Source organism: Rhodococcus sp. NPDC060176, assembly GCF_042728675.1.
GTDB lineage: Bacteria > Actinomycetota > Actinomycetes > Mycobacteriales > Mycobacteriaceae > Rhodococcus_F.
The window spans coordinates 142309-199979 of record NZ_JBHWYS010000006.1; the positions used below are offsets into that span (position 1 = coordinate 142309).

55 protein-coding genes (1 of these 55 running past the window's edge) are annotated in these 57671 nt (G+C 63.4%); 36 read left to right on the top strand and 19 right to left on the bottom strand.

Translation table 11 applies throughout. The features are described from left to right. The 7 genes from ectB to ACFWEM_RS25175 form a co-directional block, all read right to left on the bottom strand. On the bottom strand, positions 1 to 643 hold the 5' portion of the coding sequence (ectB, locus tag ACFWEM_RS25145) for a diaminobutyrate--2-oxoglutarate transaminase (protein WP_378538076.1). Its footprint begins 620 nt before the window's first position; the window shows 643 of its 1263 coding nt (coding positions 1–643); the start codon lies at positions 641 to 643; the stop codon falls past the left edge of the window. 48 nt (positions 644 to 691) lie between these two features. Continuing rightward, on the bottom strand, positions 692 to 1207 hold the full coding sequence (gene ectA, locus ACFWEM_RS25150; protein WP_003944572.1) for a diaminobutyrate acetyltransferase: 516 nt from the start codon (positions 1205 to 1207) through the stop codon (positions 692 to 694). A gap of 160 nt (positions 1208 to 1367) precedes the next feature. Further along, the gene (locus ACFWEM_RS25155) at positions 1368 to 3467 is read right to left on the bottom strand and encodes a RecQ family ATP-dependent DNA helicase (protein ID WP_378538079.1); all 2100 of its coding nucleotides are present in this window, start codon (positions 3465 to 3467) and stop codon (positions 1368 to 1370) included. 39 nt (positions 3468 to 3506) lie between these two features. Next, positions 3507 to 4328, bottom strand: coding sequence for a MerR family transcriptional regulator (locus tag ACFWEM_RS25160; protein WP_378538082.1), 822 nt, complete (start codon positions 4326 to 4328; stop codon positions 3507 to 3509). Positions 4329 to 4398: 70 nt separating this feature from the next. Further along, positions 4399 to 5265, bottom strand: a complete 867-nt coding sequence (locus ACFWEM_RS25165) for a ribokinase (RefSeq protein WP_378538085.1) — start codon at positions 5263 to 5265, stop codon at positions 4399 to 4401. After that, a complete protein-coding gene (locus ACFWEM_RS25170; protein WP_378538087.1) occupies positions 5262 to 6704 on the bottom strand; it encodes an MFS transporter in 1443 nt (480 codons plus the stop codon). The genes ACFWEM_RS25165 and ACFWEM_RS25170 overlap by 4 nt, the downstream gene beginning before the upstream one ends. Before the next feature lie 243 nt (positions 6705 to 6947). Next, positions 6948 to 8051, bottom strand: coding sequence for an NADH:flavin oxidoreductase/NADH oxidase (locus ACFWEM_RS25175; RefSeq protein WP_378538089.1), 1104 nt, complete (start codon positions 8049 to 8051; stop codon positions 6948 to 6950). 195 nt (positions 8052 to 8246) lie between these two features. Between ACFWEM_RS25175 and ACFWEM_RS25180 the strand changes: the two genes are divergently transcribed. From ACFWEM_RS25180 to holA, 11 genes are all read left to right on the top strand, one after another. Continuing rightward, positions 8247 to 9533, top strand: a complete 1287-nt coding sequence (locus ACFWEM_RS25180; RefSeq protein WP_378447869.1) for a glutamate-5-semialdehyde dehydrogenase — start codon at positions 8247 to 8249, stop codon at positions 9531 to 9533. Between the two features lie 41 nt (positions 9534 to 9574). Next, positions 9575 to 10486: a MoxR family ATPase gene (locus tag ACFWEM_RS25185; RefSeq protein WP_019749056.1), complete on the top strand. Its 912-nt coding sequence runs from the start codon at positions 9575 to 9577 to the stop codon at positions 10484 to 10486. A gap of 8 nt (positions 10487 to 10494) precedes the next feature. After that, a complete protein-coding gene (locus tag ACFWEM_RS25190) occupies positions 10495 to 11958 on the top strand; it encodes a VWA domain-containing protein (protein WP_378538094.1) in 1464 nt (487 codons plus the stop codon). A gap of 36 nt (positions 11959 to 11994) precedes the next feature. Continuing rightward, positions 11995 to 12693 (top strand): nicotinate-nucleotide adenylyltransferase, encoded by a 699-nt coding sequence (gene nadD, locus ACFWEM_RS25195; RefSeq protein WP_021333408.1) that lies wholly within the window; start codon positions 11995 to 11997, stop codon positions 12691 to 12693. 46 nt (positions 12694 to 12739) lie between these two features. Beyond that, a complete protein-coding gene (gene rsfS, locus ACFWEM_RS25200; RefSeq protein WP_003944502.1) occupies positions 12740 to 13186 on the top strand; it encodes a ribosome silencing factor in 447 nt (148 codons plus the stop codon). Further along, positions 13183 to 13857 (top strand): histidine phosphatase family protein, encoded by a 675-nt coding sequence (locus tag ACFWEM_RS25205; RefSeq protein ID WP_378504694.1) that lies wholly within the window; start codon positions 13183 to 13185, stop codon positions 13855 to 13857. The genes rsfS and ACFWEM_RS25205 overlap by 4 nt, the downstream gene beginning before the upstream one ends. Then, positions 13844 to 14641 (top strand): diglucosylglycerate octanoyltransferase, encoded by a 798-nt coding sequence (octT, locus tag ACFWEM_RS25210; RefSeq protein ID WP_378538099.1) that lies wholly within the window; start codon positions 13844 to 13846, stop codon positions 14639 to 14641. The genes ACFWEM_RS25205 and octT overlap by 14 nt, the downstream gene beginning before the upstream one ends. A gap of 4 nt (positions 14642 to 14645) precedes the next feature. Further along, positions 14646 to 15488 (top strand): DegV family protein, encoded by an 843-nt coding sequence (locus ACFWEM_RS25215; RefSeq protein WP_378538102.1) that lies wholly within the window; start codon positions 14646 to 14648, stop codon positions 15486 to 15488. 81 nt (positions 15489 to 15569) lie between these two features. Continuing rightward, entirely contained in the window at positions 15570 to 16478 is a 909-nt protein-coding gene (locus ACFWEM_RS25220; protein ID WP_378538104.1) for a helix-hairpin-helix domain-containing protein, read from the top strand. Continuing rightward, positions 16475 to 18835, top strand: coding sequence for a ComEC/Rec2 family competence protein (locus tag ACFWEM_RS25225; protein ID WP_378538107.1), 2361 nt, complete (start codon positions 16475 to 16477; stop codon positions 18833 to 18835). The genes ACFWEM_RS25220 and ACFWEM_RS25225 overlap by 4 nt, the downstream gene beginning before the upstream one ends. Beyond that, a complete protein-coding gene (gene holA / locus ACFWEM_RS25230; RefSeq protein ID WP_283304155.1) occupies positions 18832 to 19809 on the top strand; it encodes a DNA polymerase III subunit delta in 978 nt (325 codons plus the stop codon). Before ACFWEM_RS25225 ends, holA begins: the two co-directional genes overlap by 4 nt. Positions 19810 to 19978: 169 nt before the next feature. Here holA and rpsT read toward each other — a convergent pair whose 3' ends face one another. Next, positions 19979 to 20239, bottom strand: a complete 261-nt coding sequence (gene rpsT / locus ACFWEM_RS25235) for a 30S ribosomal protein S20 (protein ID WP_003944567.1) — start codon at positions 20237 to 20239, stop codon at positions 19979 to 19981. Positions 20240 to 20436: 197 nt separating this feature from the next. On the opposite strand from rpsT, the gene ACFWEM_RS25240 reads away from it, so the two are divergent. The 4 genes from ACFWEM_RS25240 to ACFWEM_RS25255 are packed head-to-tail and all read left to right on the top strand — an operon-like array spanning position 20437 to position 24765. Then, complete coding sequence (locus ACFWEM_RS25240; RefSeq protein ID WP_378538112.1) at positions 20437 to 22065, top strand: circularly permuted type 2 ATP-grasp protein; 1629 nt, start codon at positions 20437 to 20439, stop codon at positions 22063 to 22065. A 56-nt stretch (positions 22066 to 22121) separates the two neighbouring features. After that, positions 22122 to 23093, top strand: a complete 972-nt coding sequence (locus ACFWEM_RS25245) for an alpha-E domain-containing protein (RefSeq protein WP_095969748.1) — start codon at positions 22122 to 22124, stop codon at positions 23091 to 23093. A gap of 8 nt (positions 23094 to 23101) precedes the next feature. Then, positions 23102 to 23932 (top strand): transglutaminase domain-containing protein, encoded by an 831-nt coding sequence (locus tag ACFWEM_RS25250; RefSeq protein WP_378538543.1) that lies wholly within the window; start codon positions 23102 to 23104, stop codon positions 23930 to 23932. 59 nt (positions 23933 to 23991) lie between these two features. Next, positions 23992 to 24765 (top strand): aquaporin, encoded by a 774-nt coding sequence (locus tag ACFWEM_RS25255; RefSeq protein WP_003944482.1) that lies wholly within the window; start codon positions 23992 to 23994, stop codon positions 24763 to 24765. Between the two features lie 31 nt (positions 24766 to 24796). On the opposite strand, the gene ACFWEM_RS25260 is transcribed toward ACFWEM_RS25255, so the two are convergent. Continuing rightward, the gene (locus tag ACFWEM_RS25260; protein ID WP_378538118.1) at positions 24797 to 25330 is read right to left on the bottom strand and encodes a type II toxin-antitoxin system PemK/MazF family toxin; all 534 of its coding nucleotides are present in this window, start codon (positions 25328 to 25330) and stop codon (positions 24797 to 24799) included. Between the two features lie 72 nt (positions 25331 to 25402). On the opposite strand from ACFWEM_RS25260, the gene lepA reads away from it, so the two are divergent. The 3 genes from lepA to ACFWEM_RS25275 all read left to right on the top strand — a co-directional run bounded on the left by lepA (position 25403) and on the right by ACFWEM_RS25275 (position 29291). Continuing rightward, positions 25403 to 27295, top strand: a complete 1893-nt coding sequence (gene lepA, locus ACFWEM_RS25265) for a translation elongation factor 4 (RefSeq protein ID WP_230813932.1) — start codon at positions 25403 to 25405, stop codon at positions 27293 to 27295. A 6-nt stretch (positions 27296 to 27301) separates the two neighbouring features. After that, complete coding sequence (locus ACFWEM_RS25270) at positions 27302 to 28231, top strand: NAD(P)H-dependent flavin oxidoreductase (protein ID WP_378538124.1); 930 nt, start codon at positions 27302 to 27304, stop codon at positions 28229 to 28231. Positions 28232 to 28310: 79 nt separating this feature from the next. After that, positions 28311 to 29291, top strand: coding sequence for an ABC transporter substrate-binding protein (locus tag ACFWEM_RS25275; RefSeq protein ID WP_378538546.1), 981 nt, complete (start codon positions 28311 to 28313; stop codon positions 29289 to 29291). A 57-nt stretch (positions 29292 to 29348) separates the two neighbouring features. Here ACFWEM_RS25275 and ACFWEM_RS25280 read toward each other — a convergent pair whose 3' ends face one another. Further along, positions 29349 to 31307, bottom strand: a complete 1959-nt coding sequence (locus ACFWEM_RS25280; protein WP_063316226.1) for a glycoside hydrolase family 15 protein — start codon at positions 31305 to 31307, stop codon at positions 29349 to 29351. Between the two features lie 82 nt (positions 31308 to 31389). Between ACFWEM_RS25280 and ACFWEM_RS25285 the strand changes: the two genes are divergently transcribed. The 6 genes from ACFWEM_RS25285 to ACFWEM_RS25310 all read left to right on the top strand — a co-directional run bounded on the left by ACFWEM_RS25285 (position 31390) and on the right by ACFWEM_RS25310 (position 35745). After that, complete coding sequence (locus ACFWEM_RS25285) at positions 31390 to 31596, top strand: hypothetical protein (RefSeq protein ID WP_019749040.1); 207 nt, start codon at positions 31390 to 31392, stop codon at positions 31594 to 31596. A gap of 123 nt (positions 31597 to 31719) precedes the next feature. Next, positions 31720 to 31809, top strand: coding sequence for an Ms4533A family Cys-rich leader peptide (locus ACFWEM_RS25290; protein ID WP_309599318.1), 90 nt, complete (start codon positions 31720 to 31722; stop codon positions 31807 to 31809). Between the two features lie 199 nt (positions 31810 to 32008). Beyond that, positions 32009 to 33040 carry a sulfate ABC transporter substrate-binding protein gene (locus ACFWEM_RS25295; protein ID WP_003944569.1) on the top strand — a complete coding sequence of 344 codons (1032 nt, stop codon included), beginning with the start codon at positions 32009 to 32011 and terminating at the stop codon, positions 33038 to 33040. A 7-nt stretch (positions 33041 to 33047) separates the two neighbouring features. Next, on the top strand, positions 33048 to 33896 hold the full coding sequence (cysT, locus tag ACFWEM_RS25300) for a sulfate ABC transporter permease subunit CysT (protein ID WP_378538127.1): 849 nt from the start codon (positions 33048 to 33050) through the stop codon (positions 33894 to 33896). After that, entirely contained in the window at positions 33893 to 34699 is an 807-nt protein-coding gene (gene cysW, locus ACFWEM_RS25305; protein WP_378538134.1) for a sulfate ABC transporter permease subunit CysW, read from the top strand. The genes cysT and cysW overlap by 4 nt, the downstream gene beginning before the upstream one ends. Then, the gene (locus tag ACFWEM_RS25310) at positions 34696 to 35745 is read left to right on the top strand and encodes a sulfate/molybdate ABC transporter ATP-binding protein (protein WP_378538136.1); all 1050 of its coding nucleotides are present in this window, start codon (positions 34696 to 34698) and stop codon (positions 35743 to 35745) included. Before cysW ends, ACFWEM_RS25310 begins: the two co-directional genes overlap by 4 nt. Positions 35746 to 35882: 137 nt before the next feature. On the opposite strand, the gene ACFWEM_RS25315 is transcribed toward ACFWEM_RS25310, so the two are convergent. From ACFWEM_RS25315 to ACFWEM_RS25345, 7 genes are all read right to left on the bottom strand, one after another. Further along, entirely contained in the window at positions 35883 to 36779 is an 897-nt protein-coding gene (locus ACFWEM_RS25315; protein ID WP_378538139.1) for a universal stress protein, read from the bottom strand. 55 nt (positions 36780 to 36834) lie between these two features. Then, on the bottom strand, positions 36835 to 37611 hold the full coding sequence (locus ACFWEM_RS25320) for a DUF998 domain-containing protein (RefSeq protein WP_378538141.1): 777 nt from the start codon (positions 37609 to 37611) through the stop codon (positions 36835 to 36837). 94 nt (positions 37612 to 37705) lie between these two features. Further along, positions 37706 to 38461 carry a sirohydrochlorin chelatase gene (locus tag ACFWEM_RS25325; RefSeq protein WP_378538144.1) on the bottom strand — a complete coding sequence of 252 codons (756 nt, stop codon included), beginning with the start codon at positions 38459 to 38461 and terminating at the stop codon, positions 37706 to 37708. Positions 38462 to 38465: 4 nt separating this feature from the next. After that, entirely contained in the window at positions 38466 to 39752 is a 1287-nt protein-coding gene (locus tag ACFWEM_RS25330; RefSeq protein WP_378538147.1) for a sulfate adenylyltransferase subunit 1, read from the bottom strand. Then, on the bottom strand, positions 39752 to 40687 hold the full coding sequence (gene cysD / locus ACFWEM_RS25335) for a sulfate adenylyltransferase subunit CysD (protein WP_007731054.1): 936 nt from the start codon (positions 40685 to 40687) through the stop codon (positions 39752 to 39754). Before cysD ends, ACFWEM_RS25330 begins: the two co-directional genes overlap by 1 nt. Further along, positions 40684 to 41397 (bottom strand): phosphoadenylyl-sulfate reductase, encoded by a 714-nt coding sequence (locus ACFWEM_RS25340; RefSeq protein WP_378447884.1) that lies wholly within the window; start codon positions 41395 to 41397, stop codon positions 40684 to 40686. Before ACFWEM_RS25340 ends, cysD begins: the two co-directional genes overlap by 4 nt. Beyond that, a complete protein-coding gene (locus ACFWEM_RS25345) occupies positions 41394 to 43124 on the bottom strand; it encodes a nitrite/sulfite reductase (RefSeq protein ID WP_019749031.1) in 1731 nt (576 codons plus the stop codon). Before ACFWEM_RS25345 ends, ACFWEM_RS25340 begins: the two co-directional genes overlap by 4 nt. Before the next feature lie 484 nt (positions 43125 to 43608). Between ACFWEM_RS25345 and hemW the strand changes: the two genes are divergently transcribed. Next, on the top strand, positions 43609 to 44835 hold the full coding sequence (hemW, locus tag ACFWEM_RS25350; protein WP_378538154.1) for a radical SAM family heme chaperone HemW: 1227 nt from the start codon (positions 43609 to 43611) through the stop codon (positions 44833 to 44835). Positions 44836 to 44870: 35 nt separating this feature from the next. Then, positions 44871 to 45491: a hypothetical protein gene (locus ACFWEM_RS25355; RefSeq protein WP_378538157.1), complete on the top strand. Its 621-nt coding sequence runs from the start codon at positions 44871 to 44873 to the stop codon at positions 45489 to 45491. 3 nt (positions 45492 to 45494) lie between these two features. On the opposite strand, the gene ACFWEM_RS25360 is transcribed toward ACFWEM_RS25355, so the two are convergent. Next, positions 45495 to 45818 carry a type II toxin-antitoxin system VapB family antitoxin gene (locus tag ACFWEM_RS25360; protein ID WP_003944521.1) on the bottom strand — a complete coding sequence of 108 codons (324 nt, stop codon included), beginning with the start codon at positions 45816 to 45818 and terminating at the stop codon, positions 45495 to 45497. Positions 45819 to 45975: 157 nt separating this feature from the next. Between ACFWEM_RS25360 and hrcA the strand changes: the two genes are divergently transcribed. From hrcA to ACFWEM_RS25385, 5 genes are all read left to right on the top strand, one after another. Beyond that, entirely contained in the window at positions 45976 to 47019 is a 1044-nt protein-coding gene (gene hrcA / locus ACFWEM_RS25365) for a heat-inducible transcriptional repressor HrcA (RefSeq protein WP_003944583.1), read from the top strand. Between the two features lie 80 nt (positions 47020 to 47099). Continuing rightward, entirely contained in the window at positions 47100 to 48251 is a 1152-nt protein-coding gene (gene dnaJ, locus ACFWEM_RS25370) for a molecular chaperone DnaJ (protein WP_230813909.1), read from the top strand. 2 nt (positions 48252 to 48253) lie between these two features. Then, entirely contained in the window at positions 48254 to 49015 is a 762-nt protein-coding gene (locus tag ACFWEM_RS25375) for a 16S rRNA (uracil(1498)-N(3))-methyltransferase (RefSeq protein WP_378538160.1), read from the top strand. Positions 49016 to 49138: 123 nt separating this feature from the next. Next, positions 49139 to 50377, top strand: a complete 1239-nt coding sequence (locus tag ACFWEM_RS25380) for an Ig-like domain-containing protein (protein WP_378538163.1) — start codon at positions 49139 to 49141, stop codon at positions 50375 to 50377. A gap of 16 nt (positions 50378 to 50393) precedes the next feature. Continuing rightward, positions 50394 to 51170: an alpha/beta hydrolase family protein gene (locus ACFWEM_RS25385; RefSeq protein ID WP_378538166.1), complete on the top strand. Its 777-nt coding sequence runs from the start codon at positions 50394 to 50396 to the stop codon at positions 51168 to 51170. On the opposite strand, the gene ACFWEM_RS25390 is transcribed toward ACFWEM_RS25385, so the two are convergent. Next, complete coding sequence (locus ACFWEM_RS25390) at positions 51162 to 52766, bottom strand: MFS transporter (protein ID WP_378538169.1); 1605 nt, start codon at positions 52764 to 52766, stop codon at positions 51162 to 51164. The genes ACFWEM_RS25385 and ACFWEM_RS25390 overlap by 9 nt on opposite strands. 128 nt (positions 52767 to 52894) lie before the next feature. Here ACFWEM_RS25390 and ACFWEM_RS25395 point away from each other — a divergent pair, with 128 nt between their 5' ends. The 5 genes from ACFWEM_RS25395 (at position 52895) to era (ending at position 57650) form a co-directional block, all read left to right on the top strand. After that, entirely contained in the window at positions 52895 to 53590 is a 696-nt protein-coding gene (locus tag ACFWEM_RS25395; RefSeq protein WP_378538171.1) for a TetR/AcrR family transcriptional regulator, read from the top strand. A gap of 112 nt (positions 53591 to 53702) precedes the next feature. Beyond that, complete coding sequence (locus ACFWEM_RS25400; RefSeq protein ID WP_378447893.1) at positions 53703 to 54791, top strand: PhoH family protein; 1089 nt, start codon at positions 53703 to 53705, stop codon at positions 54789 to 54791. 48 nt (positions 54792 to 54839) lie between these two features. Then, positions 54840 to 55382 (top strand): rRNA maturation RNase YbeY, encoded by a 543-nt coding sequence (gene ybeY / locus ACFWEM_RS25405; RefSeq protein ID WP_003944525.1) that lies wholly within the window; start codon positions 54840 to 54842, stop codon positions 55380 to 55382. A gap of 21 nt (positions 55383 to 55403) precedes the next feature. After that, positions 55404 to 56708 carry a hemolysin family protein gene (locus tag ACFWEM_RS25410; protein ID WP_378447894.1) on the top strand — a complete coding sequence of 435 codons (1305 nt, stop codon included), beginning with the start codon at positions 55404 to 55406 and terminating at the stop codon, positions 56706 to 56708. Positions 56709 to 56732: 24 nt separating this feature from the next. Beyond that, positions 56733 to 57650: a GTPase Era gene (era, locus tag ACFWEM_RS25415; protein ID WP_230813895.1), complete on the top strand. Its 918-nt coding sequence runs from the start codon at positions 56733 to 56735 to the stop codon at positions 57648 to 57650. The last annotated feature ends 21 nt before the right edge of the window (positions 57651 to 57671 follow it).

Sequence of the window (57671 nt, forward strand, 5' to 3'; positions counted from 1 at the left end):
CGCCACCTTCACCCTGCACGGTTTCGACGATCACTGCCGCGGGGCGGTTGATACCACTGCCGGAATCATCGAGAACGCGGGAGAACCACTGGAAGTCCTCGGTGACGCCGTCGAAGTAGTTGTCGAAGGGCATCGGTGTCGTGTGCACGAGGGGGACACCGGCGCCCGCGCGCTTCATCGAGTTACCGGTCACGGAGAGTGCACCAAGTGTCATTCCGTGAAATGCGTTGGTGAAGTTGATGACTGCCGAACGTCCGGTGACCTTGCGAGCCAGCTTCAATGCAGCCTCGACGGTGTTCGAGCCGGTCGGGCCGGGGAACTGGACCTTGTAGTCCAGGCCGCGTGGCTCGAGGATGTTGCGCTGAAAGGTCTCGAGGAATTCGCGTTTGGCGACAGTGGACATGTCGAGGCCGTGCGTGATGCCGTCGTTCATGATGTAGTCGACCAGTGCGGATTTGAGCACCGGGTTGTTGTGACCGTAGTTGAGTGCGCCGGCGCCGGCGAAGAAATCGAGGTAGTCGCGTCCGTTCTCGTCACGAATCCAGGATCCGGATGCGCTGGTGAACACTGCGGGCCAGTCACGGCAGTAGCTGCGAACCTCGGACTCGAGGGTTTCGAAAATGCTTGCTTCGTTGATATTCATATCTTCTTTGTTCCTCCGGGGCATGCTGTATGCCGAGCGCGAAGTGCGCTAGGCGCCGATCGTGTAAAGATCTTCGGCTTCGTGTCCATCGGGAAAATCGTTGGGCGAGAACAAGGTCTGCCTGGTTATCGGTACTTCGCGTCGGCGTGCGAGCGCGGTGAAGAGTGCGATCGAAGCCTCGTTGTCGGGGCTGATCGTCGTCTCCAGATGTGTAACACCCAGTGGGGCAGTGCGATCCATCAAGTCGGACAGCATGCGGGCAGCAATTGCCTTGCCGCGCTGGTCTTCGTCGACCGCCACTTGCCACACGAACAGGGTTTCCTGCGCGCTGGGACGGGTATAACCGGAAACGAATCCGACTACGCGGCCGTCTACCTCTGCGACGATGGACGTCGCGCTGAAATCCCTGCACCACAACAGGTATGCATAACTCGAATTGAGGTCGAGCACCTTCGAATCACGTGCGATCTCCCAGAGCCGGACTCCGTCATCGATCTGTGGGCTTCTGAACAACACCGCGTCCGGCGCGGTGGTCGGGATAGCTCTCGTATCAACAGGCTTCATCGGTCATCTGAACGTAACAATCATTGCTGTCGAAGTCATGCAGATGTCCGTTTCGGGCCGTGTGGAACCCGTTGCGCCCCAGGTGAGGACATGAATGTGATGGTGCTCACATTATGTAACTTTTGCCGTTGTCGGAGCGACTATTTCGGGCAAAAACTCGCTATTTCGGGCTCGCGAGCGCCAACGGAAGTACGGAGTGAGCACCAGCCTGTCGAAGTGCGCGTGCGGCCATCGTGAAAGTCCAACCGGTATCGGCGATTGCGTCGACGAGAAGTATCGGTCCCTGGTGGATACTCATGTCCGGGACTTCCCAAACATCGACCAGTCCGGACACGCGATAGGCGGAGTTCGCTGCCGACACCGGAGGGTGGTCGGGGCGCAAGCGAAGGGTGCCCAGGTCGGTCAATCGCCCGACCTCGGCCAGCTTGGCAGCCAGGCTCGACACCAGCAACGGATGCGTCGTGGATTCGAGGGCCATGACACCGGTGGGGCGCTCGGCCCAATTCCAGGCCGCCAAAACGCTGATACACGCGCTGACCACAGCATCGGGTACCTCTGCGTCGGGACCGTCGAAAAGTGCGCGGAGACGTTGGCCCCAGCCCAGGTCCGACATCCGTCCGAGAATGCGCCCGGTTTCCGGGCCCTCGGTGATCTTCCCGGACAGCTTGACGCCCAGCTTGCTCAGGCCGGTCGGCCACATCTTGCGCGGCTCCAGGTCGAATCCGGGGCGCTGCAAGCGCGCCCGAGTCTCGTCGAGGGCGGCGGTGTCGACAGTGGTGTCGTAGCGATCGCCCGTGCAGTTGTCACAGCGACCGCACTGTGAGTTCTCCGAGGTCAGGCCCGGATCGTCGAGTTGTTCACGCAGGAAGGTCATTCGACACGTCGTGATGCTCTGGTATTCGACCATTGCGGCCTGCTCAGCCTGGCGAGCGTCGTCGAGTCGGCCGTAGCGCTCGGCGTCGTACACCCAAGGTTCGCCGGTGCTGATCCAGCCGCCCTTGACGCGTTTGACGGCGCCGTCGACGTCGAGGACTTTGAGGACCATCTCGAGACGCGTTCGATTGAGCTCCACCAGAGGTTCGAGTGCCGGTGTCGACGTGGCCTTTTCGGTGTCGAGGTGCTCGATGACGCTGCGGACGAGATGCTCGCGGGGGAAGGCGACCGAGGCGAAGTAGCTCCAGATCTGCTTGTCCTCGGCGCCAGGCAGCAGGATCACGTCGGCCCTGTCGGTGGAACGACCGGCGCGGCCCACCTGCTGGTAGTACGAGATCGGCGACGACGGTGCGCCGAGGTGTACGACGAACCCGAGATCAGGCTTGTCGAAGCCCATCCCGAGGGCCGAGGTGGCCACCAGAGCCTTGACACGATTGCCCAACAAGTCCTGCTCGAGGGATTCACGTTCGGTGGGATCGGTCTGGCCCGTGTAGGCGGCGACGGTATGCCCGCGTTCGGAGAGCAGGCTTGCGAGGTCGCGTGCGGCCGAGACCGTCAGCGTGTAGATGATGCCCGATCCCGGCAGCGTCTCGAGCATGTCGGCGAGCCAGGCAGCACGCGCCGTCGCCTCGGGAATGTGAACCACGGAAAGGTGAAGTGACTCGCGTTCCAGCCCGCCACGAAGTACGAGCGTCTCCTCGCCGCCGACGCCGAGTTGGGCGGACACGTCCTCGACGACGCGGTTGTTGGCCGTAGCCGTGGTCGCGAGGACGGGAATGCCTTCGCCGAGTTCGGCGATCAACGTCCTGATGCGCCGATAGTCGGGACGGAAGTCGTGTCCCCAGTCGGAAACACAGTGAGCCTCGTCGACCACTACCAAGCCGGCGTCAGCTGCCAGGGACGGAAGGACCTGATCGCGGAAGTCGGGGTTGTTGAGGCGCTCGGGGCTGACCAGCAGTACGTCGAGATCGTTGGCTGCGACGCGGGCGTGGATGTCGTCCCACTCGGTGACATTGCCCGAGTTGATGGTTGCGGCTCGCACCCCGGCACGCTCGGCAGAACTGACCTGGTTTCGCATCAGGGCCAACAAGGGAGAGACGATGACCGTGGGGCCGTGGCCTGTTGCCCGGAGCAGCTTCGCCGAGATGAAGTAGACCGCCGACTTGCCCCAACCGGTCCGCTGCACGACAAGCGCGCGCTTGCGCTGCACCACCAGCGCCTCGATGGCCGTCCACTGGTCCTCCCGTAGGCGGGCATCCGGCCCCGCGAGTTCGCGGAGCAGCCGCTCGGCTTCGTCGCGCATGGCTGGGGCAGTGGCGGTGGTCATGGACCCCATGGTGCACGACCCTGCCGACACGTGCGGGCTTCAGGCCTTGGCAACAGGTTCCTGCAGCTCGGTGACCCAGCCGTCGACATCCTCCGGGCACGCCAGCGTCACCTCACGGCTGGGGCCGGCATTGCGGTATCCCGCTGCGTCGATCCATTGAGCCAACGCCTGATAAGCGGGCAGGCAGTTGTCCATCGAACCCTTGTGTAGCAGCGAGGCCACGTGCTCTTCGGCCCGCAGGTCCACCACAGCGAACTCGTAGTCGCCATCGGGATCCGCGTCGACCGGTAGCGCCGCATGGACGACGACGTTCTCGTCGTCACCGGAATCCTCGTAGTAGGCGACAGCGGGTCCGATCGCGGCGATACCGGCACGATCCAAACCGGTACAAAGGCGCTCGTACAACCCGCGAACCACCGGTCCGATCGACGACGGATCCATCGTCTTGGCGGTACCGGTCAACTCCGCGACCCGCAGCGCCGGAACGGACTTGATCACAACCTCGTATGCGGACATCTGTCCCTCACTTTCGATGATGCGTAGGCGCGCCTGTACGTGCGCCAGTCGCGCGGTGTCTTCCTGGATTCGGGTTTCGAGTTCTGCTCGGCGAAGTGTGAGCATCCCGCGGATCTCGTCGACGGTGACCGCCGACTCCACCACTTGCTGGACCTGAGCCAGGGTCAGGCCCAACTCCTTGAGAGCGACGATGCGGTTGAGCAGCGCCAACTGGCCCGCGGTGTACGAGCGATACCCGCTGGATGCGTCGACCCTCGCGGGTGTGAGCAGGCCGATGGCGTCGTAGTGGCGGAGCATGCGCACCGACACACGACCTGCTCTCGCGAAGTCTCCGATGCTCAACATGGTTGCTCGCCCCGTTTCTCTCTCAACAAACCCGACACCTACAGGTTTACGACCTCACACGGTGTCAGAGTCAAGCCTGACGCTTCAGCACTTTCTCGATCGCAGCGCGAGCGGGTGACGACACCGAGGCACCGCGAACCGTCGTCGCCAGGCTTCCCGCCGTGGCAGCGAACTGCAGGGCGCGTTCCTGGTCCTGCACCCACTCCACGGCGAAGGCGCCGGTGAAGGCATCGCCTGCGCCGGTTGTATCCACGGGTGTCACGGCCGGGGAGTCGGCGTGGATTGTCTTCTCGCCCGACCTGAGATCCGCGCCGCCGGCCCCGAGCGTCGTGACGAGGTATCGGACGCGACCGGTGACCGCGGCCAACTGCTCCGACTCGGTCTGGTTGACGATCAAGATGTCGACTGCATCGATCAGTGGATCCGGAAGTTCTTGCACAGGAGACGGATTGAGGATGACCGTCGTCCCGTTAGCATGTGCGTGCTCGGCTGCTGCTGTAACTGTCTCGACCGGGATTTCGAGTTGGCACAGTAGAACGTCGGCGTGTGCGATCGCGTCGAGGTCTGCTTCTGACAACGAGGTGACCGAGGAATTGGCGCCCGGGACGACGATGATGTTGTTCTCCGCGTCCTCGCTCACGGTGATGGCGGCAACGCCACTCGGGCCGTCGACACTACGAAGCAATGCGGTGTCGACGCCGGCGTCTTCAAGCGTGTCTCGCAACTGCGTACCGAAACCGTCGTCGCCGACCGCTCCGACGAACGACACATCGCCTCCTGCCTTCGCGGCGGCGATGGCCTGATTACTGCCTTTGCCTCCCGCGGTTGTGGCAAAGGCAGTGCCGAGCAGTGTTTCTCCCGGAGCGGGAAATCTGGACACTGAGGTGGCCAGGTCCATGTTGATACTGCCGACGACGACGATTCGAGGCGTGCTCATACCTCGAGGTTATCGGCCTTCATTCTCTTTCGACGAACCTTGCGGATGATCCGACGTGCTTCCTCGTCGGTGGCGACGGAGGGCGGCGAACCGTCGAGTGGCTTGCGTGCCGTCTCGGGGATGAGCAGTACCGCGATACCGCCGATCACTGCGGCGATCATCATGTACATCGGCGCGACCAGGTTGCTGCCCGTTGCACTTTCGAGGGCGGTGAGCACCAGGGGAGTGGTTCCGCCGAAGATGGAGACCGCGAGGTTGTATCCGATTGCCAAGCCGCCGTACCTGATTCCGGTCGGGAACAGTGCGGGCAGCACGGACGGGAAGACTCCGACGAACAGCAGGAGCAATCCGCCGAGAATTGCGAGTCCCAGGAAGACCGTCACGTAATTGCCGACGCCGATCAACAGGTATGCGGGCAGGGAAAGGAGGAAGAATCCAATGAAACCGCTGAGCAACAATGGTTTACGCCCGACTCGGTCCGAGAACTTTCCGACGTAACTGATTCCCATCATCATCACGATCATGACGATGATCATCAGGACGAGTCCGTGGGATTCGTCGTAACCCAACGTGTTGGTCAGGTACGTCGGCATGTAGCTGAGCAGGCCGTAGTGAGCGATGTTGTACGTGGCCACGAGAACGATGCACAGGACGAGCGGTCGCCAGTTGTCGACGAGAGTTTCGCGCAGTTTCTTGCCGGTGGATTCGTCTGCGAGGGAGCGCTCTTCGGCCTGCTCCATCATCTGGAACGCAGGGGTTTCTTCCAAGCGCAGGCGGAGGTACAGACCGATGAGACCCAGCGGTCCGGCAATGAGGAAGGGGATGCGCCAGCCCCACTGGAGGAGGTCCTCGGCGCTGACGACGGTCTGGATGATCGTGACGATGCCCGCTGCCGCCACATATCCTGCCAGGGTGCCGAATTCGAGGAAGCTGGCGAAGAAGCCGCGCCGCTTGTCCGGTGCGTATTCGGCGACGAACGTACTGGCCCCGCCGTATTCGCCCCCGGTGGAAAAGCCCTGCAGTAGGCGTAGGAGTACCAGCAGGATCGGGGCGGCGATACCGATGGATTCGTAGCTCGGGATGAGGCCGATGGCGAAGGTGCTGCCCGCCATCAGAATGATGGTGGTGGCCAGGACTTTCTTGCGTCCGATGCGGTCACCGAGTGGACCGAAGAACAATCCGCCGAGTGGGCGGACGATGAAGGCTGCCGCAAAAATTGCAAAGGTAGAGAGGAGTTGAGCGCTGCCGCTCGCGTCCGGGAAGAACACTTTTCCGATAGTGGTAGCTAGATATGCGTAAACGCCGAAATCGAACCACTCCATGGCATTTCCGAGCATCGTCGCCTTGACAGCGCGCTTGACGGACGCATTGTCGGTGACGCAGACATCGGGTGATTCGGCCACTTCGAGAGCGCTGATCGAGTTCTCTGGTGTAGTCATGACATGCGCTCCCCAGCGCAATCATCGAACCGAGCGGGGCACGTACCTGATGCACGCATCTTTTCGTTGCCCACTCGCCGATGAGCCGGTCGGGAAATCGAGCGTCCGCGTGCCCTGTGGCTCGTTGCGACCCCCGTCGCACGGCTCTGGCCCGCGGCAGTGTCCGGAGCCCACAGGGCTCCGGACTACCGGCAAGTAAGACGCTTACGCTATCAAAGTTGTGCGCGGGAGCCGATTTTCGGGCTAGAAGGCACGGGCGTACTGCGACGGGATATGTGGTCCTACCTCGGCGTTCAGTTCCCGGGCCGCCCGGCGCGCCCAGTAGGGATCACGCAGCAGCTCACGGCCGAGGAGCACAGCTACGGCGCTACCGTCCTCGACGATCTTCTCGGCTTGTTCGGGTTCGGTGATGAGGCCCACGGCGGCGGCCGGTAGCAGGCTCTCGTTCTGCAGGCGACGGGCGAACGGAACCTGATATCCCGGTTTCACCGGAATCTGCGCCGCCGGTGAATTACCGCCGGTGGAGACGTCGACGAGATCGACTCCGTAGTCGGAGAGGATGCTGGCGAGGGCAACGGTCTGATCGGCGGTCCAGCTGTCGACCTCCAGTCCACGCTCTTCCGTCAGCCAATCCGTCGCCGAGACCCGGACGAAGAGCGGCAACTCGGCCGGCCACACCTCGCGGACTGCGCTCAGGATTTCCAGGAGCAACCGAATGCGGTTCTCGAAGCTGCCGCCGTAGCGGTCCGTTCGCTTGTTGCTCTCGGGGGAGAGGAACTGATGGATCAGGTATCCGTGAGCCGCGTGAATTTCCACGACCTTGAATTCGGCCTTCAATGCACGGGTTGCCGCCGCTGCGAAGTCCGCGACGACCTTTTCGATGCCCTCGGTGGTGAGCTCGACCGGATCGGCGAGATGACCGAACGGAACCGCGCTGGGAGCCACTGTCTGCCAGGAGAGACGGTCGTCGGCCGGCAGGCTCTTGCCTCCGCGCCACGGAACCTGCGTCGACGCTTTGCGTCCGGCGTGCGCCAGCTGAATTCCGGGCACTGCGCCGAAGTACGCGAGTTGCGCGTTGATCTCGGCGAAGGCTTGCGCCTGCGTGTCGTTCCAAATTCCCAGATCAGCTGCCGATATCCGGCCTTCGGGACTGACGGCCGTCGCCTCGGTGAGAATCAGGCCGGTGCCGCCGATCGCACGGCTCACCAAGTGCGTGCGATGCCACTCGTTGGGCACTCCGACCTGGTCGCCGATGACGTCAGCCGAGTACTGGCACATCGGTGCCATCCAGACGCGGTTCGGAATGGTGACGCCGCGCAGGGTCAATGGCTCGAACAACACACTCACGGATGGCTCCTGACTCGAAGAAGAAGGTCGGTGGGTGCAACAGTGCCTCGCGCCGGAATTGTTCCCCGGCGGTCCGCCGAAATGTTCCCCGGCGGTCCGTCGGAATGTTCCCCGGCGGTCCGCCGCAATGTTGTCCGGTGGTCACAGCCTTGTTCCGCCGAGCAGGCCGCCACGGTGGGTGGTTAATGTGTATTCATGACTGCTGTGACATCCAACGCAGAAACCGTCGACTCGAATGCGTCCGACACCAAGGCCGTCGTGCACGACGCCGCACGCCGAGCCCGTAAGGCTTCGCGCGTCCTGGCTCTGCTGACCACCGCGCAGAAGGACGCTGCGCTCCACGGCGCAGCCGACGCGGTACTCGCGGCCAGTGATCGGATTCTCGCGGCCAACGCTCTCGATATCGACACTGCGAAGGCCGGTGGCACCGAGGAATCATTGCTCGACCGCCTCCGGCTGACTGCTGACCGGATCGAGGGCATCGCTTCGGGTCTGCGTCAGGTTGCCGGGCTACCCGATCCGATCGGTGAGGTGCTTCGTGGTTCCACTCTGCCGAACGGCTTGGAGCTACGCCAGCAGCGCGTTCCGCTCGGTGTCGTCGGCATGGTCTACGAGGCTCGCCCCAATGTTACCGTCGACGCTTTCGGGCTGACTCTCAAGTCGGGAAATGCTGCGCTGCTTCGTGGTTCGTCCTCGGCGGTCAAGTCCAACGAAGCGTTGGTGGAGGCGCTGCGCGCGTCGTTGGTTGCTCAGGGGCTCCCCGAGGACTCCGTTCAACTTCTGCCGAGTGCGGATCGGTCGACGGTCACGCACCTCATCCAGGCCCGCGGGCTCGTCGATGTAGTCATCCCGCGCGGCGGTGCCGGCTTGATCAGCGCAGTTGTGCGTGATGCCACCGTGCCCACCATCGAGACCGGTGTCGGTAACTGCCACGTCTACGTTCACTCGGCCGCCGATCTCCTGATGGCCGAGAAGATTCTGCTCAACTCCAAGACCCGTCGGCCCAGCGTCTGCAATACAGCCGAAACCGTGCTGGTCGACGCTGCGATCGCCGAGACCGCCGTGCCGAAGCTGCTCCAAGCGCTCCAGATGCACGACGTCGTCGTGCACGGTGATCTGCCGGGACTGGTCCCCGCCACCGAGGACGACTGGTCGAAGGAATACCTCACCCTCGACGTCGCTCTCAAAGTCGTCAAGGACTTGGACGCTGCCGTCGAGCACATCGACCAGTACGGAACGGGCCACACCGAAGCCATCGTGACGTCCGATCTCTCGGCTGCCCGCGAGTTCACCGCTCGCGTCGACGCCGCCGCCGTGATGGTCAACGCGTCGACTGCCTTCACCGACGGTGAGCAGTTCGGATTCGGCGCCGAGATCGGCATCTCCACCCAGAAACTGCACGCGCGTGGCCCCATGGGGTTGCCGGAACTGACGTCCACGAAGTGGATCGTCTGGGGCGACGGGCACACCCGACCCGCCTGAAAAGTTCACCAGACTTGCCCCACCCTTTTTAGGAGTTAACCGTGGACCGAGCTCTTCCCGATACAACACCGTTCTTCTCGAGCGTCGACGACGTGATCGAGCGTTTGGCCGAGACGGGTTACCTGTCCGACAAGGGCACTGCAACGGCAGTGTTCCTTGCCGACCGACTGGGCAAGCCCCTGCTCATCGAGGGACCAGCCGGTGTCGGTAAGACCGAGCTGGCGCGCGCGGTAGCCCAGACGACAGGCGCCGAGCTGGTACGTCTGCAGTGCTACGAGGGTGTCGACGAGGCTCGTGCGCTCTACGAGTGGAACCACGCGAAGCAGATCCTGCGGATCCAGTCGGGCGGGGCGAGCGGAGCGAGGGGTGATGTCGCGGTCGACCACAGCTGGGATTCGACGAAGGCGGACGTGTTCTCCGAGGAGTTCCTGCTCGCACGTCCACTGCTCAAGGCCATTCGCCGCGAGGACCCGACGGTGCTGCTGATCGACGAGACGGACAAGGCCGACGTCGAGATCGAAGGCCTGCTCCTCGAAGTCCTCAGCGATTTCGCGGTCACGATTCCCGAGCTCGGAACTATTACCGCTACCCGCAAGCCCTTCACTGTGTTGACCTCGAATGCCACTCGCGAACTCTCCGAGGCACTCAAGCGTCGTTGCCTCTTCCTGCATCTCGACTTCCCGGATGCGGACCTCGAGCGCCGCATCCTCGCCAGTCGGGTGCCGGAACTGCCCGAAGCGATTGCCGAGCAGTTGGTCAACACCATTCGTGTTCTTCGCGGAATGCAGCTCAAGAAGGTCCCTTCGGTATCCGAGACCATCGACTGGGGCCGCACACTCCTGGCTCTGGGCATGGACACTCTCGACGACGATGCCGTTCGCGCCACGCTCGGCGTGATCCTCAAGCACCAGTCGGACCAGGTGCGTGCCGCCGCTGAACTTCGGCTGAACTGAGGTCTGACATGGCTCCCGCAGGATCGACGTCGCCGCTCTCGCCTGGCGGCCTGGCAGCGCCGCACGGGATTCCCGGTCACCTCGTCGATTTTGTCGAGGCGCTGCGACGACGCGGAATCATGGTCGGCCCGTCCGAGACCGTCGACGCCGGTCAGGTCATGTCGGTTCTCGATCTGCTCGATCGTGAGGCTCTTCGTGAAGGGCTGGCGTGCTCGCTCCTGCGCAGGCCGACCCACCGGGCCACGTTCGACGCCGTCTTCGATCTGTGGTTCCCCAAAGCGATCGGTGACCGGGCGGTCGGTGACGTCGACGTGTCACTGCCGCGTAAGCCCGACGGTTCGATCGATTTGCAGGCCTTGCGTGAGCTGATCGCCGAATTGCTGACTGACGGCAGCGACGAGGCGATGGAGTTGACCGAACTTCTCACCGCCGCAATGGTCGAGGAACTCGGGCAGTACCAGTCGAGCAACGGCCCGTCGTTCTCCGCCTACCAGGCACTGCGCGACGTGGCCCCGGAGACTTTGCTCAACAAGATCCTGCAGGGTCTACTCGGCAACCAGGAGGGTTCCGGGTCGGAAGGCAAGGACAACTCCGACTATCAATCCGAGGTCGCCAAGCGCACGGCAGCGCAGCGCATCGCGGACTTCCGCAAGATGGTCGAGAAGGAAACGCGTCGACGCACCGCTGAGAATCTGGGCAAGGAACGGGTCGCCACGTACGGCGTTCCGAAACTCGCCGAGGAAGTCGACTTCCTGCGGGCCTCCGACGCCGAACTCACCACGCTGAAGAAGAACGTCGCACCCCTGGCTCGTCTGCTGGCCAGCCGTCTCGCCGTGCGTCGTAGCCGCTCCCGCGCGGGTTCGATCGACCTGCGTCGCACCTTGCGCAAGTCCATGTCGACGGGTGGAGTGCCGATCGATCTGGTGCAGCGCAAGCCGAAGCGAGCACGACCGGAACTTGTGGTGATGTGTGACGTGTCGGGTTCGGTGGCGGGGTTCAGCCATTTCACCCTGCTGCTCGTGAACGCCTTGCGCGAGCAGTTCTCGCGCGTGCGGGTGTTCGCGTTCATCGACACGACCGACGAGGTCACGCGGTTCTTCGACTCGAACGCAGACCTCGGGTCCGCGATGTCACGGATGGTGCGTGAAGCCGAACTGATCACCTACGACGGCCACTCCGACTACGGGCACGCCTTCGGGGTCTTCCAGGAGAAGTTCGCGCAGTCCATCAGCAGTCGCACGTCGCTGCTGGTACTCGGCGACGGTCGCAACAACTACCGAGACCCCAACCTCCAGTCGCTGTCGCAGATGGTTGCAGTAGCCAAGCACGCACACTGGCTCAACCCTGAGCCGAAGGGGCAATGGGGAACGGGTGACTCCGCTGCAAAGGTGTACAACGAGGTCATCAGTATGCACGAGTGCCGCTCGGCCCAGCAGCTCGCCGACGTCGTGTCCCGCCTGCTGCCGGTCTGACCCGTAAGCTCGACACTCGTGCAGAAGGGACTATCGGTGGAACGTGCTCGACGCCTCGGAGTGATGGGTGGCACCTTCGACCCCATTCACCATGGCCACCTCGTTGCGGCCAGTGAGGTCGCCGACCGGTTCGGACTCGACGAAGTGATCTTCGTCCCCACCGGGCGGCCCTGGCAGAAGCAGGGGAAGGGCGTCAGTCCTGCCGAGGACCGTTACCTCATGACGGTCATCGCCACCGCCTCCAACCCGCGGTTTTCCGTCTCTCGGGTCGACGTCGACCGTGAAAAAGTCACGTACACCGTGGACACATTGCGAGACCTCCGGGCCTACCACCCCGACGCCGAACTCTTCTTCATCACCGGTGCCGATGCGCTGGCCAGCATCCTTTCCTGGCAAGATTGGGAAGAGTTGTTCGCATTGGCGAAGTTCGTCGGGGTATCGCGACCGGGTTTCGATCTCAATGCCGAACACCTGGCCGGTCACCTCGACACCATGCCCGCCGACGCGGTCACGTTGATAGAGATTCCGGCACTTGCCATTTCGTCGACCGAATGTCGGCGTCGGGCAAGTGAAGACCGTCCCGTCTGGTACCTGGTGCCGGATGGAGTGGTGCAGTACATCTCGAAGCGGAACCTGTATCGACCTGTCGACGCGGAGCGCCGCGACGGAGCTACAACGATGTCGGAGCCCGCACCGGGGAAGTCGGAAGCCGTCCCGGGCGCCGAATCGAGCTAGCCGAGAACAATAAGTACTTTCTGAAGACGAAACTGGAGAACATCGAGTGAGTGCAAACACCGAAGCCATCGACATGGCACGCATCGCGGCCTTGGCAGCCGACGAGAAGCTGGCCACCGAAGTGGTGGTGCTCGATGTGTCCGAACAGCTGGTCATCACGGACTGCTTCGTGATCGCGTCCGCGACCAACGAGCGTCAGGTCAACTCGATCGTCGAGAACATCGAGGATCGCCTCCGCGAAGCCGGACACAAGCCCGTCCGTCGTGAAGGCACCCGCGAGGGCCGCTGGGCGCTGCTCGACTACGCCGACATCGTCGTCCACGTCCAGCACGACGAGGAGCGCAACTTCTACGCTCTCGATCGCCTGTGGAAGGACTGCCCGACGGTCGAGGTCGAAGGTCTCGGACAGAACCGTCCCGGCCCCGCCGACGCCAACACGGTGTTCGAGACCGACACGGTTTCCGAGCCGGACGCGCAGGATCCCTCGCTGTGACTTCATCGGCGCCCAGTGCGGCGTCGAACCCTGTCCGCCGGCTCATCCTGCTGCGTCACGGACAGACCGAATACAACGCCGACTCTCGGATGCAGGGGCAACTCGACACCGACCTGTCGGAGTTGGGACGCACGCAGGCCAAGAGTGCAGGTCCGGTGATCGCCGATCGCAGACCGTTGACGATCGTGTCCTCGGATCTGCGCCGGGCGTACTTCACGGCCGTCGCTGTCGGTGATGCCGCCGGACTTCCGGTCCTCACCGACACGCGTCTGCGTGAGACACACCTGGGCGAGTGGCAAGGCCTGACGCATCACGACGTCGACGAGCGTACTCCCGGTGTGCGATCTGCCTGGCGGGCAGATGCCACGTTGGCGCCGCCCGGCGGTGAAAGCCGAATCGACGTCGCAAATCGCAGCCTTCCGGTAGTTCACGAGCTACTCGAGACGCACCCGGACTGGGCCGAGAGGCCCGTGGTTCTGGTGGCGCACGGAGGCTTGATCGCGGCACTGACAGCGGCATTGCTCGACCTGCCCATCGACCGCTGGGCTGTACTCGGCGGATTGGGAAACACCAGTTGGGTGCAACTCAGCGGACATGGTGACGTCAAGTCGATCGAGTGGCGACTCGACGTATGGAATGCTTCTGCGAGTGTCGCAAATGACGTCCTCTGAAAGTGCTGACGGGCAGCGCCCCGTCCTCCTCGTGCTCGCGGATTCGCTGTCGTATTTCGGCCCCAAAGGCGGCCTCGCGGCAGATCATCCACGCATCTGGCCCAACATCGTGGCCGACGAACTCGACTGGGATGTCGAGTTGGTCGCCCGTATCGGCTGGACGTGCCGCGACGCGTGGTGGGCACTGACTCAGGATCCTCGCGTGTGGGCGGCGGTGCCGCGGGCCGGTGCCGTCGTGTTCGCAGTCGGCGGTATGGACTCGCTGCCGTCCCCATTGCCTACCGCGCTCCGCGAGACCATCCGCTACGTTCGTCCTCCGGCGCTTCGACGCGTGGTGCGCGAGGGTTATCAGTGGCTGCAGCCGAGGCTTGCACCGCTGGGCCGCCCGGTCGCGCTTCCGCCCAAGCTGAGCGTCGAGTATCTGGAAAGCTCGCGAAATGCGTTGGAGTACATGCGGCCGGAACTACCGATGATCGCGACTCTGCCATCCGTGCACCGCAGCGATGCCTACGCAAGCGTGCATGCCGGCCGGCCGGCCGCCGTGTCCGCGATCACCGAGTGGGCTACGAAGAAAGACGTTCCCGTGGTCGACCTCGCGGATGCAGTGCGCGACAACGTCTTTTCCGAGAACGGTAATCCTGATGGCATTCACTGGGGTTGGGACGGTCACGTCGGCGTAGCCCGCGCGATGATCGCTGCGATTCGCGGGGTCGAGGCGCAGACAGTGGTTTCGCCGGAACTTGTCTCACCGCAACTCGTCTCACCACCGAGCGAAGTCGGGTAGCACAGTGCCGGTCGTCGTCGTCACGGATTCCTCCGCCTGCATTCCGCAGGAGTCGGCCGACGCATGTGGCATTCAGGTGGTTCCCCTCCATGTGCTCCGCGACGGCTGCGACTTGCGTGAGGGCGTCGACGCAATGCCGAACGATCTGTCGGGAGTGACAACGGCCGGAGCGTCACCCGCCGAGTTGTCCGAAGCGTACGCACGCGCCCTGGAGATGAGCGACGGTGACGGTGTCCTCGCCGTTCATATTTCACGCCAACTGTCGGGAACGTGGAAAGCCGGACGAGTCGCGGCCCAGGAGTTCGGTGGCGCCGTCCGGATCGTCGATTCACAGTCCGCCGGAATGGGTTTGGGATATCCCGCTCTCGAAGCTGCGCGCTTGGCCGAGAAGGGCGCTTCACTGGAAGAGGCATACGGCCGGGCCGTCGACGTTGCAAGCCGTGGGCGCTGCTACATCGTCGTCGACAAACTTGATCAATTGCGCCGGGGCGGACGAATCGGAACCGCAGCCGCGTTGCTGGGTACTGCATTGGCGATGAAGCCGATCCTGCATCTGGTGGACGGCAAGCTGGTGCTCGGCGAGAAAACACGTACCACCACCAAAGCGCTTGCACGCTTGGTGGATTCGGCAGTCGAGCGCGCTGGTCTCGGTCGTGTGGCGATAGCCGTGCATCACATGCGAGCGCGAGAGCGTGCCGACGGGATAGCCGAACAGTTGGCCGAGCGCATCCCCGATGTAGCGGAATCTGTGGTTACCGACTTCAGCGCAGTCATCGGAGCGCACGTCGGTGTCGGCGCGATCGGTGTTGTGGTGTGCCCGCTGCCGGACATCGACACGAGCGCCTGATCGTTTCTCCACAACCCTCGAGTTCTCCACAGATTGAAATTGTTCGTCGTTGGCGGCGAGGTCTCCCGTTAGCGTCCAGTCATGAGGATCAGCGAGGAGCGCGAGCGGGCGCGTGATCGCCTCGCGGCGATGGACGGCAACTACAGGCGGCGACATGAGGACGTCGACGAATTCGAGGATTCGGCGTCTTTCGAGAGGTCCCCGCAGCCATTCGAGAGATCCCCCGAGTGGCTTCAGGACTTCGACGAGGACGAGTACGAAGCTCAACCAGACTCGTCACGGTTCGATCGACTGCCCGAGCGTTGGCGCGGAACGCGTTGGCGCCCGAGTCGATCGGCGACCTGGGTGTTGGCGATCGTCGCTGCACTGGCCACGGCTATCGGCTTGTTCACCGTGTGGTGGGATTCTCCGAGTATGCAGGCGGTCCCACCGCTGCCCTCGCCCCAGAATGTCACGGCGCCGACTGTCACTGCCGACGATGGTAAATCACCCAGTCCCGTACCTTCCGGTGTCGTAGCAGAGCAGCGGCCTGAGGCTCTGGTGGTCAGTGTCGTCGGACTCGTGCGCACGCCGGGTCTTGTCAACCTACCTCCGGGCTCGCGCATTGCCGACGCGCTCGCCGCGGCAGGCGGCGTGGTCGACGGCGCGGAGACGGTGGGCCTGAATCTGGCGCAGAAGCTTGCCGACGGTGATCAGATATTGGTGGGTGCGGCCGATCAGCTCGGCGGTGTTTCGCCGAGTTCGAGCACCACCGCGGGAAGTACCGGCGTTGCCGCTGCAGGTGAAACGGGCGGGGCCGGCATGGTGAACCTCAACACCGCTACCGAGGCCGAATTGGACGAGCTTCCCGGGGTGGGGCCGGTAACGGCTGCGGCGATTGTTTCCTGGCGCACCTCCAACGGAAAGTTCACGGACATCGAGCAATTGGGGGAAGTTGACGGGATCGGCCCCGCGAGGTTGGCGAAGCTGCGAGTGCTGGTGTCGGTATGAACGAATCGGAGGTCCGGCCCGTTCTCGACGCTCGACTGCTTCTGTCGGCCGTCGCAGTGTGGGGGAGCAGTGCGGTGGGGATACTGTTCGGCGCGGTCGCCGCGTGGGTACTGGCGGTGGCATGTGCGGTTCCAGCGGCAATCCTGACTGTCGTGGTCGTGCGCCGGACATCTACGGTGTGGGCACGAATCATGTTGGTTGCATTGCTGTTCGGCGCCGGGTGTAGTGCGGTCAGCGGGTGGCGAGCGACCGAGGTCGAGGGGCACCCACTGACCCGGGCTGCTCTCGAGGGATCGTGGGTGAGTGTCGAAGTGGAACCCACTGAGGATCCGCACGTGGTCTCCGGCGCGGTGGGTCAAGGTCAGGTCTTCTTCCGGGCAACCGTGGATTCGGTGACTGCACACAACCACAGGTACTCCGGAGGCGGCTTGGTCACCATCCGGGCGCCCAGTTCGTCGTGGCTCGAAGTTGTTCCAGGGCAGCGCCTCACGGTTCGCGGCCGGGCGAGTCAGCCCTGGCGTAGCGATTCCACGCTCGCCGTGATCACGTCCGAAGGCCCTCCCGTCGCGGTGGGAGACGTGCCCTGGTACCAGCGATGGGCGAGCGTGGTGCGCACTCGTTTCGCGGCTGCGTGCTCGGCTGCACTCCCGCCGGATCAGGCAGGTCTGCTGCCTGGCCTCGTCGTCGGAGACACGTCGGCGTTGTCGCCGGTGGTGAAGGACAACTTCACCGTTGCCGGGCTTTCCCATCTCACCGCGGTGTCCGGCGCCAACATCAGCATTCTGCTCGGGGCCGTTCTGCTGTTGGTCAGAGCAGCGGCGCTGAGTCCGCGGGTCGGCGCCGTCTTGGCACTGATGGCCCTCGTCGCTTTTGTTGTCGTCGCGAGGCCGTCGCCGAGTGTTCTACGCGCGTCGGTGATGGGCCTGATCGGCCTGCTCAGTCTGGTCACCGGTCGGCGCAAACAGGCGCTGCCTGCTCTTGCTGCCGCCGTCATCGCTCTGGTTATCGTGATGCCCGAGTTGGCCGTCGACTGGGGATTTGCGCTGTCGACCACGGCCACCGGTGCACTGGTGATCATTGCCCCCGTGTGGGTGGATGTGCTTCGCCGACGAGGATGGCCCCGTTGGCTCGCGGAGATGACAGCCGTCTCCAGTGCGGCGTTTGTCGTCACTGCACCGTTGGTGGGCGCCATGGCGGGAACATTCAGTGTCGTCACGATTGCCGCGAACATGGCGGTGACTCCCGTGATCGGAATTGTCACGGTGTTCGGTGCGGTAATTGCCTTGTGCGCGCAGATCAGTCCGTCGATTGCCGTGTTCATTGCTCCGCTCGTCCGGCCTCCGATGGGGTGGCTGCTATACGTGTCCGAGCGGGCGGCGGCGCTTCCCGGAGCGTCGGTGGTGGTGCCGTCAGGACTCATCGGCGCTCTCGTCGTCGTGGGCGTCTTACTGGTCGTAGCGCTGACGCCGTGGAATCGGATCTCGAGATGGGTGGTTGGCGTCCTCGTTCTGGGAGTTGTTCTAGCGCTTATCTTTCAACACGTGTTCGGGGGTGGCCGTGTTGCTCCGGGGTGGGTACTGGTGATGTGCGACGTCGGTCAGGGGGACGGTCTGGTGCTCTCGACCGGCGACGGCAGGGTGATCGTCGTCGATGTCGGTCCTGATCCCACGTCGATGGATCGTTGCCTGAACATGTTGGACGTCAACGACATCGCGTTGCTGATGATCAGTCATTTTCATGCCGATCACATCGGTGGATTGGAAGCAGTTCTGGGTGGGCGTTCGGTCGCTGCTGTCGGAGTCGGGTCGATGTTGTTGCCGGAGTCAGGTTTTCGGGCAGTGAAGGAAGCCGCCGACTCGCAGGCCGTTCCGGTTGTCTCGTTGCGCGCAGGTATGGAGTTGACGTTGGGATCGGTGAACGTGGAGGTTCTGGGTCCGTTGCTTCCGGCTCCCCGCGATGCGGGGGACGGCGCGGACGCCGCCAACGATCAGTCGCTGGTGGTGATGGCGCACACGGGCGCGGGTCGAATTCTGTTGACGGGCGACGCCGAAGTTGCGGGGGAGGAGGCTATCCTCCGATCGGGAGCGGACGTGAAGGCCGATGTGTTGAAGCTGCCCCATCACGGTTCCCGGACCACGTCGTCGGCATTTCTGGAAGCGGTGCGTCCGAGGTTGACGATGATCAGCGTCGGCGTCGGCAACAGTTTCGGGCACCCGAATGCGGAGGTTCTCGATGAACTGGATTCATTGGGCGGGGCGGTGGTTCGGACCGACGTCGACGGCACCGTCGCTGTGTACGGCGGGGGCGGCGGGTCTGTGTCGATCGTGTCGGTTCCTCGTGGGACCATCTTCGGGTGAGTAATCCGTCTGGAGTCGATCCGCTGCATCTTGTTCTCGGGGACGACGAGTTCCTGATCGACCGCACGGTATCGCAGCTCATCAGAGCCGTCCGCGGTGACCGCGGCCAGGGTATTTCGGATCTCCCGGTAACCAAGATGCGTGCGGGCGACACCAATGCTCCCGAGTTGGCTGAACTGCTCAGCCCCTCTCTTTTTGCCGAAGACCGTGTGATCGTCTTGGAATCGGCGGCAGAAGCAGGCAAAGATGCCGTAGCTCTTGTTCTCGAGGCGGCGCGTGAGCCGGCAGAAGGCGTCGTTCTGATCGTCGTGCACTCGGGCGGCGGTCGCGCGAAAGCGTTGGCACCGGCCCTCGAGAAGCTCGGTGCCACGGTGCACAGCTGCGGAAAACTGAACAAGAGTCAGCTTGTCGACTTCGTCCGCGGTGAGTTCCGGACCGCCGACGTCAGGGTTGCGCCCGACGCGATCGCAGCGATGATCGAAAGTGTCGGCTCCAACCTCCGCGAACTGGCATCGGCCTGCTCACAATTGGCGGCAGATACCGGCGGCAAGATCGACGTCGATGCGGTCCACAAGTATTACTCGGGCAAGGCCGAGGTTTCCGGATTCGACGTGGCCGACAAAGTCATCGTCGGCGATACCCGGGGTGCGCTCGAGGCGCTCCGATGGGCAGATCAGATCGGAACTGCCCATGTCCTGCTCGCTGATGCCCTCGCCGACGCAGTCCACACCATCGCGAAGGTCGGCCCGTTTGCACGGGGCGGTGACCCGTTCCGGTTGGCGTCGGATCTCGGAATGCCGCCGTGGAAGGTCAAGAAGGCGATCAAGGAAGTCGGCGGCTGGGATCCCACGTCGATCGGCGCTGCCATGCAGATCGTCGCTGCCCTCAACGCCGATGTGAAGGGCGCCGCAGTCGACTCGTCCTTCGCCCTGGAGATGGCAGTGCGGAAAGTGTGTGCACTGCGGAAGAACTGAGGACACGATGTCTCAGCGCGAGGTTGGCCGGCAGTAGTCTCGCGACCGTGGAGACACCCGTCCAGTAACCCAGCAAGCCTGATCGAGAACGCAAAATAGCCGCCTGGTCTTTCGACCTGGCGGCTATCGAGACGAACCAGTATGACGGCGAACCGTCACAGTGGAAACGTCAGAGCTTGTTGGCAGCCTGCGAGAGTGCAGACTTCTTGTTGGCAGCCTGGTTGGCGTGAATAACGCCCTTGCTGGCTGCCTTGTCGAGCTTGCGGCTGGTGGAGACGAGGAGCTCGTTGGCCTTGTCCTTGTCACCGGCTGCCGCAGCCTCGCGGAATGAACGGATCGCGGTACGCAGGGAGGACTTCACCGACTGGTTACGGAGTCGGGCCGCCTCGTTGGTACGGATTCGCTTCACCTGGGACTTGATGTTGGCCACGCGTAAAATCCTTGTCGTCTTTAGCTGGTTACGGTCGAGAAAGCTGTGGGCGCACTGATGCACCGACTGGCAAGATTACCAGCCGAGGGCCCAAGAACCCAAACCGTCGCACGTTGCGTCTGTCGAGAAGAGTACACCGAGCGCCCGAACTCTCGCCGCGCTGCCGAATAGCCGCACTTGTAGCAGCATGTTGCCCTATGACGCCGCCGCCTTCGAAAAGTTCGAGTAAAACAGGTTCGACCACCACCCGAGCGCGTCCCGCTGCAGTGTTCGACGGATATTCAGACATCGGTCGCTACGAGTTGGCTTTCGACGAGATGTTCGAGCCCGACGGCTCGGTACGTGGTCCGTACAAGGGCGTGTTCAAAGCCCTGGCGCCGACGAGCAGCGCCGACCTCGCCGCGCGTGCCGACGCGCTCGGACGCGCATTCATCGACCAGGGCGTGACATTCTCGCTGTCCGGGCAGGAACGACCGTTTCCATTGGATCTGGTGCCGCGCGTCATTGCCGCGCAGGAGTGGTCGCGGCTGGAAAAGGGCATCAAGCAGCGTGTGAAGGCGCTCGAGCTGTTCCTCGCGGACATTTACGGCGAGCAGCGAATCCTGCGCGATCACGTGCTGCCGCGCCGTCTGGTCACCTCGTGTGAGCACTTCCACCGTGAAGCGGCCGGCATCGTGCCGCCCAATGGTGTGCGAATCCACGTCGCCGGTATCGACTTGGTCCGCGACGAGGCCGGGGAGTTCCGAGTTCTCGAGGACAACCTGCGATCTCCGTCCGGCGTCTCCTATGTGATGGAAAACCGTCGCACGATGACTCGGGTGTTCCCCGACCTGTTCATGTCCCACAAGGTGCGGGCCGTCGGGGATTACGCAACACACTTACTGAGGGCGCTGCGCGCGGGTGCTGCACTCAACGAAGCGGACCCCACAGTGGTTGTTCTCACACCAGGTATTGCCAACTCGGCCTATTTCGAGCATTCGTTGCTCGCTCGTCAGATGGGCGTGGAACTCGTCGAAGGTCGCGACCTGTTCTGCCGCGACAACATGGTCTACATGCGTACGACGGAAGGTGAGCGCCAGGTCGACGTCATCTATCGCCGCATTGACGACGAGTACCTCGACCCGATGCACTTCCGCCCGGATTCGATTCTCGGCGTCGCAGGTCTATTGAATGCGGCGCGGGCAGGCAACGTGGTGATCTCGAGTGCCGTCGGCAACGGAGTCGGTGACGACAAGCTGGTCTACACCTACGTTCCGCAGATCATCGACTACTACCTCGGTGAGAAGCCGCTCTTGCAGAACGTCGACACGTTCCGCTGTTGGTTGGACGAGGAGTGCGAGCAAGTCCTCGACCGGGTCGCGGAACTCGTCATCAAGCCTGTGGAAGGGTCCGGCGGCTACGGAATCGTCTTCGGGCCCGACGCGAGCCCCAAGGAACTGGCCGCGATCACCCGCAAGATCAAGGCGGACCCGCGCGGATGGATCGCGCAGCCTCTCGTGCAGTTGTCCACGGTGCCGACCAAGATCGACGACGTTCTCTCGCCGCGCCATGTGGACTTGCGGCCCTTTGCCGTCAACGACGGTGACGACGTGTGGGTGTTGCCCGGCGGTCTGACCCGGGTGGCGCTTCCGGAAGGTTCGCTGGTGGTCAACTCCAGCCAGGGCGGCGGAAGCAAGGACACGTGGGTGCTCGCGAGCCGCACCTCTCACGAGGACCCGGAGCTGTCCGGCGAGGAGTTGGTGTCCGAGCCCCCGGAATCCGCGGAACCGGTGCAGGGACCGGAGCTGAGCACCTCACAACAACAACAACAGCAGCAGCAACAGTGAACTCCACTGAACTGCCCAGCTACCAAGAACTATCAGCGAACGGAGCGTGGTGACTGATGCTTGCTCGCAACGCAGAGTCTCTCTACTGGATCGGCCGCTACGTCGAGCGGGCGGACGACACCGCTCGGATCCTCGATGTCGCCGTCCACCAACTTCTCGACGACGCCACCGTCGATCCTGACCGCACGTCGCGCTTGCTCTTGCGTGTTCTCGGCATCGAGGCGCCGGAGGAGAAGCTCGACGTGCGTTCCCTCACCGATCTGGTTGCGTTCAGTCGCAATCAGGTTGGTTCGATCGTGGACTCGCTGGCGAGTGCCCGAGAGAATGCTCGCGGAGCACGTGAGGTCACGTCGAGTGAGATGTGGGAGTGCCTGAACACCACGTACAACGGATTGGCCGAGCGTGAGCGTGCATCACGCCGGCTGGGCCCGCACGAGTTCTTCCGCTACGTGGAGGAACGCGCAGCGATGTTCGCGGGCCTGGCGGATTCCACGCTCAGTCGCGACGACGGCTACCGGTTCCTTCTGCTGGGGCGCTCGATCGAACGTGTCGACATGATCGTGCGAATGCTGCTGGCGCGCGCCGGTGACCGACCGTCTTCGCCGGCGTGGGTCAGTGTTCTTCGCTCGGCGGGTGCGCATGACACGTATCTGCGTACGTATCGCGGAGCACTCGACGCCAATCGCGTCGTCGAGTTCATCTTGTTGGACAGGCTCTTTCCGCGCTCGGTGTTCCACTCGATCAGGCAGGCAGAGAAGTGCCTGCAGGAGCTCGACCCGCAGCCGGGCAGTCGCGTCGGGATCCGGGCGGAGGCGCCGCGGCTTCTGGGCCGCGCACGCAGTGAGCTCGAGTTTTTGCCGCAGGGCGTGTTGCTAGAGGATCTGCAGGGACGGTTGCTCGGTTGGCAGGAGACGTGCCGCGAACTGGGTGAGGCAATTGCATTGCAGTACTTCCACGCCGCGCCGTGGGTCGCATGGACGGATGCCGGGGCCGCGTACGCGGATTCGACGGTGGAGGGAGAGCTGTGAGCTGGCGAATGAGGGTCGTGCACACCACGGGATATGCGTATGACGCCCCGGTGACGTCGTCGTACAACGAGGCGCGATTGACACCCCGCGGCGACACCAGGCAGACGGTGATCCTCACGCGCGTCGAAACCCAGCCGGCAACGCGTTCCTACCGGTACACCGATTACTGGGGCACCGCGGTGACTGCGTTCGACTTGCACGCGCCACACACCGAACTCGAAGTGACCGGACTGTCGGTGGTGGAGACGGAACCGTTCGTTCAGCCCGAGGAAACCGTCGACTGGGATGAATTATCGGGTGACGCGATTAAAGATCGATTCAACGAGCAACTGAGTTTCACGAGATATGTTCCGCGTGATCGTAAGCTGGCGACAATTGCCAAGGAATTGCGCAAAGATAAATCACCTGAAGATGCAGTAGTGGCTGCGTCGCAATGGGTTTACGGTGAAATGTCTTATGTTCCGGGTACGACCGGAGTGCATACGTCGGCGGTCGAGGCCTGGTCGGCCAGGAAAGGCGTCTGCCAGGATTATGCGCATCTGACCTTGGTATTGCTACGAACGATGGGCATTCCGTGTCGATACGTTTCCGGCTATCTCCACCCCAAACGTGATGCGGCAGTCGGGGACACGGTGGTCGGGGAATCGCACGCGTGGATCGAAGCGTGGACCGGCGCGTGGTGGGGATATGACCCGACCAATGCGATAGCTGTGAATGAACAGCATGTCTCCGTCGGAATAGGAAGGGACTATTCGGATGTGCCGCCTTTGAAGGGAATCTTTTCCGGTGGACGCTCCACAGATCTCGAAGTTGTTGTGGAGATCACCAGGCTTGCGTAAAGTCCGGCAAATCTAGGCGCGTGAGCATTACTACCGTTCGATGAGAAGAAGGTGGGAATATGTCTCCAACTGCACAGGAATTGACTGAGATCGAACCGATCTCGGATGTGAAGAAGTATGCGGCCGAAGCGGTGGGGACTTTTGTGCTCGTGTTCTCCGCGGTCGGAACTGCCGTCTTCGCAGGTGCGAAAGTCGGCAATCTCGGAGTTGCCTTCGCATTCGGCTTGACCCTGCTGTTCCTCGTCTATGCGATCGGGCCGATTTCCGGTTGCCACGTCAACCCGGCGGTGACACTCGGCCAATTCGTGATCGGGCGAATCTCAGCCGTCAATGCGGCGATTTACGTTGTCGCGCAAGTGATCGGCGGGTTGGTCGCCGGCGTCGTGATCTACACGGTGGCCAACAGTCTCCCGGCGTACAACCGTGCTGCTGACGGACTGGGCGCAAACGGTTGGGGTGCACACAGTCCGTCGGCCGAGAAGAATCTTCTCGGCAACGTGGTCTCGGACGGTTACGGCATCGGTGCCGCCATGATCATCGAGATCCTGCTGACAGCGCTGCTGGTGTTCGTCGTTCTCGCGTCGACCGATCAGATCTCGGACGTACCGCTTGCCGGAGTGTCCATCGGCTTCACCCTGGCCGTCATTCACCTGATCTCGATCCCGATCGACAACACCTCCGTCAACCCCGCTCGAAGCCTCGCAGTCGCGCCCTTCCAGGACGGCGCGCTAGGTCAAGTGTGGTTGTTCATCGTGTTCCCGCTGATCGGCGGTGCACTCGGTGCACTCATCTATCGAGCACTCTTCGGACGGTTCAACCGTATGGACAGCTGATCGATACTGCTTCTATCCCTTCGGGTCGGCTTCAGCTCCAGCTGAAGTCGGCCCGAAGTTTTGCCGCGACCGCGTCGAACTTCTTGTGATCCATGACAGCGCCCTCGCGCCGGATCCCGCTCTCGGGAACGTCGAGCACCCGGTCGAGCCGGACCCAGCTGGGCCTTCCCTCGCCGTCCCACGGGCCCGAACCGATTGCGAGCCAATCACGCTCGCCTTCGCGTTTGCTCTGCGAGGACAGCATCAAACCGAGCAGCGTGTTGCCGTCGCGGCCGACAACCAGCACCGGGCGGTCTTTGCCCTGGGTCGGATCCTCCTCGTAGGCAACCCAGGTCCAGACGATTTCGCCCGGATCGGCCTTGCCGTCGAGGTCGGGGGAGTACTCGACCTTGCGGGCGCGATGTGCGGTCGGAGATGTCCGCGCGGCGATCGGTCGGCCGGACGGACCAGGCTTCGAGGTGGACGACTGAGACGTTGACGACTGCAACTGGCGCAGTAGCGCAGGTCCCTTCTCCACCGCGAGGGCGCCGAGGGTTCTGCCGATCTGCTTCCACATGCTTGCCATAGCGTTCGAGCATAATCACCTGCCCGTGGGAACCCCTGGTACGGCGGCGCCGAGACTTGGATATCCTGAGGGTTGACAGTGGCCCGGATCCGGGCCGGTGCCGGTCCGACTAAGGGGTCTCCCATCAGCAGCTTCGCCGACAAGACGTTCACGGATCCTGCGCAGATCCGGAACTTCTGCATCATCGCGCACATCGATCACGGTAAGTCGACGCTGGCAGATCGCATGCTGCAGCTCACCGGTGTGGTCGAAGAGCGGGCGATGCGTGCGCAGTACCTGGACCGTATGGACATCGAGCGTGAACGCGGCATCACCATCAAGGCCCAGAACGTTCGTCTGCCCTGGACCGTCGACGGCGAAGAGTTTGTTCTCCACCTCATCGACACTCCCGGCCACGTCGACTTCACATATGAGGTCTCCCGTGCGCTCGAAGCGTGTGAGGGCGCAATTCTGCTGGTCGACGCAGCTCAGGGCATCGAAGCTCAGACGCTGGCCAACCTCTACCTGGCGATGGAGAAGGATCTCAAGATCATTCCCGTCCTGAACAAGATCGACCTCCCGGCCGCGGACCCCGACCGCTATGCGGAAGAGATCGCGCACATCACCGGCTGCGAGCCCGGCGATGTCCTGCGCGTGTCGGGCAAGACCGGCGTGGGCGTCAAGGAACTGCTCGACGAAGTAATCGTGCAGATCCCCGCACCCGTGGGTGATGCTGACGGTCCGGCTCGCGCGATGATCTTCGACTCCGTCTACGACGCCTACCGCGGCGTGGTCACCTACGTGCGTGTGGTCGACGGTCGGATCCGTCCCCGCGAGAAGATTACGATGATGTCGACGGGCACCACACACGAACTGCTCGAGGTCGGCATCATCTCGCCCGAGCCGAAGGCCAGTATCGGTCTGGGAGTTGGCGAGGTGGGCTACCTCATCACGGGTGTGAAGGACGTCCGCCAGTCGCGCGTCGGTGACACCGTCACCACAACCCGCAACGGCGCGACCGAACCGCTGGTCGGCTACCGCGATCCCAAGCCGATGGTCTATTCAGGTCTCTACCCGATGGACGGCTCGGACTACCCGGTGCTGCGCGACGCTCTCGACAAGCTCCGCCTCAACGACGCGGCATTGGCCTACGAGCCGGAGACGTCGGTTGCCCTCGGATTCGGCTTCCGCTGCGGCTTCCTCGGCCTGCTGCACATGGAGATCACCCGCGACCGCCTCGAGCGTGAGTTCGGCCTGGAACTGATTTCCACCGCGCCCAACGTCGTCTACCGCGTCGTGATGGAGGACGGGGCCGAGGTCATCGTCACCAACCCGTCGTACTGGCCGGAAGGCAAGGTTCGCGAGGTCTACGAGCCGGTCGCCAAGTGCACCGTCATCGCCCCGAGCGAGTACGTCGGCGCCATCATGGAGTTGTGCCAGTCCCGTCGCGGTGAACTCGGCGGCATGGACTACCTCTCCGAGACTCGCGTCGAATTGCGCTACGAACTGCCCATGGGCGAGATCATGTTCGACTTCTTCGACGCCCTCAAGTCCCGCACCAAGGGTTATGCCAGCCTCGATTACGAGGAGGCCGGTGAGCAGCAGGCCGACCTGGTGAAGGTCGACATCCTTCTGCAGGGCGAGGCCGTCGACGCGTTCTCCTCGATCGTGCACCGTTCCAACGCCGGCGCTTACGGCGGACGCATGACGTCGAAGCTTCGTGAGCTGATCCCGCGCCAGCAGTTCGAGGTTCCGATCCAGGCTGCGATCGGCGCCAAGATCATCTCGCGCGAGAACATTCGTGCAATCCGCAAGGACGTCCTTGCCAAGTGCTACGGCGGCGACATCAGCCGTAAGCGCAAGCTGCTCGAGAAGCAGAAGGAAGGCAAGAAGCGCATGAAGACCATCGGTCGCGTCGAGGTGCCTCAGGAAGCATTCGTCGCGGCTCTGACGTCGGAATCGGTTGGCGAGAAGCCCAAGAAGTAGGAGCGCATGGTCACCACCTGGTTGTCCCGAGAGTTCGGAATCGAAATCCCCGTTCTCGGGGCACCCATGGGTGGCCGCGCCGGCGGTGCGCTCGCCGGAGCCGTCTCGGCTGCCGGTGGTTTGGGTCTACTGGGCGCAGCCCGGTACAACACACCGGAGTGGATCGAGGCCGAAGCCGAGGTTGCCCGGTCGATCGGCGGAAAATTCGGCGTCGGCCTGATGACGTGGTCGCTGCCCGAGAACGAGCTGATGGTCGACGCCGCGATTGCCGTCGCACCGACCATGATCACCTTGTCGTTCGGGGATCCCGCAGCGTACGTCGGACGCATCCACGACGCCGGTATTCCTGTTGTGTCACAGATCAATACGCTCGAAGACCTTCGCATTGTCGAGGCCGCAGGTGTCGACGGCGTGATCGCACAAGGCGGTGAGGCAGGCGGGCACACCGGCCGAATCGGAACTCTGCCGCTGCTGCAGGAGATCCTGGAAGCCACGACGCTTCCAGTTCTGGCAGCAGGTGGAATCGGAACCGGGCGCGGCTTGGCTGCAGTCCTGGCAGCCGGCGGCGAAGGCGTGATGATCGGCACGGCGCTGCTTGCCAGCCCGGAGACAGTCGGACCGGACTACGCCCGCGACCGCGTCGTCGAAGCCGGAAGCACCGACACGATCTACACCTCAGTTTTCGACCGTGCCCGAAGTCAGCCGTGGCCGCAGCGGTGGGGTGGTCGCGCGGTGGCCAACGAGTTCACCGCCGCCTGGCATGGAGTCGACGCCGACGAGGAAACGTTGGCTCAGGCGTACGACCCGTCGGATCCGCACAGCGGCGTCGTCTACGCCGGAGAAGCGGTGGGTCTCGTGCACGGAACCCATCCGGCCGGCGACGTGGTTCGACGCATCGGAGCCGAATCGGAGCGTCTGCTCGCTCGTTTCGCCTGAAAGCAAGGTCGGACACAGACGCGTCCCATATGAGAAGGTAAGCCTCTACTAACTAGTGGAGGAGTATCTCGTGCGTGCGATGAAGTTCTCGGCGGTGGCTCTTTTGGGAGCACTGGTCGTCGGTATCAGTGGTTGTTCGTCTTCGGACGCCGACGAGATCGCGGACGGTCGGGTCACCACGGTCGACCACAAGTTCGGCGCCACCACGATCACCGGCACGCCGACGCGCATCGTCGCGGCCGACACCCAGTGGCTCGACGCCCTGCTCGAACTCGGAATCCAACCGGTGGGGTACCTGGCTGCCGGCCCGATGGGTGACGAGCGTGGCCTGTTCCCGTGGGAGAGCGGCGTCGACGCGTCGGCGAAGGAACTCGATCGCTCCGCGATCCAGCAGTTCGGTGTCCCGCTCAAAGTCGAAGAAATTGCGGCCTTGGATCCCGATCTGATTCTCGGTGGGTTCTCCGTCGCCGATCAGGACGATTTTGACCAGTTGAGCAAGATCGCACCGACCATTGCCGGTCTGTCCGACGTCCAGGTCGATCCGTGGCAGGACCAAGTCGAGATTCTCGGTCGAGTCCTCGACAAGGAGTCTCGGGCCGACGAGATCGTCGAGTCCACGAACGGGCAGATCGATGCGCTCGCCCAGCGACTGCCGGGGCTGAAGGGAAAGACGGCACTTCTGTCGCAGTACGTCTTCCCGACGTCTCAGTTGGTGATCGTCGCTGATCCCAAGGACGGTGCTTCGGGACTGTTCACGCGCCTGGGAATGTCGTTGCCGACCAAGCTGGTCGACGAGGCCGGTGTGACCGGTGGTCGGCTGATACTCAGCCCGGAACGGGTCGACGCTCTCAGTGCCGACGTCGTGGTGCTGCTGCCCAACGGCGGGTCGCTGGACGACATGATGAAGCTGCCGGGATTTGCCGACCTGCCTGCAGTGAAGGGTGGCGGATTGGCCATCGTCGACTATCCGACTGTTGCCGGCCTGAACACTCCGTCGTCGCTGTCGCTGAAGTACTCGCTCGAATCGATCACGCCGCAACTCGAAGCGGTGGCCGGCTAGATCTGCTGTGCGCCTTTATTAACCGCGGGCGGTTAATAAAGGCGCACAGCAGGGGGTCTAGGTTGCGTTGTGCGCGGGCTGGAATGCTCCGGCTTCGGCAGCTTCCTCGGCTCGGATCACGTGGACCACGGCGTTGATCAGCGCCAGGTGCGTGAATGCCTGCGGGAAGTTACCCAAATGGCGACCGGTGTGCGCGTCGATCTCCTCCGCGTACAGCTTGAGCGGGCTCGCGAACCCGAGCAGGCGCTCGCAGAGATGCTTTGCGCGATCCAGTTCGCCGATCTCGACGAGGGCGGACACCAGCCAGAAGGAACAGATGGTGAACGTGCCTTCCTCGCCGCTCAATCCGTCGTCGGTGGTGTCGACGCGATAGCGCAGGACCAGACCTTCTTCGGTGAGCTCGTCGGCGATCGCCAGCACTGTCGCGCGGATACGCGGATCGTCGGCAGGCAGGAAGCGCAGCAGCGGAGCCAGCAGCAGAGACGCGTCGAGTGAATCGTGCCCGTAGCGCTGTGTCAGAACTCCCCGCGAGTCGACACCGTGCGCGAGGATGTCGGCCTTGATGTCGTCGGCGATTGCCGTCCATTGCTGCGCAAAGCTCTTCTCGCCCTGCATCTCTGCAAGCTTGGCGCCGCGGTCGAGAGCGACCCAACACATGATCTTCGACGACGTGAAGTGCTGCGGTTCACCGCGCACCTCCCAGATCCCGCGGTCGGGTTGGCGCCAATGCTTGATCGCTTCCTCGACCTGCTTCTTGAGCAGCGGCCACAACGCTTCAGGCACACGCTCGCGGGTACGGATGTGGAGGTACACCGAGTCGAGCATGGTGCCCCAGATGTCGTGCTGCTGTTGATCGAACGCGCCGTTGCCGATACGCACCGGACGGGCGCCATCGTATCCGGAGAGGTGGTTCAGTTCGGATTCCTCGAGCGTCCGCTCGCCGCCGATGCCGTACATCACCTGCAAGGGGTGCGGCTGACCGTTGTCCGAACTCGACACGTCGTAGATGAAGTTGAAGAAGTCGTTGGCTTCACGGTCCAACCCGAGCGTGTAGAGGCCCCACAATGCGAAGGTGGAATCGCGAACCCATGCGTAGCGGTAGTCCCAGTTACGTTCTCCGCCTGGTGTTTCCGGTAGCGACGTCGTGGAAGCCGCGAGAAGGGCTCCGGTCGGTGCGTAGGTGAGGCCCTTGAGTGTGAGCGCGCTGCGCTGCAGGTATCCGCGCCACGGATGATCGGGGAACTTTCCGATGGTCACCCACTCGCGCCACGACTTGGACGTCTGCCACATCTTGTCGGCGGCCTCGTCGAACGTCTGCGGCGCGGGAAGATCCGACCACGAGAGCGCGACGTAGACGTTGTCGCCTTCGACCAGTCGCGTCCGGGCCCGGGCCTCGCGACCTTCCAGACCCAATCGGAGATCGGTGGTCAAGCGGAGAGTGGGGTGGTCTCCGGGCTTGGCGGAGCGACACGTTGCCGTCGCTTCCTCGTAGACCTTGCCGGTGTACTCCCAATTGGCGGTGCCGCGGTGATAATCGAACGCGGGCTCGCAGCTCATCTCGAGTTCGACGGTGCCGCTGACGCATTTAACCGTACGGAGAAGCGTGTGTTCGGCATCCCAGTCGGTCGGTGTGCGCTTGTGCGTGTTCGATCGTTTGTCGACGTTGTGCCACGGACCGAGAACCAGTGCGTCGCGAACGACGAGCCAGCCGGTCTCCGTCTGCCATGTTGTCTCGAGGATGAGTCCGCCCGGCAGATAGCGTCTGGCTGCGGGTACGTTCTGGCCGTAAGGGCCGATACGGAAATGGCCTGCGCTGCGGTCGAGGATGGCACCGAACACGCTGGGGGAGTCGGGGCGGGGAACGCACATCCACTCGACAGATCCGTTACGGGCAATCAGGCACGAGGTTTCGCAATCGGAAAGAAACGCGTAGTCGTCGATCGGGGGAAAGTTGCTTCGATGGTGACCCGTGGAGGCGGGAGGAATCGTCTGCACCACTTCGTCGTCAGCACTCATTCGGACATCATCCGGCCAGAATCGACACACGTCCAATCCACACGCTGTCGGGACCGTTTCGGTGGAAGGATAGGGTGTTGACGTGGATCGGATTGCGGACTGGTGGGACAGCTTCGAGCTGTGGATGGCGGGGCTCCCGTTCATCCCGCAGGTCGCGTTAGTCCTGATCGTCGTCGTTCCGCTGTGCCGCCTGGTGGCCGTCGGTCTGGATCGCGCTTTGGCTGCCGTACTCGCTCTGCCGCTCTTCGGCTGGTTGCGTAGGAATTCTCGAGAAGTAGAGGAAAGCTGATGCCCCGCTCACGGGTCACTCTCGCCCTGATAGCCCTGATTCTCCTCGTGATCGTCGCGTGGCTTCTCACCCGTTAGTTCTCCCGATTAGAGCGGGCGCCGGTGCTCTGCTAAAGTCCACCGCGTGTCCGAAGCAACAGCTCCCGTAATCCGCCACCAGTTGGCGTTGATTGCTGTCGGCATGCTCGACGTCGCTGACGTCGCCTGTTGTTGATTTTCTGAGTTCGACCTCTCCGGTGGTGCTGCGCACCCCGTTCGAACTTCACTGCGCGTCACTCGCGCCCCCGATTCAGGGCTCTTGGCCCGTCGGCTCTCCATGTCTGAACGTCCCGATGGATTCAGCCCCAGAGGTCTCGGACTTTTGTGATTTAGTCAACCACTCTCTTGTCAGTCCTTTCAGGAAGGTATCTGCAATGAAACGCCGTTCCCGCACACTTCTCACCGCTATCGCGACCATGGGGGCCGTGGTACTCACAGCGTGCAGTGGTGGCTCGAGCGACACCGTGGGTGGTGACAGCGCTGCCAGCGACGGTAGCGCCGGCACGATCAACCTGTTCGCCTACGCCGTGCCGAAGCCCGGCTTCGACAAGCTCACCGCAGCCTTCCAGGCGACCGACGAGGGCAAGAACGTCAACTTCAATCCTTCGTACGGCGCCTCGGGCGACCAGTCGCGCAAGGTGAAGGACGGTGCCGAAGCCGACTTCGTCAACTTCTCCGTCGAGCCTGACATCACCCGCCTGGTCGATGCCGGTCTGGTCGATCAGAACTGGAACCAGGACGCCTACAACGGAATTCCGTTCGGATCGGTGGTCACCATCGTGACCCGTCCGGGCAATCCGAAGGGCATCAAGGACTGGGACGACCTGCTGCAGCCCGGCCTCGAGGTCGTCACGCCGAACCCGTTCAGTTCAGGCTCGGCCAAGTGGAACCTCTTGGCGCCCTACGCCGCAAAGAGCGACGGTGGCAAGAACCCGCAAGCGGGCCTCGACTACGTCACCGCCTTGGTCAATGATCACGTCAAGATCCAGCCCAAGTCGGGACGCGAGGCTTCGGAAGCCTTCCTTCAGGGCAGCGGCGACGTTCTGATCAGCTACGAGAACGAGGCTCTGTTCATCGAGGGCAACGGCGACCCGGTCGAGCACGTCACCCCGCCCACGACCTTCAAGATCGAGAACCCGGTTGCCGTGATCTCGAACAGCAAGGTCCTCGACAAGGCGACCGCGTTCAAGGACTACCTCTACACGACCGAGGGCCAGACGCTCTGGGCCGAAGCAGGATTCCGTCCCGTCGATCCCGCCGTCGCTGCCAAGTTCACCGACAAGTTCCCCGAGCCGACCAAGCTGTGGACCATTGCAGACCTCGGCGGCTGGAAGGCCGTGGACAGTGCACTGTTCACCAAGGACACCGGTTCGATCGCAGTGATCTACGACAACGCAACCAAGTAAGACTGACGTGACTGACACTATTGACCCCACCCCCGTGGCTCGTCGGCGAAAACTCGCGCGGGTCACGGGGAGTGTGGGGCCGCTCGGAATCGGAGTGGCCACCCTGTGGCTCTCCGTGATCGTTCTGCTTCCGCTCGCCGCGTTGACCGCCACCGCGTTCGACGAGGGGATCGCGGGATTCTGGGACGCTGTCACCGCACCAGTTGCCTTGGCGTCACTGCGCGTGACATTGCTCGTCTCGGTGATCGTGGCACTGATCAACGTCGTGATGGGCACGATCATCGCGTGGGTGCTGGTCCGGGACGACTTCCCGGGCAAGCGCATCGTCAACTCGATGATCGACCTGCCGTTCGCGTTGCCGACAATCGTGGCGTCGATCGTGCTGTTGTCCCTCTACGGCCCGCAGTCGCCGATCGACATCCACCTCAACGCAACTCAGCCTGGTCTGATCGTGGCGCTGGCTTTCGTCACCTTGCCGTTCGTCGTTCGCTCTGTGCAGCCGGTGCTGATGGAGGTCGACCGTGAGGTCGAGGAAGCCGCTGCATCGTTGGGCGCGTCCAACTGGACGATCTTTCGCTCCGTCGTTCTTCCGACGTTGGCGCCCGCCGTCATCTCGGGTGCGGGACTGGCGTTCGCCCGAGCGATCGGCGAGTACGGTTCGGTCGTCCTGATCGGCGGCAACATCCCACGAGTGACACAGATGACGTCGCAGTACATTCAGCAGCAGATCGAGATCGATCGTCCGACCAACGCCGCTGCCGTCTCGGTCGTGCTGCTGGTCATCGCATTCGTGACGCTGTTCGTCTTGCGAATCTTCGCTTCGCGCGGACAGCGACGTGAGGAGAGTTCCCGATGAACGTGTCCAGAGGATCGAAGATCGGTCTTCGGACCGTCGCGCTCGTCTACCTGTTCGTGTTGTTGGTCGTGCCGATCGGCGTGATCCTGACACGAACGTTCGAGAACGGAATCGGTCCGTTCTTCGAATCGATCACGACGCCTGCAGCCGTCTCCGCGCTGAATTTGTCGCTGATCATCGTGGCGATCGTGGTCCCGATCAATGTTGTGTTCGGTGTCGTCACCGCACTCGCGTTAGTCCGTGGGCGGTTCCCGGGCCGTGGAGTTCTGCAGTCGGTAGTCGACCTGCCGTTCGCGGTTTCGCCCGTCGTCGTCGGTGTGTCCTTGATCCTTCTCTGGGGCGCCAACGGCTGGTTCGGCGGGATCGAATCGTTGGGGTTCAAGGTCATCTTCGGCTTGCCCGGCATGGTGATCGCGACCATTTTCGTGACGCTTCCCTTTGTCGTCCGGGAGGTCGAACCCGTCCTGCACGAGATCGGCGACGAGCAGGAACAAGCTGCCGCGACGCTCGGTGCTTCGGGTTGGCAGACGTTCTGGCGGATCACACTGCCCGCGATCCGTTGGGGTCTGACGTACGGAATCGTGTTGACGGTGGCGCGTTCGCTCGGTGAATTCGGCGCAGTCATTATGGTCTCTTCCGGTTTCCCGGGGGTATCCCAGACGCTGACGTTGCTGGTGCATTCGCGATACATCGACGACCACAACACCTTTGGTGCGTATTCGGCGGCAACGCTGCTGATGGGCATCGCCATCATTGTCCTGTTGCTGATGACGCTGCTGGACCGTAAGAGGAGCACCACATGATCACAGTGACCGGGGCCCGCAAGAACTACGGTGATTTCGCGGCACTCGACGACGTGACGGTCGACATTCCTTCGGGTTCGTTGACGGCATTGCTGGGGCCCAGTGGCTCGGGAAAGTCGACTTTGCTGCGTTCGATCGCCGGGCTCGAAGAACTCGATTCGGGAACCATCACCATCGCAGGCAAGGACGTCACCGGCATCTCGCCGCAGAAGCGTGACATCGGTTTCGTGTTCCAGCACTACGCCGCGTTCAAGCACATGACGGTGCGGGACAACGTGGCGTTCGGGCTCAAGATCCGCAAGCGCCCGAAGCCGGAGATCGAGAAGAAGGTCAACGAACTACTGGGGATCGTCGGCCTCGACGGCTTTCAACATCGGTACCCGGCGCAGCTGTCCGGTGGTCAGCGTCAGCGCATGGCGTTGGCGCGCGCTCTGGCTGTCGACCCGCAGGTTCTCCTGCTCGACGAGCCCTTCGGTGCGCTCGACGCGAAGGTCCGTGCCGACCTGCGCACGTGGTTGCGTCGCCTGCACGACGAAGTGCACGTCACCACCGTCCTGGTCACCCACGACCAGGAAGAGGCGCTCGACGTCGCCGACCGGATCGCAGTGCTGAACAAGGGGCGAATCGAGCAGATCGGTGAACCTGCCGACCTGTACGACCGCCCGTCCAACGACTTCGTGATGTCCTTCCTCGGGTCCGTCGCGAAGCTCAACGGGCAGCTGGTTCGTCCGCACGACATCCGCCTCGGCCGCGATCCGAGCATGGCTCTCGCTCAGGAGTCCGGAACGGCCGAGTCCCTCGGCGTCACACGCGCAACCGTCGAGCGCGTCGTGTACCTCGGCTTCGAGGTTCGGGTCGACCTGCGCAACGAGGCAACCGGTGAGCTGTTCTCGGCTCAGGTCACCCGCGGTGACAGTGCAGCGCTGCACCTCGAGGCAGGGGAGACGGTGTACGCCCGGGCAACTCGGGCTCCGGATCTGCCGGAGACCCCGGTGTCGACGCCGGTGCAGGAGCCGGTCACGGTGAGCGTCGTCGGCCAGGTTTGACCTGCTCGCCCTGCTTGCGCTGTCTGCCCTGTTGCACCCCCACCCCTGTTTGAGCGAACGGCACTTTCGGTCTACTGAAGGCGCCGAAAGTGCCGTTCGCTCAGAAAAAAATCGGGTGGGGCAACAGCGAGACAGGTTCAGCCCTCGCGGCAAACGAGGACCGGGCACTGGGCGTGGTGGATCAGGCTCTGACTGGTCGAACCGACTATCGACGCCATGAACGGACTGCGTCCGTGGCTACCGACGACTACAAGCTGCGCCTCCGCTGAATGCTCGAGCAGCGCCTTCATCGGTCCGCTTCGTTGGACGCTTCGGGTGACTTCGACGTCGGGGTACTTCTCGGTCCAACCGGCAAGGCACTCGGACAACAGTGCATGCTCATGCTGTTCGTACGGACCCCAGTCGACGAAGCGCCTGGCTTCGGAATAGCCGCCGAGCGAGGCGTGCTCGTTCCACGTGTGGACCGCCACCAAAGGTGCGCCGAGGAACGCGGCAAACTCGAAAGCATGCGCGACGGCGAGTTCGCTGAGCTTGCTCCCGTCGACGCCGACGACGATGGGCCTGGTGTCGGCCATCGCGTGATCACCCGTTCCTCGGAATACGGCCACGGGACAGTGCGCACGGTTGACCACCCGAATGGTGTCGGATCCGAGAAACACGGACTGCATTTCGCTGGTGCCGGCCTGACCCAGTGCAACGATGCGCGCCGACTTCGAGAGTTCGACGAGTGTGGTTGCGGGAGTACCAGTCACGAGGCCGCGTTCGATGGTGACGTCGGTGTGATCATCACGGATGGCGTCCTCGGCCTCGTCGAGTAATTTTGCACCCTCGACGCGAAGGTGGTGGTCGAACATCTCTTCGTCGGTGACGTTGGTACCTCCACCGGACTCGGGTTGTCCTGGCAGCACGTGGGTCAGGCGAAGTGGTTCGTCGAATCTCTTTGCAGCCGATGCTGCCCACCTCGCGGCGTTGACCGCGCTTGCCGAGCCGTCGATACCGGCCACGATTCCGTGTCGAACAGGTGCACTGGTCATGGAAGTCTCCTCGCGTCGCCTCCTTACCAGTGTGTCCCTGCTCACCCCCGGTTCGCTACAAACTGGTCAGCTCCCGTGGTGCGAGAACGTCGGTGGGCACTGCTGCGCGAGATCGGCGCGGGCGCAACGACAACAGAGCGGTGATGAATCCGTTACCGGGCAGTGTCAGTTCAACGTTCTTCAACACGGTTCGGCGCATCAATGCGAGCAGGGCTGCGACGCCGGTGACCGCCATCCACATGGGCAGCGGGTACAGCGTCAGGCGTTCACCCAGGCCGAAGGTGAGGGTTCGTCCGAGAAGCAGTACGGCGCCGACGATTCCGGTGGCCGCGCACAGTCCCGACCACACTGCGATCCACCTACGATGCTGCCAGAAAGATATGGCCATGAGTACGAGAACTGCGTGCCGGGCGACGAAGCCGGGGAGCACGGCAGTCCAGTGAACGAAGGTCCCGTCGTTGGCCGGGAACAGGCCGGTGGCTGCGGTGCTCAGTGCAACGACGACGGCAAGTCCGAGAATCCACTTCTTCGCACGACCGTCCGGAATGTACTTGTGCAGCAAGGCCGCACCGAGGATGGTGAGCGCACCGAGGATCATGAACGCAGCGTTCATGACATCGTGCATCGGCGAACACGAATCCACACTGCATGTCGTCACACCGAGCGAACTGATGGAGTCGCGCGCGAAGCTGTACGGCGTCTTCCAGGCGCCGGCCGTGAAGATTTCGACAAGCAGGTAGAGCACCGACAGGACCCATGCGATGCCGGCTGTGCCGAGGCGAAGATTGTGAGTGATGGTGTTCCCTCTCGCGGCGCTCTGAGGGGATTGCACCCAAAGATCTGTTTCGCAGGCGAAGGAGGAACCTTCGCGAGCTGGACAGATCCAACACTACGGTAACAATCTGATAACGGCCTGTGAAACCGGATCAGGCGGAGCGGACCAGACGGTCGGGTAGTGCATCAGCGACTTGTCGGTAACGGTCGATCATCGTTTCGATCAGTAGAGAATGCCCACCGATCGTGTCGGTGAAACGTGCACTCGGACATGCCGTCGCGGCGGCAGCGCTCAGTCGATCGGTCAGTAGGCCGGGAGCCAAGAACCACGGTGCGATGACAACACGTTCGGCGCCGTCCTGCTCGAGTGCGGAGATCGCCTGGGCAACTGTCGGTTCCGCGGATGTCGCGAAACAGATTCGAACGCCCGACCAGTTGGTTCCGCCGAGGAGAGTGGACGCCAATTCTGCGGTCGCGGCATTGGCGCGCGCGTCGGACGAGCCGACTGCCGCAAGTGCGACACCGACCGACGGATCGTCCCGCCGGGCACCCGCTTCGAGAATTCGCTCGCGCACTGCTTCGATCAACCGAGCATCACGACCCAGTACGTCTGCTTGGAACACGGTCAGCTGGGGGTGGCGTGTCGCGGCAGCGGCCAAGAGCCCGGGCAGATCTACCCGAGCATGGAAGGCCTTGCCCAGCAGCATCGGAACAACAACGGCGTGAGTGTGGCCGTCGTGTGCAACTCCGTCCAGGACCTGATCGACGGACGGTGCATTGAGGTCGAGAAACGCCAGCCGGACATCGAGGTCTGGCCGGGCTTCACGAAGATCTGCCACAGCAGCCGCGATCACCCGAGCAGAACGGGGATCACGGCTGCCGTGCGCAACAGCAATGAGCGGAACCATCGACTTAGACGCGCTCGCCCAATTCGACGGCGGAGATGACGTCGCCGACCAGGCCGGCTGCGAGAGTGTTTCCACCCGCGGGATCGATCAGCAGGAAGCTGCCCGTGTGGCGGTTGACGGCGTAGTCGTCAGCCACGATCGGCTCGGCAACCCGGATCGAGATCTTCCCGATCTCGTTGAGCTCGAGAGTGTCCGGGCCCTGATCTGTGGTCAGGTCCTGCTCGTTGAAGCGCTCCACCAAGCTGCCCACGATGGCCCGCGTCGTACGCGTGCCGTGCTTGAGCAGCAGACGTGCGCCAGGGCGCAGCGACTTCTCGGCCAGCCAGCAGACAGTGGCGTCGAATTCGCCGATCGGCTCGGGTGCATCCGACGGCGAGGCGATGGTGTCGCCGCGTGAGACGTCGACGTCGTCGGCCAAGATCAACGTGACGCTGCGTCCCGCGTGGGCGACGTCCAGTTCGCCGTCGGCCGTGTCGATACGAGTGACGGTGGTGCGCGTACCCGAGGGCAGGATCACCACTTCGTCGCCGGGCACGACGGAACCGGCGGCAACCTGACCGGCGTAGCCGCGGTAGTCGAGGAACTCGGCGGTGCGGGGACGGATCACGTACTGCACCGGGAAACGCAGGCCGACGCGATGCGGCTCGGCGTCGACCGGAATCGACTCGAGGTGCTCGATCAGTGTGGGGCCGGTGTAGTACGGGGTCTTGTCCGAGCGGATCGCGACGTTGTCTCCGTGCAGCGCAGACACCGGGATCTCCACGACATCTTCGCTTGCCCAGCCCAGCGAGCTGGTGAGTTCGTTGAACTCGGCGGAGATGGAGGTGAAAACCTCTTCGGGGTTCTCGACGAGGTCGATCTTGTTCACGGCGAGAACCAGCTTCGGAACACCGAGGAGCGCGAGAACTGCTGTGTGCCTGCGTGTCTGTGCGATGACACCCTTGCGGGCATCGACCAGCAAGATCACGAGCTGCGCCGTCGAGGCACCGGAGACCGTGTTGCGGGTGTACTGCACGTGGCCCGGTGTATCGGCCAACACGAACGTGCGCTTGGGGGTCGCGAAGTAGCGGTACGCCACGTCGATGGTGATGCCCTGCTCGCGCTCGGCGCGAAGACCGTCCACCAGCAGCGAAAGGTCGGGGGTGTCGAGACCGCGGTCCACCGACGCGCGGGTGACGGCGTCGATCTGGTCGGCGAGAACGGATTTGGTGTCGTACAACAGACGGCCCACGAGGGTGGACTTTCCGTCGTCGACGCTGCCGGCAGTTGCCAGTCTGAGCAGATCGCTCATCAGAAGTAGCCCTCTCGCTTGCGGTCTTCCATGGCCGCTTCGGAAACTCGGTCGTCGCCGCGGGTCGCGCCGCGCTCGGTCAAACGTGATGCCGCAACCTCGGCCAGGATGGCCTCGTTGTCCGCCGCATCGGAGAGGACTGCGCCGGTGGTCGAACCGTCACCGACGGTGCGGTAACGCACCGAAAGGGTCTGCAGCTCTTCGCCGTCAGCCGGTCCACCCCAGACGCCGGGCGTCATCCACATGCCGTCGCGCTGGTACACCGGACGCTGGTGGGCGTAGTAGATGCTGGCGAGTTCGACGTTGTCGCGGGCGATGTAACGCCAGATGTCCAGCTCGGTGAAGTTGCTGAGCGGGAAGACTCGCACCTGCTCGCCGGGGGAGTGGCGACCGTTGTACAGGTTCCACAGTTCCGGGCGCTGCTTCTTGGGGTCCCACTGACCGAAAGCGTTGCGCAGCGAGAAGATCCGCTCCTTGGCGCGGGCCCGCTCCTCGTCGCGGCGAGCGCCACCGAAGACGGCGTCGAAGCGGTTCTCGGAGATCGCGTCCAGCAACGGCACGGTCTGCAGCGGGTTGCGGATACCGTCGGGGCGCTCGGTGAGGCGACCGTCCGCGATGTACTCCTCGACGCTCGCCACGTGCAGGCGCAGGTTGTACTTGGCCACCACGTGGTCGCGGAAGTCGAGGACTTCCTGCAGGTTGTGGCCGGTGTCGACGTGCAGCAGGGTGAACGGCAACGGCGCAGGCCAGAAGGCCTTGATCGCCAGGTGCAGCAGCACCGTGGAGTCCTTACCGCCCGAGAAGAGGATGACCGGGCGTTCGAATTCGCCGGCCACCTCTCGGAAGATGTGGATCGCTTCGGACTCGAGGGCGTCGAGAGTATCGAACTGTGTGCCGTCGAGCTGAGGACGTGAAGGTGTCAAGTCAACTGTCATGATGCGTGCAACCCGCATTCTGTCTTGGAGGCACCGGCCCAACGACCGCTACGCGGATCGCTGCCGGGGGCTGGCTTGCTGGTGCAGGGTGCGCAGCCGATGGACGGATATCCCTCGTCGACAAGAGGATTGACGAGGATGGAATGGGTGTCGATGTAGTTCTGCATCTCCTCGTCCGACCACGGAGCGATCGGGTTGATCTTCACGAGGCCGAAGGCATCGTCGAAGGAGATCAGGGGAGCATTGGCGCGGGTGGGGGCCTCGACGCGGCGGATGCCGGTCACCCATGCGCTGTATCCGGACAGTGTCTGCTTCAGCGGTGCGACCTTGCGCAAAGCGCAGCAGCGGTTGGGATCACGGGCGAACAGATCCTTGCCCTCGGCGACATCCTGCTCGGCGACGCTTGCCAGCGCACGCGCATTGATGACGTTGACGCCGTACACCTGCTCGACCGCGTCACGCGTGCCGATGGTTTCGGGGAAGTGGTAGCCGGTGTCGAGGAAGAGTACGTCGACGCCTGGATGAACCTGCGCAGCAAGGTGAACCAACACACCATCCTGCATATTCGACGCAACAATGTACGAGTCGCCGAACGTGTCCTCGGTCCACTGCAACAGTTCCTGTGCGTTGGCCCCGTCGAGTTCTACGGCACCGCGCTCGGCGATGGACCGAAGCTCGTCGGCAGTTGCTCGCGAAATGTCCACTGTCATCGCAAATCTCCTTCGTCTGCGCGCACTGCCCATTCGGCGAACCGTTCACCTTCGTTGCGGTTCTTCACGAACTGACGTACGACGCGGTCGATGTAGTCGCCCATCTCGACGCTGGTGACCTTGTGCTGGCGCAGCTTGCGTCCGAAGGCGCTGTCGAATCCGAGGCTGCCTCCCAGGTGAACCTGAAAACCCTCGACTTGATTCCCCTCACCGTCGTCGACGAGCTGGCCCTTGAAGCCGATGTCGGCGATCTGGGAGCGAGCGCAGGAGTTGGGGCAACCGTTGATGTTGATGGTGATCGGCACGTCGAGCTGGCTGTTGATGTCGGCGAGACGCTGTTCGAGTTCGGGCACGAGCACCTGCGAGCGCTTGCGTGTCTCGGCGAACGAGAGCTTGCAGAACTCGATGCCGGAGCAGGCCATCAGGTTCTTGCGCCAGTGCGACGGACGGGCGGGAAGGCCCAGTGCGTCGAGATCGGCGATGAGCGGCTCGAGGGTCTCGTCGGCGACGTCGAGGATGATCAGCTTCTGGTACGGCGTGAAGCGGATCCGGTCGCTGCCGGCCTTCTCGGCAGCGTCGGCGACCTGAGCCAGGATGTCTCCCGAGACGCGGCCGGCGATCGGAGCGAAACCGACTGCGTTGTGGCCGTTGCGAGTCTTCTGGATGCCGACGTGATCGATCGGGCGCTTGGGCTTCTCCGGCGCCGGGCCGTCGATGAGCGGACGCTTCAGGTACTCGGTCTCGAGAACCTCACGGAACTTTTCGATGCCCCAATCCTTGATCAGGAACTTGAGCCTGGCCTTCGCGCGCAGACGGCGGTAGCCGTAGTCACGGAAGATCGAGACGACACCCTCCCAGACGTCGGGAACCTCGTCGAGCGGGATCCAGGCGCCGACGCGCTGCGCCAGCATCGGGTTGGTGGACAGGCCGCCGCCGACCCAGAGGTCGAGGCCGGGGCCGTGCTCGGGGTGGTTCACGCCGATGAAGGCGATGTCGTTGATCTCGTGAACAACATCCTGCTGACCGGAGATGGCGGTCTTGAACTTGCGCGGCAGGTTGGAGTACTTGGGATCACCGATGTAGCGGCGCACGATCTCGTCGATCGCCGGAGTGGGATCGAGGACCTCGTCGAGCGATTCGCCGGCCAGGGGAGAGCCGAGGACGACGCGAGGGCAGTCACCGCAGGCTTCGGTGGTCTTGAGTCCGACGGCTTCGAGGCGCTTCCAGATCTCCGGAACGTTCTCGACTTCGATCCAATGGAACTGGACGTTCTCACGGTCCGACAGGTCGGCGGTGTTCCGGCCGAATTCCTTCGAGATACCGGCGATGGTGCGCAGCTGCTCGACGTTCAGAGCGCCGGCGTCGCAACGCACGCGCATCATGAAGTACTTGGCCTCGAGCAGATCGATGTTCTCGTCGCCGGTGAAGGTGCCGTCGTAGCCTTCTTCGCGCTGGGTGTAGAGACCCCACCAGCGGAAGCGGCCGCGCAGATCACCCTTGTCGATGCTGTCGAAGCCCTGCTTGGAGTAGATGTTCTCGATGCGGGCCCGAACGTTGAGCGGGTTGTCGTCCTTCTTGGCCTGCTCGTTGGCGTTGAGCGGTTCGCGGTAGCCGAGGGCCCACTGACCTTCGGCGCGACGCTTGGCAGGACGTGCGGCGCGGGCGGGCCGAGCTTCGGCGGGTGCTGCCGAATCGGCGGGTGTGGCGGCGTCGGTGGTCGACGTCATCGATGAACTCCTGGATCTGGGCGGTTGATCGGCACGCGGCACGCACTAGCGATGAACTGTGGCGGTGTCTGATCGGGACGCACCGGTCCGTGTCGGAAATCGAGGGGGCTGTCCTCGGTCTCGGAAAGCTCGCGGCCGGCAGGTGTGCTCACGAAAACGAACAGCTGGAGGAGCCGTCTCTGGAAGAGCTGTTTCGGTGAAGCAGATGGAGATGAGCGGGAAAGGCTGGAAGATCAGTGAAGGATCAACAGCTACACAGGTGCAGACACGACGAGCTGCACACACGCTTGAAGTCGACATGGCGACGCGCCACAAGTCGCACTCCGAGTCCGGTCATGCGGACCATTGTGCCACGTCAACTCGATAATTCCGACTCGGGGACATATTTCCACGAAAAATGGGGGAAATATCGAGTTCAAGCCACGTGCCGACCTGCATCGCAGGCTGAATAGGTGTGCATTCCGGATGCTGGGACACTGGAGTCGTGAATGCCACCAGTACGACTCCCACTCGACAGAGCGAGGCGACACCCTTCGCCTTGCCCGCGCGATCGCTCGAGGGTGTCGGGAAACGGCCGTTCGGGATCTACATCCACGTCCCGTTCTGTGCCACCAGGTGTGGGTACTGCGATTTCAACACCTACACGGCCGGTGAACTCGGAACCTCGGCGTCGCCGCAGTCGTGGTTGGAAGGTCTGCGGCGCGAACTCGATCTCGCAGCCGAGATGACGGGCGCCCAGGCGGCGGACACGGTGTTCGTTGGTGGCGGAACGCCGTCGCTGCTCGGCGGCGACGGACTGTCCGACGTGCTGTCGGCGGTGCGCAGCAGTTTCGGCTTGGCATCGGGCGCGGAGGTGACCACGGAATCGAACCCCGAATCGACCTCGCCGGAATTCTTCGGTGCTCTCCGTAGTGCCGGATTCACTCGGATTTCCCTCGGCATGCAGTCCGCGGCTCAGCACGTTCTGAAGATCCTCGACCGCACGCACACTCCTGGCCGCGCCGTCGCTGCCGCGAAAGAGGCTCGCGCAGCTGGTTTTTCGCATGTGAACTTGGATTTGATCTACGGAACGCCGGGGGAGCGCGATCAAGATCTGGACGCCTCACTCGATGCGGTTCTCTCCGCCGACGTCGACCACGTCTCGGCCTACGCGCTGATCGTCGAGGACGGCACCGCGATGGCTCGCAAGGTCAGGCGCGGCGAGCTGCCCGCCCCGGACGACGACGTGCTGGCCTCACGATACGAACGAATCGATTCACGCCTGGCCGAAGCGGGTTTGCACTGGTACGAGGTCTCCAATTGGGCAAAAGCGGAAACCGCGGACTCCGGTGACACCCGTTGCCGACACAACCTCGGGTACTGGGACGGCGGTGACTGGTGGGGTGCCGGACCGGGCGCGCACAGTCACGTCGGTGGAGTGCGGTGGTGGAACGTCAAGCATCCGGCGCGCTATGCGGAACAGTTGGCGCTCGGTGAACTTCCTGTCGGCGGCAGTGAAGAACTGACGGCCGAGGACGAACACATGGAGCGCGTCATGTTGACCGCACGCTTGCGTACCGGGCTTCCGCTTTCGGAACTGTCTGCATCCGAACGGGTTTCGGCCGAACAGGTGGTCGTCGACGGGTTGGCTGTGATCGAGAAAGATCACGTGGTTCTGACCGACCGTGGTCGCCTGCTCGCCGATGCGGTGATTCGCACGATCCTGACCTGACGCGCCACCATCCTTCGCCGCGTAATGTGGCCGTGGTGGCCATCATTCATCGTGCGCAGTTGAATCCGTCCAAGAACGACTTGCTCCGAGCGTGGGTACCCACGCAGCCGTGGCTCGGCTCCGTCGACTGTTCGACGCTCGAACGCGTCGACGCTTATCGTTTCGACGACCCGGACGGTGAGGTCGGAATCGAGACGCACCTGCTCCGCTCGGCAGACGGTCGAATTCTTCAGGTCCCGCTCACCTACCGTGGTGCTCCGCTGGCCGGGGCGGACGCTGCACTGATCGCAACCATGGATCATTCGGTGCTGGGCGAGCGGTGGGTGTACGACGCGTGCTGTGATCCGGTTTACGTGACCGCGTTGGCGACCGCGATTCTCACCGGCGGTACCGGGGTCGAGTTGGTCTTCGCGGATTCGGGCGATCACATTCCGGTGACCGCGCACGTCACGGGCAGCGGTAAGGCCGGGGCGTCGGTACCGGTCGTCGAATCGGTGACCTGCTCGACAGTGGGCACCGACACGATCATCAGCGCGGGAGGCCTGGAACTGACTGTGGCGAGGGTGATCGACGCAGATCGAGTCTCGGACTCGGAAACTCTCACTGGAACCTGGCCGGGGCAAACGATTCCTGCGCTGCTCGTGACTGTCGCCTGAGCGTCAGCGGACGCCCTCGATGACACCGGGCATTGCGTCGAAGTCGAAGACACGCGCGTGCAGTACGACGCGGTTTCGCAGGGCGGAGCGAACCGCTCGGTGCAAGCCGTCCTCGAGGTAGAGCGTGCCGCGCCACTGCACTGCGTGAGGGAAGAGATCGCCGTAGAAGGTCGAGTCCTCCGACAGCAGGCGATCGAGTTCGAGGACCTTCGTGGTGGTCACGATCTCGTCGAGTCGAACCTGACGTGGAGGGAACTTCGACCAGTCGCGTAGAGACAGTCCGTGATCGGGATACGGTTTGCCGTCCATCACGCCTTTGAAGATCATGTGCCGCCTTGTCCGTGGTTGTGCGATCGGCCGTTCACCGATCTCAGTCCACAGTAAGGGCAACAGCCGTCTCTGGCGCTCGGGCGATTAGACTGCCAGTGGGATCCGATGTGTAAATGTCGGTGTTTGTTCTGTTCAGGAAACGGAGGTGGCAACGATGTCGAGTACCGACGACAGGCGTTTCGAGGTCTTACGTGCAATCGTGGCCGATTACGTCTCCACCCAGGACCCGGTGGGATCCAAGGCACTGGTCGAGCGTCACAACCTCGGAGTGTCGAGCGCCACTGTGCGCAACGACATGGCATTCCTCGAGGCCGAGGGCTACATCGCCCAACCGCACACCAGTTCCGGGCGCGTCCCCACCGACAAGGGATACCGCGAGTTCGTCGATCGCATCGCCGACGTCAAGCCCATGTCCGGGCCGGAGCGTCGAGCGATCCTCGAGTTCTTGGAATCAGGCGTCGACCTCGACGACGTTCTGCGCCGCGGTGTGCGACTGCTCGCGCAACTGACCCGTCAGGTCGCGGTTGTCCAGTACCCGTCGCTGTCCGCATCGTCGGTTCGCCACCTCGAGGTGGTCGCACTGACGCCCGCGCGTCTGCTCCTCGTTCTCATCACCGATTCCGGCCGCGTCGATCAACGAATCGTCGAACTCGGGGACGTTCTCGAAGACGAGGATTTGTCCCGGTTGCGCACGCTTCTCGGCGGAGCACTGGAAGGCAAGCGCCTGGCCGCCGCGTCGATTGCCGTGGCGGAACTGGCCGACGAATCTCCGGCCGACCTGCGCGACGCCGTGATCCGGTCGGCAACCGTTCTGGTCGAGACCCTGGTCGAGCATCCGGAAGATCGCCTTGTCTTGGGCGGAACCTCCAACCTCACGCGCAACGCCGCCGATTTCTCCGGTCTGGCCGGCTTTCCGGGATCGCTGCGCGCAGTGCTCGAGGCACTGGAAGAGCAGGTAGTGGTCCTGAAACTGCTCGCTGCGACGCAGAATTCCGGCACGGTCACCGTTCAGATCGGTGAAGAGACGCAGGTCGAGCAGATGCGCGGAACCTCCGTGATTTCGACTGGCTACGGCGCGGCCGGTACCGTTTTCGGTGGTGTCGGTGTGCTCGGACCCACTCGGATGGACTATCCGGGAACAATTGCATCGGTTGCCGCCGTTGCCAGATACATCGGCGAAGTTCTCTCCGAGCGATGACGGGCGTCGACATTCGTCGACACACCTCCTCGCGAGGACTGAGGAAAACCTAGAAGTAAGAGAAGGACGAGAGACTCAACGTGGCACGGGATTACTACGGATTGCTCGGCGTCGACAAGAACGCGACAGACCAGGAGCTCAAGCGCGCTTACCGCAAGCTGGCACGCGAACTGCACCCGGACGTCAACCCTGACGAGGCGGCGCAGGCCAAGTTCAAGGAGATCTCGACGGCCTACGAGGTCCTGACCGACCCGGAGAAGCGTCGCATCGTCGATCTCGGCGGAGACCCCCTCGAGTCCGGTGGCGGCGGAGGTGGCGGTTTCGGCGGCGGATTCGGTGGCGGTGGCCTCGGCGACGTCTTCGAAGCATTCTTCGGCGGCGGTGGCGGCGCAGGACGTGGCCCGCGCGGTCGAGTTCAGCCCGGAGCCGACTCGTTGCTTCGCACCAAGCTCACCCTCGCAGAATGTGCGACGGGAGTCAGCAAGCACGTGACCGTCGAGACGGCGATCCTGTGCGACAGCTGCACCGGTGCCGGAACCAACGGCGACTCCAAGCCGGTGCGCTGCGAGACCTGCAACGGTGCCGGTGAAGTTCAGTCCATCCAGCGTTCGTTCCTCGGCCAGGTCATGACTTCGCGTCCCTGCCCGACGTGCCGCGGTGCCGGTGAGACCATCCCGGATCCCTGCCACAAGTGTGGTGGCGACGGCCGAGTTCGGGCCAAGCGTGACATCACCGTGAAGGTTCCCGCGGGCGTTGCCGGTGGCATGCGCATCCGTTTGACCGCGCAGGGTGAAGTGGGCCCAGGCGGCGGACACCCCGGCGACCTCTACGTCGAGATCGTCGAGCAGCAGCACGACGTCTTCGTTCGAGACGGTGAAGACCTGCACTGCACGATCCGCGTTCCGATGGTCGACGCAGCGCTCGGTACGACTGTCACCGTCGACACCATCATCGACGGCCCCAAGGAAATCACCATCGAGCCAGGCACCCAGCCCGGGCACGTTGCTGTTCTTCGTGGTCACGGCATGCCGAAACTGCGGTCGGGAGTGCGCGGCGACGTCCACGCTCACCTCGAAGTGGTCATCCCGAGCCGTCTCGATCACAAGCAGTCCAAGCTGCTCAAGGAATTCAAGCTGCTCCGCGATCGTGACGAGGCCGAAGTTGTCTCGACCAACTCGCAGAACAGCGGTGGATTGTTCTCGCGTCTTCGCGAAGCATTCAGCGGCCGCTGACGGTGGCCGCAACGGTCTTCTTTCTCGACCCGGTTCCCGGTGTCGGTGAAATCGCGGTTCTGGACGGACAGGAGGGTCGCCACGCGGCCACCGTCCGCCGGATCGGCGTCGGCGAGCGTTTGGTTCTGGCCGACGGTCGTGGCCGGGTAGCCGATGCCGAGGTGACCAGCGTCGGCAAGGATCGCCTGGAACTGTTGGTCAGTGACGTCCAGGTTCTGCAGCAGCCCAAGCCGCTGGTGACACTTGTTCAGGCACTTCCCAAGGCCGAGCGTTCCGAGTTGGCCGTCGAGCTGGCGACCGAGGCGGGGATCGACGCGGTGATTCCGTGGCAGTCCCTGCGGTGTGTTGCCAAGTGGGAGGGACCGAAGCTCGCCAAGGGCGTCGCACGCTGGAGAAGTGCCGCCATGTCTGCGGCGAAGCAATCCAGGCGCGCATTCGTCCCGGAGATTTCGGAGCTGCACAAGACGGCGGCGGTGATCACGTTGGTTCGCGACGCCGTTGCCCGCGGCGCTGTGGTTGCGGTGCTTCACGAATCGGCGACGACGCCGCTGGCCGGCTTGCCGCTCGCGAGCGCGGACGAGGTCTTTCTGGTTGTCGGTCCCGAGGGTGGACTGGACGATTCGGAGATCAGTGCGTTGTCGGAGGCCGGGGCCACTCCGGTGCTTCTCGGCCCGACGGTCCTGCGTACGTCGACCGCCGGAGCCGTCGCTCTGGGCGCAATCGGAGTGCTGACCGATCGCTGGGGACCGCGACCACTGCACTGATCTTGCTGTGATCCCGAGCTGAATTGGATCCGGCGCTCAGCGAAGTGTCAGATTTGCGCACTATCGTAAGGACGTCGGGGGTCGCCTTCGGCGTGAGTTGGTTCGGGGATTTCAGGAGGCCAGATGTTGTCACGTGCGCATATGCGAATCGTTGGAGCGGTGTGTGCCGCGGCGGCGATGATGCTGGTCGAGGGGTGCACAGTCTCCACCGGAGACAACGCGGGTTCCTCCAGCAGTGCCGTCACCACCACACCGACCAGCGAGGCGCTCGTCACCGTCACACCGGCGGACGGCGGAACCCCGGTGAGTCCGCTCGATCCCATCGAGGTCCAGGTCGCGAAGGGAACGCTGACGACCGTCGCGCTGACCAACCCCGAAGGTAAGGAAGTCGCCGGCATCACGACGCCGGACAAGACGTCCTGGAAGCCGAGCGAACCGCTCGGGTACGGCAAGACCTACAAGTTGATCGTCGACGCCGTCGACGCGAATGGTGTTGCCACGACCAAGAACACGACGCTGACGACGGTCGCTCCGAGCAATCAGACTCGCGCGTACATCAACACCACCGGCGGCGCCTCGATTTCGGACGGTGGCACGTACGGCGTCGGCACTGTCGTCGCCGTCCATTTCGACGAGTTGATCGGTGACAAGGCCGCGGCCGAGAAGTCTCTGGTGGTCACCACCAATCCGCCGGTGCAGGGATCGTGGTACTGGGTCGACGGTCAGAACGTTCACTGGCGTCCGCAGAATTACTACGCACCAGGCACGACGGTGTCGGTGAACGCGAACATCTACGGCAAGCAGTTGGGCAACGGTCTGTACGGCCAGCAGGACGACACCGTGTCCTTCAAGATCGGTGACTCCCACGTCTCGGTCGCCGACGACAACACCAAGATGGTGACGGTCTACGAAAACGGTCAGGTGATCAAGGAAATGCCGACCTCGATGGGAATGGGCGGCACCGAGACGATCGGCGGCACGACGCTCTCGTTCTGGACCCAGCCCGGCACGTACACCGTCATGGACAAGGCCAATCCCGTGATCATGGATTCGTCGACCTACGGGCTGCCGATCAACTCGCGCCTCGGGTACAAGGAATCCATCAACTGGGCCACCCGCATCAGCACCGACGGCATCTATCTTCACGAGTTGGAGAGCACCGTCTGGGCGCAGGGAAACACCGATACCTCGCACGGTTGCCTCAATCTCAGTGCGGCCAACGCCAAATGGTTCTTCGATTTCTCGCAGCCAGGAGACGTCGTCGAGATCAAGAACACCGGCGGCGCTCCGCTGGAGGTCTGGCAGAACGGCGACTGGACGCTCTCGTGGGCCGACTGGGCCGCAGGCAGCGCCCTCGCCTGAGAAAAGATTTCCTCCGGTGCCTCGATTCAAGATTCCTTACGGCCGACACGAGCAGCAGTTCGGGCATCTCTACGTCCCCGACGGAGCCGCTGACGGCCCGATCCCGATCGTCATGCAGATCCACGGCGGCTTCTGGAGCGGGCAGTACGGATTGACTCTGGGCACCGCGTTTGCCGTCGAACTCGCGCGGCACGGCGTCGCGGTGTGGAACATCGAATACCGCCGTCTCGGGGCGGGCGGTCGTTGGCCGGAGATGTCCGCCGACGTGAAAGCCGCGTACGACGAGATCCCCGGACTGGTTGCCGCGAAGTCTTCGGCCGAATTCGATCTGAAGCAGGTACGCCTGCTCGGGCATTCGGCCGGCGGACATCTCGCCGTATGGCTGGCGGGGGAGAAGGACACGTTCACCCGACCCGAACGGGTCATCGCCCAGGCGGCCGCACTCGATCTGGCGTCGGCAGGCGAGCGTGGACGACGGATCAGCTTCATCGAGGATCTGTTCGGCGTTCCGTTCGACGCGGACCCGGATCTGTATCGCAGTGCGTCGCCGCAGCATCGACTGCCGATCGGTGTTCCCGTTGTGTGCCTCACGGGTGCGCAGGATCTGCAGGTGCCGGCCAAGGTGAGCTCCCGGTATGCACAAGCTGCCGAAGCGGCTGGTGATCCCGTCGCGCTGCGTGTGATCGAGGGCGAAGGACACGATGCCTTTCTTTCACCCTCGACCGAGTCCTGGCGGGTCTCCCGCGAGTTGGTTCTCGCCGAAGACCTGCTGGCTCCGATCACGTCAGACTGACACAGGGCCTTCTTGCACGGGGACCTTCTTGCCCGGCAGGATGAACGCGACGACAACTGCGCCCACGAACAGGGCAAGCCCGCCCGCCCAACTGGCCGCCGAAATCGCGTCGGCATAGGCACTGCCGGCCGCCTCGAGCAACGGCTGTGCCTGAGCTGCAGCCAACGGGTTGCCTGCCATCTCTTCGGCGACCAACGAAGCGCCGCCGACGGATTCGCCCGACACCTCCATCGCGTACGCGGCTTGTTGCGCAAGTTCGCCTGTCAACTGCGGAACCTGCATGCCATTGATGAATCCGGCAATCGAATCCTTGTAGCTCGCAGCGAGGATCGAGCCGAGGATCGCGATTCCCAGCGAGCCGCCGAGTTCGATGGCGGTGTCGTTGAGGCCACCCGCAGCGCCGAGATCGTCCTCGGAGAAGTTGTCCATGATGGCGTCGGTGGCCGGCGGTTCGCTGAGGCCGATGCCCAGGCCGAGCAGGATCAGTGGGACTGCGAACATCCAGTAGCCCGAATCGCCGTCGACCTGCGTGAGAATCAGAACGCCGATCGCGGCGACGACCATGCCGCCGACGATGGACGCTCGGACGCCGATCAGTGGGGTGACTCGGCCACTGACCACTGCGCCGATCGAGACGGCAATTGCCAAGGGCAGCAGACGAACACCGGTTTCGAGTGCCCCGTATCCGAGGATGAACTGGAATTGCTGCGAGATGAAGTAGATGGCACCGAAGGCGGCCAGGAACAACAGAAGTACAGCGAGCGTCGCGCCGCCGACCATGCGCTGGCCGAGCTTACGGACGTCGAGCAGTGGCTGCGGGTGGCGCAGTTCCCAGACCACGAACGAGGCGAGGCCGATCGCGGCGAGTGCAGCGGCACCGATGGGTCCGCCGCTCCACCCGAAGTGGAATCCGTTGATGATCGAGTACACGAGCGAGCCGATGGTGACCACCGAGAGTGCGCCGCCGATCCAGTCGATGCGGCCCAGGTGCTCGGCCTTGCTCGGCGGCACCAGAATTACGGCGGCGACGGCAGCGACTGCGGCGATCGGGACGTTGATCAGGAAAGTGATGCTCCAGGAATGACTGTCGAGAATCCATCCGGCCAACAGCGGACCGAGTGCAATCGCGAGACCCGATGTCGCCGCCCACGCCGCGATGGCGCGTGATCGCTCCGCTTTGGGAAAGGTAGCGACCAGAAGGGAGAGCGTCGCGGGCATGATGATCGCGGCGCCGGCGCCCATGATCATTCGTGCCGCGATGACGGCGTTGGTGGTGTCCGCGATGCTGCCGAAGACGGCGCCGCCGGCGAACACGGCGAGTCCGGCGAGAAGTGCGCCGCGGCGACTGTACTTGTCACCGATCACGCCGAACAGCAGCATCAATGCGGCGTAGGGGACGGTGTAACCGTCGATGACCCATTGGAGTTGAGTGCTGGTGAGGCCGAGGTCTCTGGTCATGTCCGGAGCAGCGACGATCAGCGCGGTATTCGCCATCACGACGATCAGCAGACTCAGGCACAACACCCCGAGCGCGGCCCACCGCCGTGAGTACGGGTGGTCCATCTCCGAGACAGGTTTGCTCATGAGTGTCGTCATGGCGCGACTCCGTTCCTGATGATCGAAGACACTCCTCGATCCATTTGCACACTGATGTGTAAGTTAATAACTTGCACACCGATGTGCAACTATGATTGACCTAGATCACAGTTGGGCAGTCGAAAGAGGTGGAACGCGCGTTGACGCATTCGGGCACAGTCGTTTCGGGAACTGCCGAATCGGGCGGACGGCAGCGTCGTAGTCAGGCCGCGGCCAATCGCAATCGCATCATCGAGGCGGCGATCACGGCGTTCGCTGCTGATCCGGATGCGAGCATGGACGACGTCGCAAAGGCCGCCGGTGTGGTCAGGCGAACCGTCTACGCGCATTTCGACAGCCGTGAGGCCCTGATCAACGGCATCGTGGACGAGGCGTCGACCGATCTCGTTGCCGCGCTGAGCAAAGCCGGTGAGCCGCCCGAGCGACCGGATCTGGCGACTGCCGTACTGGCATTGCTGTCATGGCCGGTCGGCGATCGATTCCGGATGCTGCTCAGCTTTGCTCGCAAAGAGTTGGGGGAGCAGCGGATTCTCGATCTGATGGAACCCGCGCGCGCCGTGAGTATCAGCGTCGTCGAGCGCGGTCAGCGTGACGGGACGTTCTCGACGTACCTGCCGGCCGAGACTTTGGTGGCGATGACCGAGGCGATCACGATCACTTTGTTCGATCAGGCCAACAGTGGGCTCATCACGGACTCCGGCGAATCCTTTGCCGCGGTGTGCCTGGTCATCGCTGGTATCAGTCCGGAGCGAAGTGCCGAGATTGTCGCCGAAGCGTCGGAATGGATCCGAGAATCGCTGCCGTCCGGTCGCCGCGAGGATTGAGCCGCGACGATTAACAAGTGGGCCGTGTCCGACTCTGGCGCTAGACTTCGAAGTATCGAGGCTCACGAGTCGAGTGGGCTGATCGGACCAGAAAGCAGGCCATATTCACCACGTGAGTGAACACAGTGAACTCGACGGGAACCGTGTAACCACCATCACCGAGCGCGCTCTGCCTGCAGAGCGCACCGTCCGTTCGAGTATGGATCTGGCGCCGGAGACCGTGCGTCAAATCCTGGGGGCGACGGACGAGAATCTCACCGCGATCGAACGTGAGCTTCGTGCCGATATTCACGTACGTGGCGGAACCATCAACTTGTCCGGAATGCCTGCCGATGTAGCGCTGGCAGAACGTGTGTTCAGTGAGTTGGCGTCGCTGGCCGGTCGGGGGCAGCCCATCGCACCGGATGCTGTCCGGCGAACCATCGGCATGCTCACCAACGAGGTCGGCGAGTCTCCGGCCGAGGTCCTCTCCCTCGACATTCTTTCGCGTCGGGGCAAGACAATTCGGCCGAAGACTCTGAACCAGAAACGCTACGTCGACGCCATCGACGAGAACACCATCGTGTTCGGAGTCGGCCCGGCCGGTACCGGCAAGACCTACCTCGCCATGGCCAAGGCCGTTCAGGCGTTGCAGGCCAAGCAGGTCTCTCGGATCATCTTGACCAGGCCGGCAGTCGAGGCCGGCGAGCGACTGGGCTTTCTACCCGGCACGCTGCACGAGAAGATCGATCCGTACCTGCGCCCGCTGCACGACGCATTGCACGACATGATGGATCCCGAGGCGATTCCGAAGTTGATGCAGGCCGGAGTCATCGAGGTCGCTCCGCTCGCCTACATGCGTGGCCGCACGCTCAACGACGCCTTCATCATCTTGGACGAAGCGCAGAACACCACGGCCGAGCAGATGAAGATGTTCCTGACCCGTCTCGGGTTCGGTTCCAAGATCGTGGTCACCGGAGACGTGACCCAGGTCGATCTGCCGGGCGGAGCCCGCTCGGGTCTGCGTGCGGCATCCGAAATCCTCACCGGGATCGACGATATTCATTTCGCCACTCTCGACAGCAGCGACGTCGTACGTCATCGGCTGGTCTCCCACATCGTCGACGCTTACGAGCGTCACGAATCGGATCGGTCCGGCGAGTTGGCGGTCGGAAACCGTGCGCAGCGCCGCGCTGCACATGCTCATTCACCGCGACGGTAGGCTGAGCGACGCATCAACCCTTACTTTTCCCAGGAAAGAGCGTCGCACATGAGCATCGAGGTCTCGAACGAATCGGGCATGGACATCTCCGAACCGGAGTTGATCAGCGTTGCCCGTTTCGTGATCGCTCGGATGGATGTCCATCCGGCGGCCGAGCTGTCGATGGTTCTCGTCGACTCCGCGACGATGGCGGATCTGCACGTTCGCTGGATGGACCTGCCGGGTCCGACCGACGTCATGTCGTTCCCGATGGACGAACTCGAGCCTGGTGGCCGTCCCGATTCCCCCGAGCCGGGGCCGTCGATGCTCGGCGACATCGTGTTGTGTCCGTCTTTTGCTGCGGATCAGGCCGACAAGGCCGGGCATTCACTGGCTCACGAACTGGCACTCCTGACCGTTCACGGTGTGTTGCACCTCCTCGGCTACGACCACGCGGAGCCGGAAGAGGAGAAGGAGATGTTCGGCTTGCAGAACAGCCTCCTCGAAGAGTGGTACGAAGACCTTCGCCGTATCGACCGCGAAGCAGCACTGGCCGAACGTGATCAGAAGCTGCTCGGTAAGACGGGTTTCGTCGACGGAGTGGACCGATAACAGTTATCCGGGGGTTCTGTAGTGAGTAGCGCCATAGCGCTCTTTGTTCTGGCGATTGCTCTTGTCCCGGTCGGTGGTGTCTTCGCGGCCGTCGACTCGGCGCTCAACACCATTTCGTCGGCGCGCATCGACGAGATGGCGAAGGAAGAGCGAGCCGGTGCGGCGCGAGTGCAACGCATCCTGACCGATCGTCCGCGATACGTGAATCTGATGGTCCTGCTTCGCATTTTGTGCGAGATCACGGCCACCGTCGTACTCGTGGGCGGCCTGATCGACGTCCTCTCGTTGGGCTGGGCGCTGACCGTCACCGCGGTGATCATGGTTCTCGTCTCGTACGTGGTCATCGGCGTCGGACCGAGAACGCTTGGGCGCCAACATGCGTACTCGATCGCGATGGCAGCGTCTCTGCCACTGCTCTGGATCGGTGTTCTGCTCGGGCCGATCAGTCGCGTCCTGATCCTCGTCGGTAACGCCTTGACCCCGGGTAAGGGCTTCCGCAACGGTCCGTTCGCTTCGGAAATCGAGTTGCGCGAACTCGTGGACATGGCGCAGGAACGCGGCGTCGTGGCCGACGAAGAACGCCGAATGATCCAGTCCGTCTTCGAGCTCGGAGACACGTCGGCGCGCGAGGTGATGGTGCCCCGCACCGACATGGTGTGGATCGAGAACGACAAGAATGCCGGGCAGGCAACGTCGTTGGCGGTCCGGAGTGGTCACTCGCGCCTGCCGGTCATCGGGGAGAACGTTGACGACGTGCTCGGTGTCGTCTATCTCAAGGATCTGGTCAAGCAGACCTACCACCTGCCTGACGGCGGACGAAACGTCAACGTCTGCGACGTCATGCGGCCCGCGGTGTTCGTTCCCGACTCGAAGCCGCTCGACAGCTTGCTGGCCGAGATGCAGCGCGACCGTAACCACATGGCGATCCTCGTCGACGAGTACGGCGGAATCGCCGGGCTGGTCACGATCGAGGACGTCATCGAGGAAATCGTCGGTGAGATCGCCGACGAGTACGACGAGGACGAGACGCCGCCGATCGAGGATCTCGGCGACGGAATGTTCCGCGTATCCGCAAGGCTCCCGATCGAAGACCTCGGTGAATTGTTCGATCTCGAACTCGAACTCGACGAGGTCGAAACCGTCGGCGGGCTGATCGGATACGTACTCGGCCGAGTTCCACTTCCCGGTTCCGAAGTGGAGTACGACGGTTTGATCCTGCGCGGCGAGGGAACCAATACGGGCCGGGGACGGGTACGCATCAGCACGGTGTTCGTGCAGCGCATCCCGCGGTCCGAAGACGAAGAGACAGAAGACACCGATGACTGAGCGAGTGTTCAGCGAGGAGCAGTTATGAGCAACAACGAATTCCGGTCAGGCTTCGTGTGTTTCGTGGGTCGGCCCAATACGGGTAAGTCCACGCTGACCAACGCGTTGGTCGGCAGCAAGATCGCGATCACGTCCTCGCGCCCGCAAACTACGCGCCATACGATTCGCGGCATCGTTCACCGCGAGCATGCGCAGCTGATCCTGGTCGACACCCCCGGACTGCACAAGCCCCGCACCTTGCTCGGGCAGCGCCTCAACGACCTGGTTCGTGACACCTACTCCGAGGTCGACGTCATCTGCCTGTGCATCCCGGCTGACGAGGCCATCGGGCCCGGCGACCGCTGGATCGTGCAGCAGGTCCGTCAGATGGCGCCCAAGACCAAGCTGGTCGGCATCGTCACCAAGATCGACAAGGTCAGCCGCGACGCCGTCGGCAAGCAGTTGCTCGCGCTGTCCACCCTGCTGGGCCCCGAATCCGAGGTTGTCCCGGTGTCCGCGCAGTCGGGTGAGCAGGTCGAGATCCTGGTCGACGTCCTTGCCGGTCTGATGGACGAGGGCCCGGCCTTCTACCCGGACGGGGAACTGACGGACGAGCCCGAAGAGGTGCTCATGGCCGAACTCATTCGTGAGGCTGCGCTCGAGGGCCTCGGTGAAGAATTGCCGCACTCCTTGGCCGTGGTGATCGAGGAGGTCATCCCGCGTGAGGGTCGCACCGAGAAGCAGGGCGAGATGCTCGACGTCCATGCGTTGCTCTACGTCGAGCGGCCCAGTCAGAAGGGCATCGTCATCGGTAAGGGCGGCGCGCGGCTGCGGGAAGTCGGTACCAGTGCGCGCCTGCAGATCGAAAAGCTGCTCGGTGTGCGGATCTTCCTGGAGTTGCACGTCAAGGTCGCCAAGGACTGGCAGCGCGACCCGAAACAGCTCGGCCGGCTGGGCTTCTAGGGCCTCCGGCCCCGTGAGCGG

Bases quoted from the DNA above. Each gene is read 5' to 3' on its own strand.
- ectA (WP_003944572.1), bottom strand. From the start codon at position 1,207: ATGAAGCCTGTTGATACGAGAGCTATCCCGACCACCGCGCCGGACGCG.
- ACFWEM_RS25155 (WP_378538079.1), bottom strand. From the start codon at position 3,467: ATGACCACCGCCACTGCCCCAGCCATGCGCGACGAAGCCGAGCGGCTG.
- ACFWEM_RS25160 (WP_378538082.1), bottom strand. From the start codon at position 4,328: ATGTTGAGCATCGGAGACTTCGCGAGAGCAGGTCGTGTGTCGGTGCGC.
- ACFWEM_RS25165 (WP_378538085.1), bottom strand. From the start codon at position 5,265: ATGAGCACGCCTCGAATCGTCGTCGTCGGCAGTATCAACATGGACCTG.
- ACFWEM_RS25170 (WP_378538087.1), bottom strand. From the start codon at position 6,704: ATGACTACACCAGAGAACTCGATCAGCGCTCTCGAAGTGGCCGAATCA.
- ACFWEM_RS25180 (WP_378447869.1), top strand. From the start codon at position 8,247: ATGACTGCTGTGACATCCAACGCAGAAACCGTCGACTCGAATGCGTCC.
- ACFWEM_RS25190 (WP_378538094.1), top strand. From the start codon at position 10,495: ATGGCTCCCGCAGGATCGACGTCGCCGCTCTCGCCTGGCGGCCTGGCA.
- octT (WP_378538099.1), top strand. From the start codon at position 13,844: ATGACGTCCTCTGAAAGTGCTGACGGGCAGCGCCCCGTCCTCCTCGTG.
- ACFWEM_RS25220 (WP_378538104.1), top strand. From the start codon at position 15,570: ATGAGGATCAGCGAGGAGCGCGAGCGGGCGCGTGATCGCCTCGCGGCG.
- ACFWEM_RS25225 (WP_378538107.1), top strand. From the start codon at position 16,475: ATGAACGAATCGGAGGTCCGGCCCGTTCTCGACGCTCGACTGCTTCTG.
- ACFWEM_RS25240 (WP_378538112.1), top strand. From the start codon at position 20,437: ATGACGCCGCCGCCTTCGAAAAGTTCGAGTAAAACAGGTTCGACCACC.
- ACFWEM_RS25245 (WP_095969748.1), top strand. From the start codon at position 22,122: ATGCTTGCTCGCAACGCAGAGTCTCTCTACTGGATCGGCCGCTACGTC.
- ACFWEM_RS25250 (WP_378538543.1), top strand. From the start codon at position 23,102: ATGAGGGTCGTGCACACCACGGGATATGCGTATGACGCCCCGGTGACG.
- ACFWEM_RS25255 (WP_003944482.1), top strand. From the start codon at position 23,992: ATGTCTCCAACTGCACAGGAATTGACTGAGATCGAACCGATCTCGGAT.
- ACFWEM_RS25260 (WP_378538118.1), bottom strand. From the start codon at position 25,330: ATGGCAAGCATGTGGAAGCAGATCGGCAGAACCCTCGGCGCCCTCGCG.
- ACFWEM_RS25270 (WP_378538124.1), top strand. From the start codon at position 27,302: ATGGTCACCACCTGGTTGTCCCGAGAGTTCGGAATCGAAATCCCCGTT.
- ACFWEM_RS25275 (WP_378538546.1), top strand. From the start codon at position 28,311: ATGAAGTTCTCGGCGGTGGCTCTTTTGGGAGCACTGGTCGTCGGTATC.
- ACFWEM_RS25280 (WP_063316226.1), bottom strand. From the start codon at position 31,307: ATGAGTGCTGACGACGAAGTGGTGCAGACGATTCCTCCCGCCTCCACG.
- ACFWEM_RS25295 (WP_003944569.1), top strand. From the start codon at position 32,009: ATGAAACGCCGTTCCCGCACACTTCTCACCGCTATCGCGACCATGGGG.
- cysW (WP_378538134.1), top strand. From the start codon at position 33,893: ATGAACGTGTCCAGAGGATCGAAGATCGGTCTTCGGACCGTCGCGCTC.
- ACFWEM_RS25310 (WP_378538136.1), top strand. From the start codon at position 34,696: ATGATCACAGTGACCGGGGCCCGCAAGAACTACGGTGATTTCGCGGCA.
- ACFWEM_RS25315 (WP_378538139.1), bottom strand. From the start codon at position 36,779: ATGACCAGTGCACCTGTTCGACACGGAATCGTGGCCGGTATCGACGGC.
- ACFWEM_RS25325 (WP_378538144.1), bottom strand. From the start codon at position 38,461: ATGGTTCCGCTCATTGCTGTTGCGCACGGCAGCCGTGATCCCCGTTCT.
- ACFWEM_RS25330 (WP_378538147.1), bottom strand. From the start codon at position 39,752: ATGAGCGATCTGCTCAGACTGGCAACTGCCGGCAGCGTCGACGACGGA.
- cysD (WP_007731054.1), bottom strand. From the start codon at position 40,687: ATGACAGTTGACTTGACACCTTCACGTCCTCAGCTCGACGGCACACAG.
- ACFWEM_RS25340 (WP_378447884.1), bottom strand. From the start codon at position 41,397: ATGACAGTGGACATTTCGCGAGCAACTGCCGACGAGCTTCGGTCCATC.
- ACFWEM_RS25345 (WP_019749031.1), bottom strand. From the start codon at position 43,124: ATGACGTCGACCACCGACGCCGCCACACCCGCCGATTCGGCAGCACCC.
- ACFWEM_RS25360 (WP_003944521.1), bottom strand. From the start codon at position 45,818: ATGATCTTCAAAGGCGTGATGGACGGCAAACCGTATCCCGATCACGGA.
- hrcA (WP_003944583.1), top strand. From the start codon at position 45,976: ATGTCGAGTACCGACGACAGGCGTTTCGAGGTCTTACGTGCAATCGTG.
- ACFWEM_RS25380 (WP_378538163.1), top strand. From the start codon at position 49,139: ATGTTGTCACGTGCGCATATGCGAATCGTTGGAGCGGTGTGTGCCGCG.
- ACFWEM_RS25390 (WP_378538169.1), bottom strand. From the start codon at position 52,766: ATGACGACACTCATGAGCAAACCTGTCTCGGAGATGGACCACCCGTAC.
- ybeY (WP_003944525.1), top strand. From the start codon at position 54,840: ATGAGCATCGAGGTCTCGAACGAATCGGGCATGGACATCTCCGAACCG.
- era (WP_230813895.1), top strand. From the start codon at position 56,733: ATGAGCAACAACGAATTCCGGTCAGGCTTCGTGTGTTTCGTGGGTCGG.